Annotated in this window: 52 protein-coding genes, 3 rRNA genes and 1 other RNA gene (2 of these 56 cut by a window edge); 28 read left to right on the top strand and 28 right to left on the bottom strand. The window is 40.9% G+C overall.

Annotation, left to right across the window (positions count from 1 at the left end; genetic code table 11):
- A protein-coding gene (locus AC3KZC_RS01965) for a protein adenylyltransferase SelO (RefSeq protein WP_490579838.1) crosses the window boundary here: on the bottom strand, nt 1–95 show its 5' end (the start). 1,357 nt of this gene lie to the left of the window's left edge; the window shows 95 of its 1,452 coding nt (coding positions 1–95); the start codon lies at nt 93–95; its stop codon lies beyond the left edge, outside the window.
- A 167-nt stretch (nt 96–262) separates the two neighbouring features.
- Here AC3KZC_RS01965 and AC3KZC_RS01970 point away from each other — a divergent pair, with 167 nt between their 5' ends.
- Nucleotides 263–571: a c-type cytochrome gene (locus AC3KZC_RS01970; RefSeq protein ID WP_490579814.1), complete on the top strand. Its 309-nt coding sequence runs from the start codon at nt 263–265 to the stop codon at nt 569–571.
- Between the two features lie 52 nt (nt 572–623).
- On the opposite strand, the gene recQ is transcribed toward AC3KZC_RS01970, so the two are convergent.
- Nucleotides 624–2,444: a DNA helicase RecQ gene (recQ, locus tag AC3KZC_RS01975; RefSeq protein ID WP_490579813.1), complete on the bottom strand. Its 1,821-nt coding sequence runs from the start codon at nt 2,442–2,444 to the stop codon at nt 624–626.
- Between the two features lie 119 nt (nt 2,445–2,563).
- Here recQ and AC3KZC_RS01980 point away from each other — a divergent pair, with 119 nt between their 5' ends.
- Nucleotides 2,564–3,016 (top strand): thioesterase family protein, encoded by a 453-nt coding sequence (locus AC3KZC_RS01980; protein ID WP_490579812.1) that lies wholly within the window; start codon nt 2,564–2,566, stop codon nt 3,014–3,016.
- Between the two features lie 108 nt (nt 3,017–3,124).
- Nucleotides 3,125–4,039: an EamA family transporter RarD gene (gene rarD, locus AC3KZC_RS01985; protein ID WP_490579811.1), complete on the top strand. Its 915-nt coding sequence runs from the start codon at nt 3,125–3,127 to the stop codon at nt 4,037–4,039.
- Nucleotides 4,040–4,118: 79 nt separating this feature from the next.
- Here the strand turns inward: rarD and AC3KZC_RS01990 are convergent, their stop codons facing one another.
- Both AC3KZC_RS01990 and AC3KZC_RS01995 read right to left on the bottom strand, forming a co-directional pair.
- On the bottom strand, nt 4,119–5,357 hold the full coding sequence (locus tag AC3KZC_RS01990) for a diguanylate cyclase (protein ID WP_490579810.1): 1,239 nt from the start codon (nt 5,355–5,357) through the stop codon (nt 4,119–4,121).
- 446 nt (nt 5,358–5,803) lie between these two features.
- Nucleotides 5,804–6,172 (bottom strand): MaoP family protein, encoded by a 369-nt coding sequence (locus AC3KZC_RS01995; RefSeq protein WP_490579809.1) that lies wholly within the window; start codon nt 6,170–6,172, stop codon nt 5,804–5,806.
- Between the two features lie 92 nt (nt 6,173–6,264).
- Between AC3KZC_RS01995 and AC3KZC_RS02000 the strand changes: the two genes are divergently transcribed.
- Nucleotides 6,265–7,134 carry a LysR family transcriptional regulator gene (locus tag AC3KZC_RS02000; RefSeq protein WP_490579808.1) on the top strand — a complete coding sequence of 290 codons (870 nt, stop codon included), beginning with the start codon at nt 6,265–6,267 and terminating at the stop codon, nt 7,132–7,134.
- 43 nt (nt 7,135–7,177) lie between these two features.
- Here AC3KZC_RS02000 and AC3KZC_RS02005 read toward each other — a convergent pair whose 3' ends face one another.
- From AC3KZC_RS02005 to asnC, 4 genes are all read right to left on the bottom strand, one after another.
- Nucleotides 7,178–8,323 carry an OprO/OprP family phosphate-selective porin gene (locus tag AC3KZC_RS02005; protein WP_490579807.1) on the bottom strand — a complete coding sequence of 382 codons (1,146 nt, stop codon included), beginning with the start codon at nt 8,321–8,323 and terminating at the stop codon, nt 7,178–7,180.
- Nucleotides 8,324–8,583: 260 nt separating this feature from the next.
- Nucleotides 8,584–10,665, bottom strand: coding sequence for an ATP-dependent DNA helicase RecG (recG, locus tag AC3KZC_RS02010; protein ID WP_490579837.1), 2,082 nt, complete (start codon nt 10,663–10,665; stop codon nt 8,584–8,586).
- A gap of 65 nt (nt 10,666–10,730) precedes the next feature.
- On the bottom strand, nt 10,731–11,420 hold the full coding sequence (gene trmH / locus AC3KZC_RS02015) for a tRNA (guanosine(18)-2'-O)-methyltransferase TrmH (RefSeq protein ID WP_490579806.1): 690 nt from the start codon (nt 11,418–11,420) through the stop codon (nt 10,731–10,733).
- Between the two features lie 69 nt (nt 11,421–11,489).
- Entirely contained in the window at nt 11,490–11,948 is a 459-nt protein-coding gene (gene asnC / locus AC3KZC_RS02020) for a transcriptional regulator AsnC (RefSeq protein ID WP_490579805.1), read from the bottom strand.
- A 193-nt stretch (nt 11,949–12,141) separates the two neighbouring features.
- Between asnC and asnA the strand changes: the two genes are divergently transcribed.
- Nucleotides 12,142–13,137: an aspartate--ammonia ligase gene (asnA, locus tag AC3KZC_RS02025; protein ID WP_490579804.1), complete on the top strand. Its 996-nt coding sequence runs from the start codon at nt 12,142–12,144 to the stop codon at nt 13,135–13,137.
- 16 nt (nt 13,138–13,153) lie between these two features.
- On the opposite strand, the gene AC3KZC_RS02030 is transcribed toward asnA, so the two are convergent.
- From AC3KZC_RS02030 to AC3KZC_RS02065, 8 genes are all read right to left on the bottom strand, one after another.
- The gene (locus AC3KZC_RS02030) at nt 13,154–14,782 is read right to left on the bottom strand and encodes a flagellar assembly protein A (protein WP_490579803.1); all 1,629 of its coding nucleotides are present in this window, start codon (nt 14,780–14,782) and stop codon (nt 13,154–13,156) included.
- Nucleotides 14,783–14,892: 110 nt separating this feature from the next.
- Complete coding sequence (gene ridA, locus AC3KZC_RS02035) at nt 14,893–15,285, bottom strand: deaminase RidA (protein WP_490579802.1); 393 nt, start codon at nt 15,283–15,285, stop codon at nt 14,893–14,895.
- A 26-nt stretch (nt 15,286–15,311) separates the two neighbouring features.
- On the bottom strand, nt 15,312–17,417 hold the full coding sequence (spoT, locus tag AC3KZC_RS02040) for a bifunctional GTP diphosphokinase/guanosine-3',5'-bis pyrophosphate 3'-pyrophosphohydrolase (protein ID WP_490579801.1): 2,106 nt from the start codon (nt 17,415–17,417) through the stop codon (nt 15,312–15,314).
- A gap of 129 nt (nt 17,418–17,546) precedes the next feature.
- Nucleotides 17,547–17,822: a DNA-directed RNA polymerase subunit omega gene (gene rpoZ, locus AC3KZC_RS02045; RefSeq protein ID WP_490579800.1), complete on the bottom strand. Its 276-nt coding sequence runs from the start codon at nt 17,820–17,822 to the stop codon at nt 17,547–17,549.
- 119 nt (nt 17,823–17,941) lie between these two features.
- Nucleotides 17,942–18,565 carry a guanylate kinase gene (gene gmk, locus AC3KZC_RS02050; protein WP_490579799.1) on the bottom strand — a complete coding sequence of 208 codons (624 nt, stop codon included), beginning with the start codon at nt 18,563–18,565 and terminating at the stop codon, nt 17,942–17,944.
- 199 nt (nt 18,566–18,764) lie between these two features.
- Nucleotides 18,765–19,853, bottom strand: a complete 1,089-nt coding sequence (locus tag AC3KZC_RS02055; RefSeq protein WP_490579798.1) for a trypsin-like peptidase domain-containing protein — start codon at nt 19,851–19,853, stop codon at nt 18,765–18,767.
- 103 nt (nt 19,854–19,956) lie between these two features.
- A complete protein-coding gene (locus tag AC3KZC_RS02060; protein ID WP_490579797.1) occupies nt 19,957–21,312 on the bottom strand; it encodes a Do family serine endopeptidase in 1,356 nt (451 codons plus the stop codon).
- A gap of 63 nt (nt 21,313–21,375) precedes the next feature.
- Nucleotides 21,376–21,825 carry a Z-ring associated ZapG family protein gene (locus AC3KZC_RS02065; protein ID WP_490579796.1) on the bottom strand — a complete coding sequence of 150 codons (450 nt, stop codon included), beginning with the start codon at nt 21,823–21,825 and terminating at the stop codon, nt 21,376–21,378.
- A 119-nt stretch (nt 21,826–21,944) separates the two neighbouring features.
- Here AC3KZC_RS02065 and zapE point away from each other — a divergent pair, with 119 nt between their 5' ends.
- The 8 genes from zapE to AC3KZC_RS02105 all read left to right on the top strand — a co-directional run bounded on the left by zapE (nt 21,945) and on the right by AC3KZC_RS02105 (nt 28,577).
- Nucleotides 21,945–23,033 carry a cell division protein ZapE gene (gene zapE, locus AC3KZC_RS02070; RefSeq protein ID WP_490579795.1) on the top strand — a complete coding sequence of 363 codons (1,089 nt, stop codon included), beginning with the start codon at nt 21,945–21,947 and terminating at the stop codon, nt 23,031–23,033.
- 223 nt (nt 23,034–23,256) lie between these two features.
- A complete protein-coding gene (gene rplM / locus AC3KZC_RS02075; protein WP_490579794.1) occupies nt 23,257–23,685 on the top strand; it encodes a 50S ribosomal protein L13 in 429 nt (142 codons plus the stop codon).
- Between the two features lie 11 nt (nt 23,686–23,696).
- Complete coding sequence (rpsI, locus tag AC3KZC_RS02080; protein ID WP_490579793.1) at nt 23,697–24,086, top strand: 30S ribosomal protein S9; 390 nt, start codon at nt 23,697–23,699, stop codon at nt 24,084–24,086.
- A 537-nt stretch (nt 24,087–24,623) separates the two neighbouring features.
- On the top strand, nt 24,624–25,214 hold the full coding sequence (gene petA / locus AC3KZC_RS02085) for a ubiquinol-cytochrome c reductase iron-sulfur subunit (RefSeq protein ID WP_490579792.1): 591 nt from the start codon (nt 24,624–24,626) through the stop codon (nt 25,212–25,214).
- Nucleotides 25,214–26,479 (top strand): cytochrome b, encoded by a 1,266-nt coding sequence (locus AC3KZC_RS02090; protein WP_490579791.1) that lies wholly within the window; start codon nt 25,214–25,216, stop codon nt 26,477–26,479. Before petA ends, AC3KZC_RS02090 begins: the two co-directional genes overlap by 1 nt.
- Nucleotides 26,476–27,225, top strand: a complete 750-nt coding sequence (locus AC3KZC_RS02095) for a cytochrome c1 (RefSeq protein WP_490579790.1) — start codon at nt 26,476–26,478, stop codon at nt 27,223–27,225. Before AC3KZC_RS02090 ends, AC3KZC_RS02095 begins: the two co-directional genes overlap by 4 nt.
- Before the next feature lie 81 nt (nt 27,226–27,306).
- A complete protein-coding gene (gene sspA, locus AC3KZC_RS02100; RefSeq protein ID WP_490579789.1) occupies nt 27,307–27,933 on the top strand; it encodes a stringent starvation protein SspA in 627 nt (208 codons plus the stop codon).
- A gap of 209 nt (nt 27,934–28,142) precedes the next feature.
- Nucleotides 28,143–28,577, top strand: coding sequence for a ClpXP protease specificity-enhancing factor (locus AC3KZC_RS02105; RefSeq protein WP_490579788.1), 435 nt, complete (start codon nt 28,143–28,145; stop codon nt 28,575–28,577).
- Nucleotides 28,578–28,606: 29 nt separating this feature from the next.
- On the opposite strand, the gene AC3KZC_RS02110 is transcribed toward AC3KZC_RS02105, so the two are convergent.
- The 7 genes from AC3KZC_RS02110 to AC3KZC_RS02140 form a co-directional block, all read right to left on the bottom strand.
- Entirely contained in the window at nt 28,607–29,890 is a 1,284-nt protein-coding gene (locus AC3KZC_RS02110; protein ID WP_490579787.1) for a TRAP transporter large permease, read from the bottom strand.
- A complete protein-coding gene (locus AC3KZC_RS02115; RefSeq protein ID WP_490579786.1) occupies nt 29,883–30,344 on the bottom strand; it encodes a TRAP transporter small permease in 462 nt (153 codons plus the stop codon). The genes AC3KZC_RS02110 and AC3KZC_RS02115 overlap by 8 nt, the downstream gene beginning before the upstream one ends.
- Nucleotides 30,337–31,302 carry a TRAP transporter substrate-binding protein gene (locus tag AC3KZC_RS02120; RefSeq protein ID WP_490579785.1) on the bottom strand — a complete coding sequence of 322 codons (966 nt, stop codon included), beginning with the start codon at nt 31,300–31,302 and terminating at the stop codon, nt 30,337–30,339. The genes AC3KZC_RS02115 and AC3KZC_RS02120 overlap by 8 nt, the downstream gene beginning before the upstream one ends.
- Before the next feature lie 143 nt (nt 31,303–31,445).
- On the bottom strand, nt 31,446–32,009 hold the full coding sequence (dolP, locus tag AC3KZC_RS02125) for a division/outer membrane stress-associated lipid-binding lipoprotein (RefSeq protein ID WP_490579784.1): 564 nt from the start codon (nt 32,007–32,009) through the stop codon (nt 31,446–31,448).
- Nucleotides 32,009–32,596, bottom strand: coding sequence for an SIS domain-containing protein (locus AC3KZC_RS02130; RefSeq protein ID WP_490579783.1), 588 nt, complete (start codon nt 32,594–32,596; stop codon nt 32,009–32,011). The genes dolP and AC3KZC_RS02130 overlap by 1 nt, the downstream gene beginning before the upstream one ends.
- 9 nt (nt 32,597–32,605) lie before the next feature.
- The gene (locus AC3KZC_RS02135) at nt 32,606–32,977 is read right to left on the bottom strand and encodes a YraN family protein (protein ID WP_490579782.1); all 372 of its coding nucleotides are present in this window, start codon (nt 32,975–32,977) and stop codon (nt 32,606–32,608) included.
- A gap of 71 nt (nt 32,978–33,048) precedes the next feature.
- Entirely contained in the window at nt 33,049–34,944 is a 1,896-nt protein-coding gene (locus tag AC3KZC_RS02140; RefSeq protein WP_490579781.1) for a penicillin-binding protein activator, read from the bottom strand.
- A 60-nt stretch (nt 34,945–35,004) separates the two neighbouring features.
- Between AC3KZC_RS02140 and rsmI the strand changes: the two genes are divergently transcribed.
- Both rsmI and rnpB read left to right on the top strand, forming a co-directional pair.
- Nucleotides 35,005–35,868 carry a 16S rRNA (cytidine(1402)-2'-O)-methyltransferase gene (gene rsmI / locus AC3KZC_RS02145; protein ID WP_490579780.1) on the top strand — a complete coding sequence of 288 codons (864 nt, stop codon included), beginning with the start codon at nt 35,005–35,007 and terminating at the stop codon, nt 35,866–35,868.
- Between the two features lie 59 nt (nt 35,869–35,927).
- Nucleotides 35,928–36,317: RNase P RNA component class A (gene rnpB / locus AC3KZC_RS02150), an RNA gene on the top strand.
- A 182-nt stretch (nt 36,318–36,499) separates the two neighbouring features.
- Here the strand turns inward: rnpB and AC3KZC_RS02155 are convergent.
- Nucleotides 36,500–37,912 carry an alanine/glycine:cation symporter family protein gene (locus AC3KZC_RS02155; RefSeq protein ID WP_490579779.1) on the bottom strand — a complete coding sequence of 471 codons (1,413 nt, stop codon included), beginning with the start codon at nt 37,910–37,912 and terminating at the stop codon, nt 36,500–36,502.
- A gap of 647 nt (nt 37,913–38,559) precedes the next feature.
- Between AC3KZC_RS02155 and AC3KZC_RS02160 the strand changes: the two genes are divergently transcribed.
- From AC3KZC_RS02160 to rrf, 3 genes are all read left to right on the top strand, one after another.
- Nucleotides 38,560–40,101, top strand: a 16S ribosomal RNA gene (locus AC3KZC_RS02160).
- 271 nt (nt 40,102–40,372) lie between these two features.
- Nucleotides 40,373–43,259: ribosomal RNA gene (locus AC3KZC_RS02165) — 23S ribosomal RNA — on the top strand.
- Between the two features lie 130 nt (nt 43,260–43,389).
- Nucleotides 43,390–43,504 (top strand): 5S ribosomal RNA (gene rrf, locus AC3KZC_RS02170).
- Together the 16S, 23S and 5S rRNA genes form the textbook arrangement of a ribosomal RNA operon.
- A gap of 380 nt (nt 43,505–43,884) precedes the next feature.
- Here the strand turns inward: rrf and AC3KZC_RS02175 are convergent.
- Both AC3KZC_RS02175 and AC3KZC_RS02180 read right to left on the bottom strand, forming a co-directional pair.
- The gene (locus AC3KZC_RS02175) at nt 43,885–44,067 is read right to left on the bottom strand and encodes a DUF2970 domain-containing protein (protein WP_490579987.1); all 183 of its coding nucleotides are present in this window, start codon (nt 44,065–44,067) and stop codon (nt 43,885–43,887) included.
- Nucleotide 44,068: 1 nt separating this feature from the next.
- Nucleotides 44,069–44,380 carry a hypothetical protein gene (locus AC3KZC_RS02180; protein ID WP_490579988.1) on the bottom strand — a complete coding sequence of 104 codons (312 nt, stop codon included), beginning with the start codon at nt 44,378–44,380 and terminating at the stop codon, nt 44,069–44,071.
- Nucleotides 44,381–44,558: 178 nt separating this feature from the next.
- On the opposite strand from AC3KZC_RS02180, the gene rpe reads away from it, so the two are divergent.
- The 9 genes from rpe (at nt 44,559) to speD (ending at nt 53,229) form a co-directional block, all read left to right on the top strand.
- Nucleotides 44,559–45,230 (top strand): ribulose-phosphate 3-epimerase, encoded by a 672-nt coding sequence (gene rpe / locus AC3KZC_RS02185; RefSeq protein ID WP_490579989.1) that lies wholly within the window; start codon nt 44,559–44,561, stop codon nt 45,228–45,230.
- A 114-nt stretch (nt 45,231–45,344) separates the two neighbouring features.
- Nucleotides 45,345–46,349: a tryptophan--tRNA ligase gene (trpS, locus tag AC3KZC_RS02190; RefSeq protein WP_490579990.1), complete on the top strand. Its 1,005-nt coding sequence runs from the start codon at nt 45,345–45,347 to the stop codon at nt 46,347–46,349.
- 65 nt (nt 46,350–46,414) lie between these two features.
- On the top strand, nt 46,415–46,996 hold the full coding sequence (locus tag AC3KZC_RS02195) for an anthranilate synthase component II (protein WP_490579991.1): 582 nt from the start codon (nt 46,415–46,417) through the stop codon (nt 46,994–46,996).
- Nucleotides 46,997–47,540: 544 nt separating this feature from the next.
- Nucleotides 47,541–48,749 carry an aspartate aminotransferase family protein gene (locus AC3KZC_RS02200; protein WP_490579992.1) on the top strand — a complete coding sequence of 403 codons (1,209 nt, stop codon included), beginning with the start codon at nt 47,541–47,543 and terminating at the stop codon, nt 48,747–48,749.
- A gap of 75 nt (nt 48,750–48,824) precedes the next feature.
- Nucleotides 48,825–49,841, top strand: a complete 1,017-nt coding sequence (gene astA / locus AC3KZC_RS02205) for an arginine N-succinyltransferase (RefSeq protein WP_490579993.1) — start codon at nt 48,825–48,827, stop codon at nt 49,839–49,841.
- 17 nt (nt 49,842–49,858) lie between these two features.
- A complete protein-coding gene (gene astD, locus AC3KZC_RS02210) occupies nt 49,859–51,325 on the top strand; it encodes a succinylglutamate-semialdehyde dehydrogenase (RefSeq protein WP_490579994.1) in 1,467 nt (488 codons plus the stop codon).
- A 124-nt stretch (nt 51,326–51,449) separates the two neighbouring features.
- Nucleotides 51,450–51,800, top strand: a complete 351-nt coding sequence (locus AC3KZC_RS02215; RefSeq protein WP_490579995.1) for a DUF3802 family protein — start codon at nt 51,450–51,452, stop codon at nt 51,798–51,800.
- A 106-nt stretch (nt 51,801–51,906) separates the two neighbouring features.
- A complete protein-coding gene (locus tag AC3KZC_RS02220) occupies nt 51,907–52,311 on the top strand; it encodes an OsmC family protein (protein WP_490579996.1) in 405 nt (134 codons plus the stop codon).
- A gap of 105 nt (nt 52,312–52,416) precedes the next feature.
- Nucleotides 52,417–53,229: an adenosylmethionine decarboxylase gene (gene speD, locus AC3KZC_RS02225; RefSeq protein ID WP_490579997.1), complete on the top strand. Its 813-nt coding sequence runs from the start codon at nt 52,417–52,419 to the stop codon at nt 53,227–53,229.
- 113 nt (nt 53,230–53,342) lie between these two features.
- Here the strand turns inward: speD and AC3KZC_RS02230 are convergent, their stop codons facing one another.
- Entirely contained in the window at nt 53,343–54,242 is a 900-nt protein-coding gene (locus AC3KZC_RS02230; protein ID WP_490579998.1) for a phosphoribulokinase, read from the bottom strand.
- 118 nt (nt 54,243–54,360) lie between these two features.
- Here AC3KZC_RS02230 and AC3KZC_RS02235 point away from each other — a divergent pair, with 118 nt between their 5' ends.
- Nucleotides 54,361–55,227 (top strand): TolB-like translocation protein, encoded by an 867-nt coding sequence (locus AC3KZC_RS02235; RefSeq protein ID WP_490579999.1) that lies wholly within the window; start codon nt 54,361–54,363, stop codon nt 55,225–55,227.
- A 78-nt stretch (nt 55,228–55,305) separates the two neighbouring features.
- Here AC3KZC_RS02235 and AC3KZC_RS02240 read toward each other — a convergent pair whose 3' ends face one another.
- Nucleotides 55,306–57,671, bottom strand: the 3' portion of a protein-coding gene (locus tag AC3KZC_RS02240; protein WP_490580000.1) for a M1 family metallopeptidase. 214 nt of this gene lie beyond the right edge of the window; 2,366 of the gene's 2,580 nt are visible here — the last part of the coding sequence; the start codon falls outside the window, past its right edge — the gene reads right to left on this strand; the stop codon is at nt 55,306–55,308.

Consider the following 57,671-nt stretch of genomic DNA (forward strand, 5'->3'; position numbering starts at 1 on the left):
TTCCACAGCAGTAAGCTTGGTTTGCTGACAGGGGTGGGAGCAACAGGTTGAAAAAAAACGGCATCGAGTTGGTTATAGGTATTAGAAAAGTTCATTTTGAGTGGCTTCAATCGATCCATAGGATGTTCATTTTAACTGAACTACTGAAGAAAAACTTTATTAAATCAATATCTGTTAACACACCGTTTGTTGCGCAAGCGCAAAGTTTTTCGGTTTAAAGCTTTTTATACTGCAGCCTGATCATTTAAAACGAGTTAGAGCTATGAAAATAAAGCTATTAATAGGTATTGGTGCGGTTATTTCGTCGTTTGCACTGCAAGCGGCAGACATTGAGCAAGGCAAAAATAAAGCGATGATGTGCGCGGCATGTCATGGGGTTAACGGGGTGAGTCTTGTGCCCATGTATCCAAATTTAGCAGGGCAAAAAAGTGCGTATTTGGTGAAACAAATGAAAGACTTTAGAGCCGGCACACGTAACGACCCGATGATGGCTCCGATGGCCAAAGCCTTAACTGATGCGGATATCGAGAATATTGCCGCGTATTTTGAGTCGTTACCTGCGGCGAAATAAGTGTTGAACAGCGCTACGTACTATCCTTGCTTAAAAAATAATAAGGTAGCGCTTAATTTTGAGCTAAATAATGGCGGATCAAATTCATAAATGCGCCGCCATATTTGGTTAATTTGGTAAACCCAACCCCAGAGACTTGTAAAAACTCTCGGTCACTGGTCGGTGTGAGCTGCGCCATTTCGGCCAAGGTTTTATCGTTAAATACCACATAAGGTGGCACATCATCGGCATCAGCCAATTCTTTACGTAAGGCACGTAGTTTGGCAAATAGCTTCTTATCGTAATTAAACTGCGCCAATTTATCTTGATATACATGCTGTGCTTGAAGCCGTGGTTCGGCTAGTTGTAGTTGGTATTCACCGCGCAGCACAGGGCGAGCGGCTTCAGTTAACCGTAATATTGAGCCAAGCGTAATGTCTTGTTGCAATAAACCTTGATGAACCAATTGGCGTAAAATGCTGAGCCAAAATTCGACACTGTGCTCTTTACCAATGGCAAAGGTGCTAAGTTGATGGTGATTATTATCACGAATACGAGCAGTATTAGCGCCGCGTAATAATTCAACAATGTAGCCCATGCCAAACTTTTGCTCTGCACGATACACACACGACAGCGCTTGTTGCGCCACAATCGTACCATCAAACTGTTTTGGTGGGTTCAGGCAAATATCGCAGTTACCGCAGGCTTCGCGTTGATATTCAGAAAAATAATTCAGTAGAATTTTTCGGCGGCAGGTTTGCGCTTCGGCAAAACTCGCCATGGCATTAAAGCGCTGTTGCTCTACTTTTTTACGCTGCTCGTCTTCAATGTCTTCAAAAAAGCGTTTTACACGAGGAATATCGGCGGGGTCAAAATACAAAATCGCTTCAGCAGCTAAGCCATCACGCCCAGCACGACCTGTTTCTTGGTAATACGATTCGATATTTTTTGGAATATCGTAATGGATCACAAAGCGCACATTGGGTTTGTTGATCCCCATACCAAAGGCAACGGTTGCGACCACAATATGAATGTCGTCTTTGGCAAAGGCGGTTTGTACAAAACTGCGCTGTTGGTTTTCAAGCCCCGCATGGTATGCGGCGGCATTAAACCCCGCTTCAACTAGCTTGGCACTGATTTCGTCTACCCGTTTGCGGCTGGTACAGTAAATAATACCACTTTGGCCAGGCTGAGCTTTGAGATAGCGAATCAGCTGAGACAGCGGTTTAAATTTTTCTTCCAAAGTGTAACGAATATTGGGGCGATCAAAACTACCGGTATAAATGTAAGGCGTATTAAGGCGCAGCTGTTGCACGATATCGTGACGGGTGGCTGTATCAGCTGTGGCGGTGAGCGCCATAATTGGAATGGCAGGAAAATACTCTTTTAAGCGACTGAGCTGAAAATAGTGCGGGCGAAAGTCATGGCCCCAATGAGATACGCAGTGCGCTTCATCAATCGCAAATAAGCAAATAGGTAAGTGATACAGGCGTTCAATAAAATCGGGTAAGAGTAAACGCTCAGGCGCGACATAGAGCAGTTTAATTTTACCAGCATGTAAGTCTTGGTAAATTGCCATGGTTTGCTCGCGCGACAAACTTTGATTTAAACATTCAGCAGCCACACCTAAGGCTTTTAATTGAGCTACTTGGTCTTGCATTAACGAAATAAGGGGTGATACCACTATGGTGATGCCCGCTAAGGCTAACGCTGGGATTTGATAACACAACGATTTACCGCCACCGGTTGGCATTAAAACCAAAGTGTCTTGCCCTTGAGTGGCTGCGCGGATCACTAAGTCTTGGCCAGTGCGAAACTGATCATAGCCAAATACTTCTTTTAGTACTTGGTGAATATCGCCGCAGACTTGTGGGGTAACTGGTGCTGTAATCATCGCGGCATTTTAGAGCTTTTTTAGCGGCTTGTCTGTAGTCATCTGGCTAAAGCTTTATTTTGCTTTTGTGGCCTGATTCACTTATCTTATTTGAGGTCATACCAGTTTGGGGTTCGTCAATGAAACAGCACGCAATTGCAAAAATGGGGCAGCTTTTTGTTAAACAGATGCCATTTAATGTTTTTTTAAAACTGGAAGTTGAGCATCTAGATGCTGAGCGGGCGGTGATTCGTTTTCCTTTTCAAGAGGTATTGATTGGTAATCCGATGCAGAAAATTTTACATGGCGGCGTGATTTCAGCGGTATTAGATAATGTAGGTGGTATGCTTGCAGCCGCCTCGATTATTGATAAAACACCAGATGAGCAGTTATTGGGTTTAAATGAACGCTTAGCGAAATTAGGCACCATTGATTTACGCACTGATTTTTTACGCCCAGGGTGGGGAGAGCAATTTACAGCCAGTGCGACGCTGATTCGCTCCGGCAATAAAGTCTGTGTTTGCCGCATGGAAATGCACAACGAGCAAGGAGTGCAAATTGCGTTTGGTACCGCAACGTATTTAGTGAGTTAAGTTATACAACCTTCAAAATTTAAGTTAAATTTAATTTTTATCTCATATCGCAGTAAATTCACCTTAACTGAGCTAAGATACCGCACCTTTTTATTGTTGTGATTTAACATGCCTGTTCAAACCGAGCAAAAGCAGGGGATGCTTTTTGCGCTTGCTGCATTTTTGATGTGGGGCCTTGCGCCCATTTATTTTAAGTCTCTAGATACAGTTGCTGCGATGGAAATTCTTGTTCACCGTGTCGTTTGGTCTTTTTTATTTTTAGTGTTGATTGTGGTTGCCATTAAGCAATGGCATAAAGTCAAACACGTTTTAAAACAGCCCAAGTTATTGTTAATGCTGGTGGTCAGTGCCAGTTTACTCGGATTTAACTGGGGGCTTTTTATTTGGGCGGTGAATAATAACCACATGCTTGATGCCAGTTTGGGCTATTACATTAATCCGCTACTTAATGTTTTATTGGGCTTTTTATTTTTAGGAGAGCGCTTGCGTCGCTGGCAAGGTGTGGCTGTTGCCCTTGCAATGACCGGTGTAATTATTCAAATGATTAGTTTTGGTTCGTTTCCGGTGATTGCCTTTGCGTTGGCCAGCACCTTTGCTGTGTATGGCTTAATTCGTAAAAAACTAGCGGTTGACTCGTTACCAGGCTTGTTACTTGAGTCACTGATTTTATTACCGGCAGCGCTGATTTATTGGTTTGCTTTTATGCAATCAAGCACCACGGATTTAACCCTCAATGCATGGCAGATTAATACTTTATTGATCAGCGCCGGTATCGTCACCACCTTACCATTATTATGTTTTACCGCAGCAGCGAAGCGTTTGCAGTACACCACGTTAGGCTTTTTCCAGTATTTAGGACCGAGCTTGATGTTTTTACTGGCGGTGATTTTTTACGGTGAGCAATTTGGTATGGATAGAGTGATCACCTTCGCATGTATCTGGGGGGCTTTAGCGTTGTTTAGCTGGGATTCTTATCGTTTTAGCCAAAAGGCTAAGAAACAGAAAAATATAATAGCGCAGTAAAAGCAGCTTAAAAGTGAACGCTTTAAAAAGGCATTAAAGAATTGTTGTGGATTCTTTTGTGCTTTTTTATGGGATTATTTCAAACAGTGATCACTCGATTACGACCTTCATTTTTAGCTTGATACAAGTATTGATCGGCAATTTTTAAAATGGCATCTACATCAGAGTTGGTTGAGCTGGCTAAACCTATTGATAAGGTAAATGGTATTTTCATTTTACTAAAGTTAGGGCTGTTTAATTCGACAGAGGTGCGAAAGGCTTCAAGCTGTTGTAATGCTTCAGTTGCTGTACCTTTTTTAAAATAAACGGCAAACTCTTCACCACCTAAGCGGGCGATGAGTTGTTCTGAGAAATGGATTCTAAAATGATCAGCAAGTCCTTTAAGGACTTCATCTCCAGCATCGTGACCGTAATTGTCATTAATTGCTTTAAAGTGGTCAATATCAATCATTGCTAGCAGAGCAGGCTTTTTGGCTTGAGTTTGTTTTTCAATGCCTTGCTGAGCTTGTTCAAAAAAATAACGCCTGTTTGGCAAGTTAGTTAAATAATCACTGTTTGCTTGAAGGCGAATAGTCGCAATCGCGTCAAGCATTTCAATATTTTGGCTTAACCGACAATAAAACTCCTCAGGATAAAAAGGTTTGCTCATGTAATCATTGGCGCCATTTTTTAAAAATTTTGCTGATATTTGGTTGTCTTTTGAACTAGAAATCCCTATAACTGCCAGCTCTTCGTTACTGTAGTTTTGTCTGATTTGTGCGGTTAATGTAATGCCGTCCATGTTGGGCATTTCGTTATCACTAATTACCACTTTGATATCTGTGTGCAGCTTGAGTTGATCCAGCGCTTCTAAGCCATCACAGGCTAACGCAATTTTGTATTTGTGTCGTTTTAATAGGTTGCTTAAGTGATTACGTGTAGTTGCAGAGTCATCAACAACTAAAATACGGACTTGTTGGTTTTTGGGTAAACGACGCAGCTGAATTTCTAAATATTGATAGGCTTGTCGTATCTCTTTTGTGATGTAATCAACAATAGGGTAGCGTAAAACAGTGTCTCTGGTTTGGCTATCGAGTTTGCCTGTCATAACAATGGTGGCAATTTCAGCACCAATAGTGAAGGGGATTGCTTCGCCATTATTAGCGTCGGGTAATACGTAGTCTACAACGGCGCAAAAATAGTCATTTTCTTCAATTAACGCAATTGCTTCACTGAGTGAATAAGCTAAATCAACGTCAAAACCGAGTTTTTGACCGATATGTTTTTGCACCTTCGCAATTGAATTATTATCTTCAATAATTAGCAGTTTATGTACCAAAATTGCTCCTACGTGATAAAACTACATATTGTAGTAATTTTTATCCAGATAATTAGTTGAGTTTAGCTGAGCTTTTTTAGGATGCTGAATTTTAATGGCATTTTTTGATGATGAAGATGTTGAACGTATCTTTTGGTTAAAAAATAGAGTGTTGCTAAAATTAGCTCTGGTTTTGAAAGTATCTTCAGACTTACAGGTCTGTATATTTAATATGGGCAAAGTGTGAGTGAAAAAAGACAATGTGCGTATTGGTTTTAATCTGAAGATTGTATTCGAGTGATCGTATTTTGCGCCCCAGAAACACTTATTATTAAAATAAATAAGCCTAGTGAGAAAGTTGTTTATTCATAATGACAACAATTCTCACCGTGCTGTAGCTGGGCTAATTGGGTAAATAAATCAGTGTGTAGTTACAAAGTTATCAGGCTTTATCAGTTTACTGAAGCCTAAAACTCTTCAATTTGACGGCCATAGCTTATTTCGCTACCTGTGTTCTTTGATTTACCAAAGACAGTGTGGAAACGTGCTGCGCTTGTTGTCAGTTTTAGGTATTTTAACCATGCTTTTTCAAATGAATTACTCGGCTCTTGCTCACCCTGAGATGTTTTTACAAATTGAGTTTGTAATTCATTGCTTGGTTGAGCTGTTTTTTTATGTAGAGCTTGTAAGATGTTGCCATAGTTTTCTAGGATTTCAGCTTCTAATAACGTAAAGTTACCGCTGCGGCTAAAGCCTCTTGGAAAGTTAGCGTCATCATAAAAAAGTTTATCAGATGCAAACGCGTGTTTGAGCGCTGTAATATCTTGATTAGACATACAGGTTCCTTTAGGACAAGATAATTCGCTGGGAGCTTATACTAAGAATGAAGGACTATTAAACAAAAAAACTTTATCGTGAGGATAAGTGCTTGGATATAGATTTATTAAAAACATTTGTGGAAGTTGCTAATACACGACATTTTGGTCGTGCGGCCGAAAACCTGTATTTAACACAATCTGCAGTAAGTTTCCGTATTCGTCAGTTAGAGCAAACATTAGGTGTAAATCTATTTTTAAGGCAGCGTAATAACATACAGCTCACAACAGCGGGTGATAGATTACTCCCTCACGCTAAAATGATTATTACTAGCGTTCAAAAAGCACGTTTAGAAGTAGCGATGGCTGAAGGTACTAATAAACAAATGTCACTTGCAGGTACGCCCAATATTTGGGATGCCTTTTTGCAATTTGGGATTGCTAATATTATCTCATCAATGCCCGGTGTTGCGGTGGTGGCTGAAGTTAAGGCGCAACAAGAAAGCACGCGTTTATTATTAGAGCGCACTCTGGATATGGCGGTTTTATTTGATCCACCAAAAGTTGATGAACTCAAAGTTGAGCGCATTTTTGAATTACCGATTTTACCCGTCACCAGCTTTGATGATTGCACTCAGTTAAGCTTTTTTGAAAATAAATACATTTATGTTGACTGGGGCACCTCGTTTGCTCTTTGGCATGCCGATTTAGCGGCAAGTAAAACACTCCCTTATGTGCGCACCAGTACGGGACGTATTGCACTTGATTTATTGCTGCAGTGTGGTGGAAGCGCATTTATCCCTGAAACCTTAGCCAGTAAATATTTAAGTGATGGTGTACTTAAGCATGTTGAAGAGATGCCAAAAACGTCACGAGAGGTGTTTATTGCTTATCACAAAGATAATGATCAAAAAGAGGTTATAGAAAAGGTAATTAGTATTTTGACCGACGTGAGTATGGCTCAGGATTTGGTTGAAGAATAAAAAAGCGGCAAAGCCGCTTTTTTATTTTAGATTTTTTAAGTTTTTACCATGTTACTTGTAAGCGAGCAGCGATAGAGGTTGCATCGTACTTAGCATGCTCATCACCATCACTTGATACCACGTTGAACATAGTGCGCATATTGTCATTGATGTAGTAGTTTGCACCTAGTGTGATAGCATCGACTTGGCCACCATACACACCAGCATCTTTGTCATTTAAATCAACACTTGAAAAACGGGCGGCGACTTCCCATAACCCATTTTTGCTTGGCTTGACGCGTTTGAACTTACCTTGTTTTGTATCGTATGGACGCACTGCACCATCAAATAAGTAAGAAGCTGATAAATAATAGCCATCAAAGCTGCTATCTTCCCCCGTAGTTGCATCCACATCAGCCATCATATATTCACCTAATACAGTAATTGAACCAAATTTCATCGCTGTTTCTAAGGCATACATGTTGTAGCTATCAGCGGCTCTGTTGCCTGAATCTACAATACGGGTATCAGCTTGATGTGATTCTGGGCGAGCACGAAAGCGGACTGATGAACCCTCTGATAACTGGCGAGTAGACAGTGATGCACCAAATGAAACAAGTTGGTCTTTGCTTATAACAGGAGCAAAGTTAAAGCGGCCGTTAACGCCAAGCTCTTCATCACCAGCACGATCAGCATTAATATCTTGGCCATAAACACCATAATTTGCAGACCAGTTGTCACCCCATTGTCGCGCTGCAATACCCATAGCACGATTTAAACCAAAGGCTTCTACTACGGCCGAACGTTCGATGAAAGTGACATCGTTTGAACTTGTTTGCGGCTCCATTCCAAATGCTTCAATTTGGCTACCGATTAAAACTTCAGTATTTTTAAAGCCATTATAAGTGATATAAGCATCTTTAATTGCTTCGCTTGAGATGAAGTCATATTGTAATTTGTAACCCCATTGTTCCATTTTACCGCTGGCAGTAAAACGAGCACGACGCACTTCAGTACCGTTATTTAAATCAATGTCATCACTGTTAAAGGCTGCAGCGTCTAATTGAATACGACCATTAAATTTGAAGCTATATTGACCATCATCTGACTTAACTTCAAAACCACCTTTAGTTGATACATCCGCTGCATATAAGCTTGATGTGGCTAAGATAGCAGCGGTAAGAGTAGAAAGTTTTATTAACTTATTCATTTTTCGTTCCTAACTAACAGTCGTAGAGTGTGTCACTCTTAATGGGTAGGCAGATGCCTGTATTTGATAATGAATATAGTAATGGTCAAATATTACTTAAATATTACAACCGACATTAAAAGTGAATATTAATTAAATATTTTTGTCATAAATGCACTATATTATTGATTTAATTTAGTTATATTTCTTAATGTGATTCTCTTTTTTGTCATTATTTTGTATTTTATTGTTCATATTGAATTTAAGACCATTTCGCTTTGTTATGCCTGAGCATAATGTTCCCGTTTAGCTAACCATCGTTCAATCAGTTTTTCGCTTAAATCAGGGTGGTGGTTTAATAGAAAAATAGCCATTGGTCGCACATCTCGAACCAATGCCTGATCGCGCACTAAATCGGCAATTTTAAATTCTGTTAAGCCTGTTTGTTTGCTCCCGAGCACTTCGCCCGGGCCGCGTATTTCGAGATCTTTTTGCGCAATAACAAATCCATCGTTACTTTCTCTTAGCACGGCTAAACGTTTTTTAGCTGTGTGTGATAGTGGGGCGTGATAGAGCAGCAAACAATGAGATGCAATCGCACCACGTCCCACGCGGCCGCGCAATTGATGAAGCTGTGCTAGGCCGAGTCGTTCTGGATTTTCAATAATAATTAAACTTGCATTGGGTACATCAACCCCAACCTCTATCACTGTGGTTGCAACTAGCACGTCGATTTCACCTTGTTTGAATTGCTCCATAATGGCTTGTTTTTCTGCAGGCTTCATTCGACCATGGACTAAGCCAATTTTAAGTTCGGGTAATAATACGGTTAACTCTTTTGCGTTATCTTCGGCGGCTTGGCACTGTAGCACTTCTGATTCATCAATCAGAGTGCAGACCCAATAGACTTGACGCTGCTGCTGCGTGCACGCATTACGAACTCGTTCAATAATTTCATCACGGCGCGTATCAGGTAGGGCAACTGTGGTAATAGGAGTGCGCCCTGGTGGTAGTTCATCAATAATTGAGGTTTCTAAATCGGCATAAGCGGTCATAGCTAATGTACGAGGAATGGGGGTGGCGGTCATGACTAATTGGTGCGGATAACAATCTCCAAATTTGCCTTTTTCTCGTAACTCTAAACGCTGATGAACACCAAAACGATGTTGTTCATCAATGATAATTAGCGCGAGGTTAAAAAATTGCACCTGCGTTTGAAATAACGCATGAGTGCCAATGATCATTTGTGCCTGTCCATTGGCAAGATTCGTAAGCGTTGCTTCGCGCTCTTTGCCTTTTGTTTTGCCAGCGAGCCATGCGACTTCAATGCCCAGTGAACTAAACCAGTTTTTAAAACTAAGATAATGTTGCTCGGCTAAAATTTCAGTTGGCGCCATTAAAGCCACTTGGTAACCTTGGCCAATAGCGGTTAAGGCGCTCAAGGCGGCAACTAAGGTTTTACCTGAACCAACATCTCCTTGAACAAGGCGCATCATCGGGTGGGCTAAGGTTAAATCTTGCTTTATTTCAGCCACTACACGTTGTTGGGCATTGGTTGGTTTAAAGGGGAGTTGCGCTAAAAATTGCAGCTCTAATGTTTGGTTGCTTTGCAGCTGAACAGCTAAATGAGCTTGTGCTTTTTGCCTGAGTTTTAACAAGCTGAGGTTTTGAGCGAGTAATTCTTCAAGAGCTAAGCGTTGCTGGGCTGGGTGTAAACCTAGCGCTAATTGTTCGGTGCATACATCAGGTGTAGGCTGGTGCAAAAACAGTAGGGCTTGTTTTAAACTTAACTGCGCTGGTTGCAATTGCGCAGGTAATAACTCTTCAATATCATATTTTTTTAGCAGTTCAACGGCTTGGTCGCACAGATTGCGCAAAGAAAGTTGTTTTAAGCCATCAGTCGTTGGGTAAACTGGCGTGAGCGTTTCATCGGTAATAATTGTTTGATGCTGTTCGATTAACGAGTATTCTGGATGCGCCATTTCAAAGCCGACTTGGCCGCGGCGGACTTCGCCAAAACAGCGGATCACTTTTCCGGCAACTAAATTATTTTTTTGTGCAGCAGTAAAGCTAAAAAAACGTAAAGTGAGCCGAGCAGTGCCATCATTAATTTGGCAAATCATCATTTTACGTTTGCCAAAAGTCACTTGGCAGTGCTCGATTTCGCCAATTACGGTTACGTGGCTATGGGCTTGAAGTTCGCAAATAGGATAAACCCGCGTGCGGTCTTCATAACGCAGCGGTAAGTGAAAGAGTAAATCTTGCACAGTGCGAATATTCAGTTTGGCTAAACGAACCGAAAGTTTGGGACCAACACCTTTGAGTTGGTCAACACCATAGAGTGCTAAATTTGGCAGCGACACCATAGAAAGATCCCTTGTCGCGGATATTATGTTATCAATATCAGTTTGTTAGTTAAACAGCAAGTTTAGTTGCAAAAACGTAGGCTATCCCAAAATGCGTCATCAGCAATGATTTCACCTTGATCATCAAGCGGCGGATAGCTAATACCTTTAGCTTTGCATTGCTTTGCTATTTTATCGTGGCAGCCTTCAAACAATAAACGGTGCTTTATTTCATCTGCTAAGTGACCTTGCTGATAAAGCCCTGCATCTTGGCGTTGTTTTTGTGCTTCATACAAAATAATGGCAGCTGCAACAGAGACATTCAGTGATTGCACCATGCCGACCATAGGAATAATGATGTGTTGATCGGCAAGGGCTAATGCTTGTTCGGAAATACCGAATTTTTCTTGGCCTAAAATAATCGCAGTGGGACGAGTATAGTCTATAGCTCTAAAATCAATGGCTTGAGCAGAAAAATGAGTGGCTAATACCTGTACATTCGGTGTGCGACTGCGAATGCTGGTTATGGCATCTTCAACATTGTAATGGATATGATTTTCAACCCAGTTTTTGCTGCCACCAGAGGTGCTACTGGTAATGCGTTTTTCACCTTGGGGCCAAACTGAATGAATATGATGAATACCAACGGCATCGGCGCTGCGAACAATGGCGGATAAATTATGGTGCTTATGTACTTCATCTAAACAAAGAGTTAAATCAACTTGGCGCTTGTCCAATACAGCTTTAATTTTTTGGTAACGACTATTTGGCATCAGGAATATCTGTTTTTTCAACTTACCGCATTATAACGGAAAAAAAACAGATAAACCCAGCTGCAATGATTAAGGCAGTACGTCACGGCTAATGGGGTTTTGAAGCGAAATCAAGGTTTCGGTTGATTGAATGGCATCAATTGCTTGAATTTTGCTGATTAGTACTGTTTGTAAGTGATCAATTGAACGGGTCATCACTTTAATAAAAATACTGTAATTACCCGTGGTGTAATAAGCCTCAACCACTTCTTCCAGGGCATCTAATTTGGTGATGGTATCGGGATAGTCTTTGGCATTTTTTAAATTTATGCCAATAAAACAACAGACATCGTAACCTAATTTTTTAGCACTAATGGCGACTTTAGTACCTTTAATAATGCCAGCTTGTTTCATTTTCTCTACACGCACATGAATCGTCCCTGCACTAACGGCTAAATTTTTAGCCAATTCGGCATAAGGAATGCGTGCGTTGTCCATTAATGCGTGCAAGATGCTGCGATCGAGATTATCGATTTGATAATTTTGCATTGTCTAAAAAGCCTTTTTTTATAGATCTAACAATATAACCCTTACTTTATTGATGATAATAATTAAGTAAAGCTGTTTTTGTTGCTGCTTATTGAATAAAAGCGTTAATTGGTTGAGGATAAAGTCATTCAAGGGCGGTTTTACGGTTAAATCGTCAATTTATTACGCTAGATTTGGGAATGAGGATTTTCACATGGCATCACAGTATATTCAGACGCAGCAGCAGATCAGTAAAGTTAAAGCGTTATTTTCAGAGCAGTTAGAAAGCCAATTAGGACTTGTTGAAGTACAAGCTCCTTTGTTAGCGCAAGTTGGCGATGGTATTCAAGATAACTTAAGTGGCCACGAACAAGCGGTAGCAGTAACAATAAAAGCGATGCCTGATGTGCAATACGAAGTGGTGCATTCACTGGCAAAATGGAAACGTAAAACGTTAGCCGACCACGGTTTTTCTGTGGGTGAAGGGCTTTACACCAACATGAAAGCACTGCGTCCTGATGAAGATAAACTAAGTCCAATCCATTCTGTGTATGTTGATCAGTGGGATTGGGAAAAAGTAATTTGTATTGAAACTGAGCGTAGTCTGAGCTTTTTAAAAACCACAGTTGAAACGATTTATAAATCAATAAAAGCAACCGAATTGCAGTTGGCAACATTATATGGTTTAACGCCTTTTTTACCCCAGCACATTCAATTTATTCATGCAGAGCAACTGGCGCGAGATTATCCGACTCTAACGGGTAAACAAAGAGAGCAAAAAGTCGCGAAAGAATTTGGTGCGGTATTTTTAATTGGAATTGGCGGCAAACTCAGTGATGGGGCGATTCATGATGTACGTGCGCCAGATTACGATGATTGGTCAACGAGCACTTGTGAAGAATTTTCTGGTTTAAACGGTGACATCTTGGTGTGGAACCCAATTTTAAATGATGCATTTGAAATATCATCAATGGGTATTCGAGTGGATGCAAAAGCGCTGCAACATCAACTTGCAACCACAGGTGATGAAGACCGCTTAGCGTTTGCTTGGCATCAGCAATTACTTACAGGTAAATTACCGCAAACGATAGGTGGTGGCATTGGCCAATCACGATTGGTGATGTTGTTATTGCAAAAACAGCACATAGGCGAAGTGCAAGTGGGTGTATGGCCCAAAGAGGTGTTAGCACAATACGGTACAATATTGTAGCGGTTTCAAGTGGGTTTTAGCTTAGCTCACTAGAGCTGATTTCAATTTTAACACTATTATCTTTTAGGTGTACAATGCAAGCCGGATACGTTCGGCTTGTTTTTAATTTTTTAGTGAAAAGATGAAACTCGACCCCAGGGTGCAGCGTTTGGCTGATTTTTATATCAGAATGTTCGAGTAGAAAGTGCAGCGCATTATCAAATTTAGCTAGTAATGCATGTAGCTTTTCAGATTGTTCAATCCAATGGGTCGTGGCATGTGCAACTTTTGCTTTGAGCTCTTGCTTTGTTTTTGTATTTGGAAGTACGCTAATAGCGTGCTCCTTCTTTAGTAATTCAGCTAAATGTTGCTCCGCACTATGGAGTTGTTCAAGTAATAAATTATGCTTTTTAATAAGTTGATGACCAGCTTGCATGATAGATATTTCTGTTTTTGCACCTGACTGCGTCCCTATCTCAGTTGCAATAATGTGTTTTGCGTCAAGTACTTTGCCCCCAATCAATTTTCCAAGTCCTTTAGCCTTTTTTCCCTCTGCAATTCGAATGGTATTTTTAGCTAATAAATTACAATGGCTTGCTTGGCGATCGATGATAATGTTGTTGGCGCTAAGGCTGGCATATTGTGCATGGCCAATGTGTAAGTCGCCATCACAACGGACTACCGTACTGAGCTGGTGGGTATCATGATCAAGATGACCAATCACACCTTGTTTCACTGTAATATTGCCGCCGGCAATAATTTCAGCGCCATCAACAGTTCCAAGAATGTTAATGTCACCTTTGGCTTTTACTTTCATACTTGGGTCGACATTTTGGGTGATGAGTACACTACCATCAAAATCAATATGGCCGGTTCCAACGCAGACATCTTTGATGGTAAAAATATCATCAACACGAAGGCCATTTTCAATGTCGATAGGCACTCCCGCTTGGGTTGAGACTAAAATTAATGGGTTATCACTAGGAATTTGAGTGCCTTCGCCGGCAACGAGTTTTATGCCTGAACCGGGTTTGGTTGTAAGGGTTTCTCCAATGACGTTATAACCTTCTTTACCTAATGTTTCTGTTTGTACTTTAATGAGTACAGTCCCTGCTGTGACGCTAGCTAATTTCCCAAAATCGCGCAGATCCATCCGACCATCAGTTAATACTTGAGGTTGTTTTAAGCGTTCAGATAACGTTGTGACTTGTTTAATTAGTTGCGCATTAAGGCCGGGCTCTGCTGGTTTGCCTTGTGCGATCATAGCCTCAATTTTTTTACCCGGTTTTAATTCAAGCTGTTTTGCAAGTAATGCTTCAAGCCAGGCTTGTTTAAAGCCTCGCGATACGCCTGATTTTACTAAAATTGCCTTGGCGCTATCGAGAGACATTAAACGTCCGCCCTGCGGGGTTTGCAATAATGCAATAGCGCTCATTTTGTCAGCCGCGATATTGATGCTCAGTGTGGCATCTTGGCGCGATGCTACCATCAGTAAGTTTGGGCGAAGATCTTGAGTAAAAAATAATTCGATGGCAGAGTGGTTTATTTTAAATTCAGCATAAGGAGAGGCGTCGAGCGCTCGTAGTAAAAACGCAGGATCAGCTGGAATATTTGCGGGATCACTCAAGTCGAGAAAAACTTGACCTTGCTCATCAATCTTAAACATCAGTTGCTTAGTAACGTTAGATATATTTTAACTGTATGATATTTATAATTGAATGACTAGTTAGGGCGAAAAAAAAGCGCTTAAAAAGCGCTTTTATGTGGTTTTAAAAATTAATTTGTTGATGGTAATTCCATCACACCATCAATCTCAATTTGAACGGCTCGTGGTAATGCGCTCACTTGTACCGCAGCACGTGCAGGGTAAGGTGTTGTAAAATACTGACTCATTACTTCATTCACAGTGGCAAAATTTGATAAATCAGTTAAAAAGATGTTCACTTTTACCATATCTTGAATGCTTCCACCGGCAGCTTCACAAACCGCGACTAAATTTTTAAATACTTGGTGGGTTTGCTCTTTAAAATCTTCTGAAATCACCGTCATTGTTTCTGGCACTAACGGGATTTGGCCTGATAGGTAAACAGCCGTGCCGACTTTAACTGCTTGGCTGTAAGTGCCGATTGCAGCAGGTGCTTGATCGGTATTAATAATTGCTTTGGTCATTGTGTGATCCTTACTTGCTTTATTTGTTATCGTTTACGGTAGACTTTTTGCACGTCAGGCATCACACGAATCTTACGCATAATATTAGCCACGTGAACGCGATTTTTAACCGTAATTGCTAAGTTGATAATGTATAAATTACTTTCTTTTTCATCGGTAGAGATTTCAACGATATTCGCAGATGTTGTTGCAATAACATTGGTTAATCGAGCGAGTGTTCCTTGATGGTTTATGATTACGACGCGAAGTGCTGCGATGTATTCTTTTTCTGGGCCATCTTCCCAGCGTACAATAAAGAATTTAGCTTTATCATTTTCCCAACCACGAATGTTTTTACACTCATGACGATGGACTGTAAGCCCTTTACCGTTACTTACTTGTGCAACAATATCATCACCTGGAACAGGGCGACAGCATTTCGAATAACTGACGAGCATGCCTTCAGTACCGATGATTGCAGCTTTTGCTTTTTTAGAAAACTCATTTAAATCAGCACTATCAGAGTGCAATAAGCGTTTGGCAATTAGAATACTCATCAAACTGCCCGTACCAATGGCGACAAGTAGCTCCATCAATGTTTTCAGGTGGTTTTCATCAAGCACGCGCCTAATGTTTTCATCAGGTAACGTGTCTAAGCTATGCTCACCCAAAGCTGATTCAAGTAAGCGGCGTCCTAGGCTCAGCGCTTCTTCATGACGTTGCGTTTTTAAGTAGTTTCGGATGCCTAAACGGGCTTTACCTGTCACAACAAAGTTCAACCAAGTTGCATTAGGGTGCGCGCCAGGGCTGGTGATAACTTCAATTGTTTGCCCGGTATCAAGTGCGCGGCTTAGTGGGTGAGGCTTTCTATTTACGCGAACGCCGACGCAAGTATTGCCAACGTCAGTGTGTACTGCGTACGCAAAATCAACAGCGGTAGCACCCATTGGGAGCTCGATAATTCGGCCATCAGGTGTGAAAACATAAATTTCTTCAGGGAAGAGTTCAGTTTTAACGTTTTCAACAAACTCAAAAGATGAGCCTGCACTTTGTTGTAACTCAAGTAAGCTTTGCATCCATTGGCGAGCACGTTGCTGAGCTGTATTGCCTGAGCTTTCACCTGATTTTTTATACATCCAATGCGCTGCTACACCTTTATCTGCCATGTGGTCCATTTCATGGGTGCGAATTTGTATTTCAACTGGTATACCATGAGGTCCAACTAATGAAGTATGAAGTGATTGATATCCGTTAGTTTTTGGTACTGCGATGTAATCTTTAAAGCGAGTTTCAATGGGTTTGTATAGATTGTGCATAACGCCTAATGACCGATAACAAGTATCCATATTATCGACACCAATACGAAATGCGTAAATATCCATTACCTCATTGAACATTAACTCTTTATTAAGCATTTTTTTATAAATGCTATAGAGGTGTTTCTCACGGCCACTGACTTCGGCTTTGATGCCTGATTCAGCTAAACGCGCAATAATTTCGCCTCGAATATTGTGAATGATCTCTTTACGGTTGCCTCTTGCTTTTGCGACTTCATTTTTGAGGGCGCGATGTCGCATTGGGTAAAGTGCCTGAAACCCTAAATCTTCTAATTCATTTTTAATATCATGAATACCGAGTCGATTGGCGATTGGTGCAAATATTTCAAGTGTTTCACGGGCGATACGGCGGCGCTTTTCAGGGCGTAATGACCCTAAAGTGCGCATGTTATGAGTACGATCGGCGAGTTTGATTAAAATAACGCGAATATCTTGCGTCATGGCCATAATCATTTTTCGATAGTTTTCGGCTTGGAATTCTTTTTTATCTTTGAAACTTAATTTATCAAGTTTACTGACGCCTTCAACAAGTTCAGCAACCGTGACGCCAAATATTTCAGCTAAATCAGCCTCATTAAAGTCTGTATCTTCAATGACATCATGCATAAGAGCAGCCATGAGTGTTTCATGATCTAATCTCATCGTGGCAAGAATTTGGGTTACTTCAACAGGGTGAGTAATATAAGGGTCACCACTTGAGCGAGTTTGACCTTCGTGGGCTTCACGAGCAACCACATAGGCTTTTTGCACCAGCTCAACTTGTTCTGGTGATAAATATTCAGAGATTTTCTTTTTTAAACCTTCAAAAAGATACATTCACACTCCAATGCTCTAAAGAGGTGGGGAAGATACTAGTTTTAGGTAACAATATACGATGAAACAGGAGGAATGCCAACGACCTTTAACGTTTAAAGGGCGTTAGCATTTTCTATACAATAGAATGGATTAGCGGTGGCCGCCAACAATTGCAGCTACTGCCGCAAGTTCAGCAGCTTCTTGACTATGCTGCTCTTCAAGCTCAATGTGATCCATTGATTCATTATCAACATAACCCGCTTCAATTTCGCGAAGTGCGATAACTGTTGGCTTGTCTGAACCACGCTCAACCATAGGGGTTTTTCCACCAACCGCAATCTGGCGGGCACGGCGTGCCGCAACCAAGATTAAATCAAAGCGGTTGCCAATTTTTTCTACTGCATCTTCAACAGTTACGCGAGCCATTATGCACTCCCAAATTATAATTAAGCAAAAGCGTAGTTTACTTTAAGCACAACCAATAGCCAAGCGCTAATCTGATATTTACCGACAGGTAATCCAGTTAGGCGCTTTATTGGTATTGATTAATCTTGCAGTAAATTCGCGAGTAAAGTCTGATGAACCAATGTTTGATTAGTTTGTTTTAAGCGTTGGCTTAATACTATTGTTTCTAATTGAATGAGTGCTGTCTCAAAGTCATCATTAATGATCATAAAATCATATTCATTGTAATGAGACATTTCAGCTTGTGCTTTGGCCATGCGAGAAGCGATGACTTCAGCTGAATCTTGTCCTCTATTATTTAAACGACTTTCTAATTCAGATTTTGATGGTGGTAAAATAAAAATTGTTTGTACATCAGGTGCGAGTTCACGAACTTGGCGAGCACCTTGCCAATCGATATCTAAAAACACATCAATGCCTGCCGCCAATTGGAGCTCTATGGCTTGTTTTGATGTGCCGTAATAGTTTTCAAATACTTGCGCCCATTCAAAAAAGTCATTTTTATCAATTAAGCGTTTAAACTCATCTACCGCGACAAAATGATAATGCACCGCATTTTCTTCACCAGGACGAGGTTTACGAGTTGTGTGAGATACAGATACTTTCATATCAGCATGGCGCTTTAAAAGTGCGGTGATAAGACTTGATTTACCCGCACCGGAAGGAGCAGATAAGATAAATAAATTTCCGCGTTGTGATGACATAGCTTTACTCTGTTACAAAATTAGTGGCGAACTCGATTGCTCAGTATGTACTCAAGCTCGTTAATGGTCGAATATTTTAGTTATTCTTACGCTAAATGGCTATGGCAAATTGAGATACTAAAGGCGTTTTGATTTCACATTCGATGCAAAGCACGTTAATTCAAACAATCAGATGGTGTGATTTTCTATTTTTGCCTTTTTATAGTACAGGTTCAAGTTTGCCAACTTTAACTTTGATATTATGTAGTTTTCCATCGCGATAGACTTCAAACATAATAATACTCTCAGGAAGTGTATCGGCAATTTGCTCCAGCGTTAGCTGTAAATTGACTATTTTTTTACTATCAATTTTGACCACAATATCACCTTCTTTTAAACCAGCTTGCCAAGCTGGACCGAGAGGGTCAATTGAGTTGAGTTGCATGCCAAAAATTGGAGTGAGCGGATTCGAAAGTAACTTACCTGTGTTATCAACGGGGTCGGCGTTAAAGCCAAGGTATCCGCGTACCACTTGTCCGTGTTTAATGAGTTTGTTCATTACTTCTTTAGCTAAAAAATAAGGTACCGCGAAGAAAATTCCTTGGATATCAATGTTTCGCTGCGCTTTAAACTGTGCGGAGTTAATGCCAACTAAAATACCATTTGAATTAACTAATGCACCACCTGAATTACCCACATTAATAGCTGCATCCATTTGTAATAAATTACTGTGTGAACTTTTTTGCGGTAAGTTTTGTTTACCTGTCGCGCTGATAATGCCTTGCGTAATGGTTTGGCCTAAATTAAGTGGGTTGCCGATGGCAAGTACAACATCGCCAACTTGTGGCACGAAGTTATCATCGATAGGAATAACAGGAAGGTGTTGTGCTTCGATTTTTAATAACGCTAGGTCAGTCACGGTATCATACCCAATGAGTTGTACATCATTAAACTGGCGACCATCTGTTAACGTGATCATGACCTGATCGGCATTATTGATGACATGGTAATTGGTTAGAATATACCCTTTATCAGACATGATTACGCCTGACCCTAGCTCTTGAATGCTACTTTGACCGCGCATGTATCGAGGCTGGCTGGTAAAGGTTTCTGAATAAATCGTAACTACGGCTGGGGACGCTCGCTTAACCGCGTTGGCAAAGCTTAGATGGCTACTGGTTATGGCATTTGAGACAGTTGCATTTTGCCACTGAACTGGGCGCAATTTAGGCATAAATAATAAAATAATAAACGCCAATGCCAGACCAAAAAAGATGGGCACTAAAAGAAATTTTATTTTTGTTAGCACTTTAGTTGATTAATTGTAAATAGAATAGTTTGGTTATGATGGCATAGATAAAACAACAGCGGCAAGTGCCACTGTTGTTTTAAATGTATTTAATGCGGCTCGTTTATTGGATTAAGACAAATATTGAATTGTCACCGCGTTTAACACCTAACACAATATTGCCGTTTATATCATCGATAGCCCGCGCTAACTCATTGATAGTATTAACGCGCTTGCGATTGACTTGCATGATGATATCACCCTCTTCTAAGCCAACCCGCGCAGCTGGAGAGCGTTCTTGGATTTCTTTAACAGCAACGCCTTTATTATCTTTTGTGGCTTCAAGTAATGCGCCTTGTAGGCGAGGATGCATTTTATCTGCCGCTGCAGAGGCAACTGTATTACCACGAAGGGTTACTTTAACCGTTTTAATTTTGCCATCACGGTAAATACCTAGTTTGACCGTTTTACCTTCGCCAATAGTGGCTACTTTGCTGCGTAACTCAGGAAAACTATGAACGTCAGCGTTATCGATACTGACAATAACATCACCAGCTTTAATTCCAGCTTCTGCAGCAGCAGAGTCATCGACAACTTTAAATACGTAGGCACCTTGCTTTAAATCAATATCTTGCGCTTTGGCGATGCCTGCATCAAGCGTGCGGCCTTCGATGCCCAATGAGCCTCGGCGTACTTCACCGTGCTCAATAATTTGGTCAACTAAATTTTTCATCATGTTTGATGGAATTGAGAAGCCAATCCCAACATTACCGCCAGATGCTCCTAAAATAGCGGTATTAATGCCGATGAGCTCACCATTAAGATTAACTAACGCTCCACCTGAATTACCTTGGTTAATTGCAGCGTCGGTTTGAATAAAGTCTTCAAATCCTTCAATGTTTAAACCGCTACGTCCTAACGCACTGACAATACCTGATGTAACGGTGTGGCTTAGTCCAAATGGGTTACCAATTGCGACAGAAAAATCACCTACACGTAGTTTATCTGAATCAGCCAATTTTAATGCGGTAAGGTTGTCTGCTTTAATTTGCAGTAGTGCGATATCCGATTCTTGATCGGCTCCTTTAAGCTTGGCTTCATATTCTCGGCCATCTTCTAAAGTAATAATGATTTTTTCAGCGTCTTGAATAACGTGGTTATTAGTAACGACATACCCTTCATTGGCATCAATAATGACACCAGAACCTAAGCCACTAAACGGTTGTTTTTGGCTTTGCGGTTGACGCTGCTGGGGATTGCCAAAAAAGAAGTCAAAAGGATCAACACGACGACGCACTTCTTTTGCACCAGAAACTTGAATGCTCACTACACCAGGAGTGACTTTTTCGAGCATAGGTGCAAGTGTTGGAAGTTGCAGTCCATCGACAGCAACAGGTAATTTTGCATAAGAGATAGAAGGTGCAATCAACAGACTTGAAGAAAGCATAATTGCACTCAAAAGGGATAATTTTGTTTTCATAGTCAAAGGTGTACTCCAGATTATCGGTTACCTTTACAGACTATGGGGTCAAAAAAAAGTTCCTCAAGCTTTTTCTGTTTGCTTTTTATTTGAGCGATTATCAGCAAAAAGACCTGACTTACCTTCTGCGTAATCTGCAGGTTGGCTTTCAAGAGATTCTTGTTTGCTTTTTGGTTTTTCTAGTTTGTCTAAAGAAGCGTGCAATTGCTCGGTTGTTTCTTTGGAGAAAAATGGAATGGTTTCTTTATTCTGTTCTGTTAATAAAATGCGGTTTGTTTCTTGAACGTGATTTACTAATTGCTCATAGTTATCGCGCATTTTTGTCACTAATTTATTCGTATTAGATAAATGGTCGGCCACATCTTGCTTATATTGTTCAAGATTAAGTTGGGCTTTTTCGACTTCTTTTTCGAGTTCGTCGTGTTCATATTGGCGTTTTGTCAGTACAACACCAAGAAAAAAACAACTGAATGCAACGATAATTACTACTGTTAACCAAATCGCTGTTGTCATATAAATCTCCTGAAACTAGGTAAAGTTGAGCGATGTTTTAATAACTTTCAATATACGCTCAGTAAGTGCTCGTGTTAAGATGTAAAGCTAGATTAACGCTTGTTTTATTAACTATTCTTATGACTCCTTGGCAAAAATATCAGCAAGATTTAACCCGCGAAGATTTTCTATACGATGCAGCGCAAGAAAATGCGGTGCGCCATCTTCAACGACTCTATGATGATCTTACAACATCGCAGCCGAAAGAGACGGGTTTTTTTGATAAATTTTTCAAGAAAAAAACAATGCGTTCAATTAAAGGATTGTACTTTTGGGGGGGCGTAGGGCGAGGTAAAACCTACTTAGTAGACACCTTCTTTGATGCCTTGCCGGGTGAGCGTAAAATGCGAGTGCATTTTCATCGTTTTATGCATCGTGTTCATCAAGAATTGAAGCTATTGCATGATGTTAAGAACCCGCTAGAAAGCATCGCGGACAAATTTAAAAGTGAAGTAGATATAATCTGCTTTGATGAATTTTTTGTACAAGATATTACCGATGCCATGCTACTTGGTGGCTTGATGCAAGCGTTGTTTAAGCGCGATATTATTTTAGTTGCAACATCGAATATCATTCCAAGTGATCTTTACCGCAATGGCTTACAGCGTGCGCGTTTTTTACCTGCGATTGATTTGGTTTTGGCTAATACAGAAGTTGTTAATGTTGATTCGGGTATTGATTATCGACTGCGTACGTTAGAGCAAGCTGAAATTTACCATAGTCCACTTGATGAGCAGGCAGATAAAAACCTATTTGAATATTTTGCGAAATTATCACCTGAGTTAGGCACTGCTAATAAAACAGTTAAAATTGAAGGGCGTACACTCAAAACCAGAATGGAAGCTGACAGTATAGTCATGTTTGAGTTTAGTGAGTTGTGTGAAACAGCTCGAAGCCAAGTTGATTATATGGAAATTAGCCGTATTTATCACACAGTCTTACTGTCAAATGTAAAGCAAATGGGCCAGAGCAATGATGATGCAGCAAGGCGTTTTATTGCGCTCGTCGATGAGTTTTACGAGCGAAATGTCACGCTGATTATTTCCGCTGCTGCACCTATTGAGCAATTGTACAGCGATGGGTTGTTAAGTTTTGAATTTAAACGCTGTATCAGTCGCCTACAAGAAATGCAGTCACTGGAATATTTATCGCAACCGCATTTAGCTTAAATTTCTTATTTAAATTAAAGTGGCATTTGGCGTAGAAAAAACATGCATTTTAAAAAAAGCACTGTTATAATCCCGCCTCTGCCACGTTGCGTTCTATTGTCATCATTAGCTTAGCCACTAATTTTGACTCAAGTCTTTTACTCGAAGGGGTTTAAGCATCAACTTAGAGCGGCAGTTTATATACTGCCTGTGGTTTTAATTGTAAACATTGGATTTTTAATAAATGAAAACGTTTGTTGCTAAGCCAGAAACTGTAAAACGTGACTGGTACGTAGTTGACGCTGAAGGTAAAACTTTAGGTCGTATCGCTACTGAGATTGCTTCTCGCTTACGTGGTAAGCACAAAGCTGAATATACTCCGCATGTAGATACTGGTGATTACATCATCGTTATCAATGCAGAGAAAGTTACTGTAACCGGTAACAAAGCTGCGGCTAAAATGTACTATGCTCATACAGGTTTCCCTGGTGGTCTTAAATCGACAACTTTCGAAAAACTTCAAGCTCAAAAGCCTGAAATGATCATCGAAAAAGCGGTTAAAGGCATGTTACCACGTGGACCTTTAGGCCGTGCAATGTACCGTAAACTTAAAGTTTACGCTGGTACTGAGCATAACCATGCTGCACAACAGCCTCAGGTTCTAGACATTTAAGGAGCACACTCATGGCAAATCAATACTACGGTACAGGTCGTCGTAAAAGTTCAAGTGCTCGCGTATTTTTACGCCCAGGCACTGGCAACATCGTAATCAATAAACGTTCTATTGAAGAATATTTTGGTCGCGAAACTTCTCGCATGGTTGTTCGTCAGCCATTAGAGTTAGTTGATATGGTTGAAAAGTTTGACCTATACATCACTGTTGCAGGTGGTGGTAATACAGGACAAGCTGGTGCAATCCGTCACGGTATTACACGTGCACTTATGGAGTTCGACGAATCTTTACGTCCAGCACTTCGTAAAGCAGGTTTCGTTACTCGTGATGCTCGTAAAGTTGAGCGTAAGAAAGTGGGTCTACACAAAGCGCGTAAACGTCCACAATTCTCAAAACGTTAATTTTTTACGTTTCGAAAGAATACCAAAACCCGACCTTGTGTCGGGTTTTTTGTTTTAAATTTTATGTAAATAGTTGAAGTGTTTTTTTTAATTTCGTAGTAATTAATTACTGAAATCAAGACATTTTGAAATCAGTGAAACTATTTATTATTTATTTAGATAAATCAGTCAGTAAAGCAGTTTAATTTTTGCTACAATTGTACGGATCATGTTAGCCGTGATAAGAACGTTTTTTTGGATATTTTTTCTTGGTTAGAGAATGCTCAAAAGGGTAAGTGATAATTGATCTTAGTCAGTACATGTAGAGTAATTTATTGCTAGCATGAATTGATTAAGGCTGGATACGTCACCAATAATGCTCATTAGGTTTAAAAACTAATAGAAATATGGCTTTATTCGTGTGCGCGGCCTTCAATATCCTTGTTTTAATCAAGGGTTTTATTTATGATCGCTTCTATTTTGTAACTTCAAAATTTAACCTGCTGTAACTGAATTCTCGATATAGCAAGTGTTGAGAATCATAGTGGAGATGAGTGGATGAGCAATGCGCCTGTAGACAATAGCCGACGTCGCTTTTTAACCATCGCTACCTCTGTTGTAGGTGGTGTTGGTGCGGCCGGAGCTGCTGTTCCTTTTATTGCGTCATGGAATCCAAGTGAGAGAGCCAAATCTGCAGGTGCGCCTGTTGAAGTGGATATCAGTAAACTTGAGCCAGGACAATTAATTCGTGTTGAGTGGCGAGGCAAGCCTGTATGGGTTGTGTATCGTACACCAAAAATGCTTGAGCAAATGAAAGCGCATGAAGGTCAACTTCGTGATCCGCAATCAGAAGAGCCTCAACAACCTGAGTTCGCGAAAAACGGTTACCGTTCAAAGCGTGAAGAAATCTTTGTTGCTGTGGGTATTTGTACTCACCTCGGCTGTTCTCCAAGCTTCCTACAAGGTGGTTTTGGTGAAAAAGTTGAAGGCACAGATGATGGTTTCTTCTGTCCTTGTCACGGTTCAAAGTTTGATTTAGCAGGCCGTGTATTTCAAGCGGTACCCGCACCATTAAACTTAGAAATCCCGCCTTACATTTTTACTGATGAAACCACAATTATTGTGGGTGCTGAAGAAGGGGCTGCCTAATGTTTGCAAATTTGGTTGATTGGATTGATAAACGCATTCCAATGACACGTGTATGGAACATGCATATTGCACAGTATCCTGCGCCAAAAAACTTTAACTTCTGGTACTTTTTTGGTTCTTTAGCCATGTTAGTACTTGTTAATCAGATCGTAACCGGTATTTGGTTAACAATGAATTATGTGCCTTCTGCTGAAGGTGCGTTTGCATCAGTTGAATACATCATGCGTGATGTTGAATATGGCTGGTTGCTGCGTTATTTACACTCAACCGGTGCATCTGCATTCTTTGTTGTCGTGTATCTGCATATGTTCCGTGGCATGATCTATGGTTCTTATCAAAAGCCACGTGAATTACTGTGGTTATTTGGTATGTTCATCTTTTTGGCATTAATGGCTGAAGCGTTCATGGGCTACTTATTACCTTGGGGTCAGATGTCATTTTGGGGTGCGCAGGTAATTATTTCCCTTTTCGGTGCAATTCCTGTAATTGGTGATGATTTAACTCAGTGGATCCGTGGTGACTATGTAATTTCAGGTGCAACATTAAACCGCTTCTTTGCATTACATGTTATTGCCTTACCGCTTGTTATTGTAATCTTAGTCTTCTTACACATTGTAGCTTTACATGAAGTGGGCTCAAACAACCCTGATGGTGTTGAAATTAAACGTAAAAAAGGTTCAGTTGCTGAAGAAGACAAGCCTAAGTTTAAATTTCATGAATACTACACTGATAAGAAAGATATCGTAGATGCGATCCCTTTCCACCCTTATTACACAGTAAAAGATATTGTCGGTGTGGTTGGTTTCTTAATCTTGTTCTGCTGGGTTGTATTCTTTGCGCCAGCAATGGGTGGTTTCTTCTTAGAAGCGCCAAACTTTGAAGCGGCAAACCCACTGAAAACGCCTGAACATATTTTCCCTGTTTGGTATTTTACGCCATTCTATGCGATTTTACGTGCAATCCCTGATAAGTTAATCGGTGTTGCTGCGATGGGTGCTTCAATTGTTGTTCTTGCGTTATTACCTTGGATTGACCGTGGTTCGGTTCGTTCTATTCGTTACCGCTGTGCATTCCATAAATGGAACATTGCACAGTTTGTTGTGACATTTGTTATCTTAGGTTGGGTGGGTGCAACTCCTCAAACTGATTTCAAGACGATTTTATCGCAAATCACGACAGTTACTTATTTCATGTTCTTCGTTTTATTGTTTGTTTATAGTAAAAATGAAAAAACTAAGCCATTGCCTGAGAGGTTAACGAAATGATCAAGAAACTAGCTATCGGTTTGTTTGCTCTTTCTGCATCAGTAGCCTCTACATTAGCAGTAGCAGCGGGCCCTGCTGTTCCGCTAATGGAAGCTAACAATGATTTAACAGACAAAGCATCGTTACAACGTGGCGCAAAGTTGTTTATGAATTACTGTTTAGGTTGTCACCAAATGCAGTATCAACGATATGAGCGTACATTCCGTGATATCGGTATTCCAACTGAAATAGGTCAGGAACAATTAATATTCGATGGCTCAAAAGTGGGTGGTCATATATTAAATGCAATGGACCCTAAAGATGCGGCAAAATGGTTTGGTGCTACGCCACCAGACTTAACTTTAGTAGCGCGCGTTCGCGGTACTGATTGGATTTACACTTATTTGAAATCTTTTTATAAAGATGAGAGCCGTCCGTTCGGCGTTAATAACACTGTATTTCCTTTAGTTGGTATGCCACACGTTTTACAAGAGTTACAAGGATTACCGACAGCAATCACTGAAGAAGTGGAAGAGCACGGTAAAACAGTAACTAAAGTTGTAGGTACACAAACAGATGGCTCTGGTGAAATGAGCAATGATGAGTACGACCATGCAGCAAGAGATCTCACTAATTTCTTAGCTTATGTGGGCGAGCCATCGCGCTTAGAATCAGAATCTATCGGTATTAAGGTAATTGGATTTTTGTTTATCCTGTTTATCTTAGCGTTCTTACTGAAGAAAGAATACTGGAGAGATGTTCATTAATTTGAACACTTTTTAGTGAATATGAGCAATAGGGGCCTTCGCCCCTTTTGCTGTCTCTAGCAATAATAGATGGAGGAAGGCATGGCTGTTGCTGCCAATAAACGCCCTGTAATGACTCTTTTTTCTGGCGAAAACTGTATGTATAGCCACCAAGTACGTATCGTACTTGCAGAAAAAGGTGTAAGTGTAGATATTCATATGGCTGAAAAGGAAAATCTGCCAGAAGCGCTACACGAAATTAACCCTTACGGCACAGTTCCTACTTTGATTGATCGTGAGTTAGGACTTTACCAGGCAAACATCATCATGGAGTACCTTGATGAGCGTTTCCCACACCCTCCATTAATGCCAGTTTATCCAGTGATGCGCGGTCGCAGTCGTTTAATGATGCATCGTATTGACACTGATTGGTATTCATTGGCTGCGACAATTTACCAAGGTGGTGCAGATGCATCACAAGCTCGTAAAGAGTTAACTGAAGCGCTTTTAAGTGTGGCTCCTTTCTTTAAAGAAGCACCTTATTTTATGAGTGAAGAATTCAGCTTAGTAGATTGTTATTTAGCACCGCTATTATGGCGTTTGCCTGAGCTTGAAATTGAGCTTATCGGTGCTGGAAGCAAAGAACTTAAAGAATATATGATGCGTTTATTTGAACGTGAATCTTTTCAAGCTTCTTTGACTGAAGCTGAGCGTGAAATTCGTTTATAATTTAAACATGATTAAATAATGATGTTTAAATAAAATAGCACTTAGATTCTATAGAGAATTGAGTGCTATTTTTTTATGCCTAATCTTGCATCAATGCAGTGTTCACGATACCCTCAATTTTCTTAAATTCTTGCGGTTGATGTTCCGTAGCGTATTTCAATTAATCATTTATCCAAAACAACTTGGTTTTTAGTAAGGAATTCAGTTTGATGACTCCAAACCGCCCCTATTTATTACGCGCATTTTTTGATTGGATCGTAGATAACCAGTGCACTCCTCATTTAGTTGTCGATGCAACGTACCCACACACCATAATTCCAACGCAATTTGTTCAAGATGGCCAAATTGTTTTAAATATCAGCCCAAGTGCAGTTGCTCAGTTTGCGATGGATAACCAAGAAATAAGTTTCAATGCTCGTTTTGGCGGTCAACCGATGCGAGTAGTTGTCCCTGTTGGTGCTGTACTTGCTATTTATGCTCGAGAAAATGGTGAAGGGACTGTCTTTACTCAAGACTTAATTGAAGAAGATGATTACTTTGATGATGAAGACGACAGTCAGGGTCATGTAGAAGTGCAGGTTGTTGAATCAGAAGATAAACCTGCAGAGAAAAAGAAAGGCTCACATCTTCGAGTGATAAAATAATAAAAAACCTGCTGCTGCAGGTTTTTTTATTAGTGAGTTAAGCCGAGTACAAGCTGGGGGTAGTAGTAAAATAGGACTAAGCTGCCAATTAAAATTAAAAAGAACGGAAATGCGGCCTTTGCGATCACCCACAAACTTTTATCTTGTATTAATCCTTTAATAACAAATAAATTAAAGCCAACAGGTGGCGTAATCTGTGACATTTCAACCACTATTACTAAGTAAATCCCAAACCAAATAGGATCAAATCCTGCTTGTTTTATCAAGGGTAATAATATTGAGCTTGTTAAGATTACAATTGAAATGCCATCTAAAAATAAACCGAGCACGATAAAAACCAATGTGAGATAGACCAGGAGTTGCGCAGCTGATAGCTCTTGGCTTGCAACCCAATAAGCAAGGTCTGCAGGTATTTGTAGAAAACCCATTGCCATTGTTAAAAAGCTAGCGCCGAGCAAAATAAATAAAATCATGGTACTGGTTTTGACGGTCGTTACTAAACTTTGTATCACTAAATCAATGGTTAAAGCCTTTTTTCGATAGCAAATTATAAGTGCTCCTAAAACACCTAACGCAGCCGATTCACTCGGTGTTGCTATACCGCTATAAATAGAACCGATTACTAATATCATGAGCAATATTATCGGAATAAGTTTAGCTAAGGTTGCCCGTTTTTTAAGGGTAATAGTTTCTTGCACGGCAGTATTGGGATAAATCACGCAATGCACGGCAAGGTAAAGCATAAATAAGCTGATTAAAATTAAGCCAGGGATCACACCTGCTAAAAAGAGCTGAGCAATAGAAACTTCACTCGCTATACCATAAACAATTAAAATTATAGATGGCGGAATGAGTAGGCCAAGCGTTGCAGAGCCTGCCAATGAGCCAATGCTTAAATTATCGGCATAACCCCTTTGACTCAATTCTGGTAAGGTCATACGGCCTATTGTTGCAGCGGTTGCAGCCGATGAGCCAGACACAGCTGCAAAAATCCCCGATCCCAGCACATTAATATGCAGTAAACGCCCAGGTATCCGTTTCAGCCAAGGTGCTAAACCGTCAAATAAATCTTGGCCAATATTAGCTCTAAAAAGTAACTCACCCATCCAAATAAAAAGAGGTAAGGCGGTCAAAGACCAACTGGTTAAATGCCCCCAAGCTGTAGTGGCGAACACCAAATCAATTGCATAATTGCTATTAAGTAATAAAGCCAGAAGTGCAATTGCGATTAGACTAAATCCAACCCAAACGCTTAAAGCGAGTAGGCTTAATAGTGCAATAGCGAGCAACGCACCAAGCAATAAACTATCCATGTTGGCTCCATACTTTAGGTAACTGTTTAATAATTGAAATACATAGCATCGCAGAGCCAAGGAACATGGGAAGCTGCAAAGGCCATTGATAAAGAGCGATTTGGCCCGTTGTCAGTTCATGGTGCATATAAGAATCAAGTACTAGGCGTGCCGATGCGTATGTCATAAACATGCTTAGAAGTGCAGCAAGAATGTGAGCAAAGCTATCGAGCCAAATTTTTACATTTGTATTGGGAATATTTAAAAATAAGCTAACTCTAATATGTCCTTGTTGTTCAAAGGTGTACGCCAACCCTAAAAAGCAACTAGTGATCAATAAGTAACCACTAAAGTCTTCGATGGAAGGTAATTGAATATTAAATAAGCGCAATGTAACTTGCAGTAGCACTAAAATAAAAATCAGTGCGATACAGGCTGAAGCTGAAAAAATAAATAATCGCGCAAGTTTAGTCATGTGATTGCATCGCTGTTTTTTGATGGATAAATTGGTTGATCATGTCATGACTGCTTTTGGGGCTACTCTCAAGCCAACGAGCTAGCATTTTATGACCAATATCATTTAATTGTGTTTTTAGTTGTTCACTTGGTTGGCTGACAATCATGCCGTTTTTTGCGAGCATTGCTGTTTTACTGCCGGTCTCTTCTTTAGCTAATAACCACGCTTTTTGTTCAAACTCTTTTGCTCGCAATAACATAGTCTGTTGTGCTTTGGGGCTTAGATCGTTAAAGATCGTTTGATTGATCACCAACATATTTTTAGGGATCCAAGCTTGCAGGTCGGTATAGTAATAAACAAAATCCCACGCTCGGCTGCTAACACCTGTCGAAGGAGATGTGAACATGGTATCAATCATAGCGGTACTAAAAGCTTGTGCAATTTCAGCCGCTTGAATTGAAACAGGATTCGCTGATAATAGACTGGCTAAATCGGCAGTGATCGCACTATAAGCCCTCATTTTACTGTTGTTTAAATCATCTATTGAATTAATTACTTTTTGACTAAACAGCCCTTGGGGTGGCCAGGGCGCAGCAAAAAGTAGGATCAAATTATCTTCAATTAGCTTTTGCGCTAACAAGGGGCGTGATAGCTGCCAAAGATGCTCAGCTTGTTCAAAATTCTCAACTAAAAAGGGTAAGTTATCGAGCTGATAAAGCGGATCTTGATTGCCAAGTAAGCCAATAAAAATTTCACCCATTGCAACTTGTCCGGTTCTGACTGCTCGATAAATTTCATTTGCTTTATAGAGGCTAGCGCCAGGATGAAGAGTGATGTCAATATCATCAGCCTTTAAGGCTTGAGCCATTTGCTGAAGATTTTGAGTGTGGTAAATGTTGCCACTATAAGCCGTGATTAAATCTAAAGCGCTGCATTGAAAGCTTATAAGGAAATAAATAAGTAAAAAGGGTTTCATGGGTTAGCTAAGGCAATAACAATTAACGAATAGTTAACAGTAACACAGCTAAGTAAAACAAAGAAAACCAAAAAAGAACACAGTAATGATTTAGAGAGGATAATAAGTAGCGCTAAATAATTATTTAGCGCTACTAGTGAGCATTATAAATACTCGAACACTTTAATTACTTTGACAACACCAGACACGTTGCGAGCGAGGTCAACGGCAATATTTGCTTCATGTCGTGATACTAAGCCCATTAAGAAGACTTCACCATTTTCGGTGACAACCTTAATATCGTTAGCGCTAATTGTTTCTTCAGTTAAAAGCTGAGTTTTAACTTTAGACGTTAACCACGAATCATGCGTACGCGTGGTAATGCCAGTATTGTTACCAATCCTAATTTGGTTATGAATTTTTGTAATACCAATAACGTTTTTGAGTGCTCGTTCTGCAGAAACGCGCATTTCTTCAGTGGGAGTTTGGCCTAACAGTAATACAACCCCATTTAAACTGACGACGCTGATGTTGGCATGTTTAGCTAAATCATCTTGTGCTTTTATTTCTAGCATCGATTTTATTTCGATGTTGTTATCATCAATTTGACTACCAATGGTGCGGCGATCGGTTGCAGCTGAAACCGCGCCAGCGGTGCCTGCTACAATCGCTGCAGCGCAGCCTTGTAATGCTAAAATACTAACAAGTAGAGCAACTTTTTTAATCATTAATGTTCATCCTGTGGAAATAGTGTCATATCAATTAATTCACTCAGGCAGTGAATATTAAATAAATGTGATTCTACAATGCGGCTTGGGCGTTTAGAAGGCACTCGAATTTCAACATCATTAGGGCCTAATAATCCTGAAAGCTCACCACCATCGTCACCAACCAAAGCTATGACTCTCATATCTTTAGTTAGTGCTGCTTCGATTGCAGAAATAACTGATTTTTCGTTGCCATTAATCGAGAAAACCATGAGTAAATCACCTTGTTGTGCGAACGCTCGCACTTGACGAGCAAACGCATCGCTATCGTTTTGCTCCGCATAACTACTCAAATGTGTTAACACGGGATTAAGAGCAATTGCGGGTAAGCATGGTCGCTCTGTTTCATAAAAATTAACTAATAGGTTTGCCATGTGATCGGCAAGCATTTGACTGCTTGATGCACCACAGCATAATAATTTATTGCCATTAATTAGGCTTTGCGCCACAGTAAATGCCGCAGTTTCCAATGCGCCCGGTAGTACTTCACCAGCAGCTATTTGTGCTTGAATACTTTCGGTATAAATTTCTTTGACTATTTCTTGCATCTTGGTAACTCACAGGACATTTTTGAACCAATTAAATTGGTAGGGATTTTGCCCATTTATTGCCATAAAGTCGACTCTTAACGGTGAATTCTGCAATTGATTTAATTGGATGTAATGTTCAATCGCTCGTTGTAGCCTTTGTTTTTTCTGGTACGTAAACGCAACATTCGCCCCACCATAGCGTTGACTTTTACGATATTTAACTTCAATAAACACCCATGTCTCACGCTCTTGCATAATTAAATCAATTTCACCTAATTTACACCAGAAATTTCGGCTTATTGGGGTTAGCCCTTGTGAAATTAGGTATTTTTCTGCCTGAAGTTCGTAATACTGCCCTTTTTCTCGAGTATTAATAAATACATGACTAAACCAGTTCATCCTTACGACCTGCTTACTGTTTTATTCAAGCATAGTCGCAAAAATGAGGTGTTATCGAGATCTCATGCTTTTTACTGCGCCCCAGATGAAAACTGAGCAGGATCTGGCAGTTGGTCGAGCATAAAGAGCGGTGTCGGTTTTTGTTGTGCTCGCTCAACACTAATGATTGCCTCTTTTTGGTATTGTGCCCACTGCAATTGTCGTTCAATTACACCAGTATCAGCTACCGTCAGTCGTCCAGTTAATCCTTGAATGCCTTTGCCTGATAATGCATTCAGTTGACGAAGTTCTGGAATCAGTTTCACAGCATCGTAGCCCATCGCAAAGAGTTGTTGCTGCAAGTCGTTGTGATCTTCCCACAATAAGTCAAATTGTGTTCGCAGTTCAGCCGCAGTGCGGGTGTTTGGAAGCATCCAAGGCATATCAGTAAAATAAAGCCCTTGCAGATCACGTTTATCGGACTTATCGACTTGCGGGCTATGGCTGCGCGACATCGCATAGATAGGCACTTGATCGGCAAAGGTACTGATGCTGACATCAAAATAGGGTTTGAGTAAACGGGTTTTTACTGCATCAGCAATGATATAAATCACATCAAAGTCACGGCGAGAACGTGGCTCGCTGTGTAATTTATCCTTAAACATTAAGTTTATTGCGCTGATCCGTTGTTGGCTTTTATCGACTTCAAGTAATTGGCGCACTTGCTGTTGTAAGTCTTGTGTACTGCTGTATAAGGCAACCTCCGGTTTTATACTTGAATATTGCTGCCATTGAGCTTGAAAATATTCAATTAGCCGAGTTCCTGAGCGATTTTGCGGTGCTAATATTAACGGTTTCTTATAAGGTTCAGTTAAAAAATGTTCAATCGCTTGATTAATTTCATGCTCAGGAGAGAGCGCAAAATAGAAGTGCTCAAATGCCGCTTGTGGTTGTTCCGAGCTATTTAGAAAAATAACTGGATAGTCAGTTAAAACCCCATCCTTTTCAAGACGAGTAATATTTTCGCGTAATAATGGTCCAACAATGAAATCAGGCTGTAATTGAGCGAGTTGCAGTTTTAACTCCTCACTGGTTTGTTCAGAATCAATAAAGTGAACTTCGTTACTTTGGTTAAATTTGGTTGCAGCTAAAATGCCGTTACTGATTGCTTCTGTATTACGTCGGTTTTTTTCATCTTTTAAAGGTAGCAATACAGCTAACTTTTTCGCTGAAAAGGGTTCTATCTCTAGTAAGTTTTGCATTTTTTCTGGCAGTGCAAAACTAGCAGGATGATGGGGATAGCGTCGTTGCCAATTATTCATTGCACTATGAAGCGCGATCGGATTCCCAACATACAATTGACTATATGAAGCTAAGTTTACCCAACCCTGCTGAATATTTGAGCCTTCTTGTAGGGACTGTAAGGTAAAAGCCGGCAGCTGTGTTATTTGTTGCCAAATAAAATTGTTGAGAGGTTGAGCTGGGATTTGATGTTTTTCAGCGGCTTCAGATGCGCGAAATAAAAATGGCAGTGCTTTTAATGTCAATGATTGAGCAGCATAAATTTGCCCTGAAATATATTGATGCCAATAAAAATGAATTGGGCTTGTCATTTTATCTTTTTGCTCATCTAACAAACTTAATGCAGAGGCATAATGGCGCTGCTTAAATTGTGCTAATGCTAAATATAAAGTATTTTGAGTACGATCTGCACTTTGATTTTGGATTAGATCATTACTAATACTTTCAAGTAATGCCCACTCTTGCTCATCAATCGCTTTATCTCTTGCAGCATATAAAAGTTGGATTTTATCAACACCACGCTTTAATTGTGTGTTTTCATAGAGAGCTTGCGCATCATATTGTTTTTTTACGACGTTATTTGTTGGTTTTTCTACCATTTGTGGAGCAATTGCTGTTTTGTCGGTTGTACTACATGCCGATAACAAGGAAAATAACAAAATGAAGCTAGAATGTTTAAGTTGCACAGAGTTTTCTCAACTAGTAACGCGATGTGTGTATATTACTGACTGATGTAGGAGACCTCAATGTTAAATGGGGATAAATCGAACAAAATTGGTACCTTGTATGTGGTAGCAACCCCGATAGGTAATTTAGATGATATTAGTCAGCGCGCAATAGCAACGCTTTCAAGTGTTGATTTGATTGCTGCCGAAGATACTCGCCATACCGGAAAACTGCTGAGTCATTTATCAATCAAGGCTAAAACGTTTGCTTTGCACGACCATAATGAAAAGCAAAAGGCACAACAGATTGTTGATTGGCTAAACGAAGGTTTAAATGTAGCTTTGGTTTCAGACGCGGGTACGCCATTAATTAGTGACCCGGGCTATTCAGTCGTGAGCTTGTGCCGTGAGCAAGGTGCTAAAGTAACTCCGGTACCAGGTGCATGCGCTGCGATAGCTGCGGTGAGCTGTTCTGGATTGCCAACGGATCGTTTTCAGTTTTTGGGTTTTAGCCCAGCTAAAAGCAAAGCTAGACAAGACTTTTTCTTATCTGCTTATGAAAGCGGCATGACCAGCATTATTTATGAAAGTACTCATCGAATCATGGCAAGCCTAGATGATATTGAAGCTGTCTTAGGGTCTGAGCAACACGTAGTACTTGCAAAAGAACTCACTAAGACCTTTGAAACATTTTTTAGCGGTACTGTTGTGGCACTTAGAGAATTTTTAACAGACGATCCTACCCGCCAGCGCGGTGAAATTGTGCTGATGCTGCCAGGTAAAGAAAAACAACCGGAAGAAATTCCTGCGGATGCACGGCGCATGTTAAGCCTGCTTGAAGCCGAAATGCCGATGAAAAAAGCATGTGGGATCGTAGCTGACTATTTTGGTATTAAAAAGAATGCACTCTATAAAGCAGTGCTTGCCGATAAAGACGAAGAGTAAAAGCTCTCGGTGCGAGAAATAAAGCTGTAAGTTAGTGCTGATTTGCGTATAATGCCGCCCGAGTTGGCTGAGATAATCGCTGCCTGTGACGAAAATGATCAGGGGGAGGAAAGTCCGGGCTCCACAGGGCAGAGTGCCAGTTAACGACTGGGGGGCGCGAGCCTACGACTAGTGCAACAGAGAGCAAACCGCCGATGGCCTTCTTGTAAGGATCAGGTAAGGGTGAAAGGGTGCGGTAAGAGCGCACCGCGCGGCTGGTAACAGTTCGTGGCACGGTAAACTCCACTCGGAGCAAGACCAAATAGGGTTCTATCATTTTAAATAATGAACGCGTGGCCCACGTGAGAACCGGGTAGGTTGCTTGAGCCTAAGAGCGATTTTAGGCCTAGACGAATGATTATCACTTTCTTCGGAAAGCACAGAACCCGGCTTATTGGCTGACTCACACCATTAAAAAAGCCGCTTGTTTAATTTTAAACAAGCGGCTTTTTACATTTTAGAATTCTAAAAATCATTATTATCATAATGCTTAATTGAAGCGTGATGTATGGGTCATCACATAGGCAAAATAAAAAGCCATGTGAATTGCCTCAACATGGCTTTTTATTATTCAGATAAACTCAATAATGAATTACCAAATGTCTTTTGGAATTTCGCTATCTAATTTAGGATGCGCTTTGCGATCAAACGTTGGTATTTTGCCTGCTTTTAATTGATTTTGATAATCTTTACTAAGCCATATCACTACGCCTGATAACATAAAGAGTGCGATGATATTTACAATCGCCATTAGGCCCATTGAAATATCTGCCAGTGTCCAAATTAACCCTAGCTCACTCACAGCTCCAAACATCACCATACCTAACACCAAAATTCGAAAGACAAACATGCCTTTTGCGTGGTTATGTTCTAAAAACATTAAATTGGTTTCTGCGTAAGAGTAATTAGCAACAATAGATGTAAAAGCAAAGAATAAAATAGCGATTGCAATAAAGTACGCCCCCCACGGGCCAACTTGAGAGACAAGTGCGGCTTGAGTGAGAGCAATTCCGGTTAAGCCTGAATTTGGCTCTAACTGACCTGATAATAAAATAATTGCCGCAGTTGCAGTACAAATGACGATTGTATCGACAAAGACGCCCAACATTTGTACATAACCTTGAGATGCTGGGTGCGGAGGATTTGGTGTTGCCGTAGCTGCGGCATTGGCTGCGCTACCCATACCAGCCTCGTTTGAAAATAGACCGCGTTTAATTCCTTGGATCATCGCTTGCATAATACCGTAGCCAATAGCGCCAGCGCCTGCTTGTTCAAGTCCAAATGCCGATTTAAAAATAAGCACTGCAATATCGGGTAAAGCGGTAATATTAATAGCAACGACATAAAGTGCCACCAAAAGATAAACACCAGCCATGGCAGGAACCACAGCTTCAGCAAAACGCGAGATAGTCTTAATACCGCCAAAGATAATAAAAGCAGAGCCAATAACTAAAGCAACACCAACGTAGTGTTTAGGTAAATCAAAGGCTACTTCAAATGCTGCAGCAATTGAATTTGATTGCACAGCATTGAATACGAGCCCAAATGCTAAAATTAGACAGAGTGAGAAGATCACGCCCATCCAGCGTTTGCCAAGACCTATTTCCATATAATAAGCAGGGCCGCCACGAAAATTACCTTCGTCGTCACGTGTTTTATAAGCTTGGGCTAGGGTACTTTCGGCAAAACTTGTTGCCATACCTATTAACGCAATAAGCCACATCCAAAAAATAGCGCCAGGGCCACCTAAATAAAGTGCCACAGCAACACCAGCCATATTACCAGTACCTACTCGTGCTGCTAGTGAGGTACAAAATGCTTGGAATGATGAAATACCATCTTTCGAATTCTGCCTGCTATTGAACATCACTTTAATCATGTGTGGGAATTGTGTGAATTGAATAAATCCCAAGCGGATCGTAAAGTACAAACCTGCAGACACCAAAAGATAAACTAAGATTTGGCCCCACAGTAAATCACTAAAGCTATTTATGAATTCAATCATAAAGAAGATACCTTATATAAAGAGTAAGTAGCGCTTAAAAACGGTGCGCTAATCTATCATAATAAAGACATCAGTGCGAAAAGCTAACGGTCTGACCATTTCAAATGGGCTATCTCATTTACTTATCCACAGCTTTTTGTGAGTAAGTTGAGGGTAAGGTGGTGTTAAGTCTGTATGACTAACTAAGTGAAATAAATCGTAAATTTATGCAAAAAAACGCTTGCCAAAAAAGTTCGCCGCCCTATAATGCGACCCCACTGAGACGGCAGACAGCAACGCTTAGCGAGGCAAGAGTCGACTCACAGAGTTAAATAAAACTTAGTTTGGTTTTGAAAGAAATTTAAAATTAAGTGTTGACTTGGAAAGTGAAACGTTTATTATGGCGCTCCACTTCGCAGCAAGCTCCTAGAGTTAGCGCTGCAACGTTCTTTAACAATTTAAGCAATCATCTGTGTGGGCACTCGTACAGGTTGAGTTCTAACAGCTTAGTTCGAAACTTAGGTTTTGAATAAAGCAAAAAATTTAGAGTCTCAAATGTAACTGAGTGACTATACAGTCAATTTGATTTCACTTTCTCTTTTTATTAAGAATTGTGGAAACAAAAATCAGAATTCATTGAGCTGAACCGCAAGGTTCAAAAAAACTTTTAATTGAAGAGTTTGATCATGGCTCAGATTGAACGCTGGCGGCAGGCCTAACACATGCAAGTCGAGCGGCAGCACAAGGGAGTTTACTCCTGAGGTGGCGAGCGGCGGACGGGTGAGTAATGCTTGGGAACATGCCTTTAGGTGGGGGACAACAGTTGGAAACGACTGCTAATACCGCATGATGTCTACGGACCAAAGTGGGGGACCTTCGGGCCTCACGCCTAAAGATTGGCCCAAGTGGGATTAGCTAGTTGGTGAGGTAATGGCTCACCAAGGCGACGATCCCTAGCTGGTTTGAGAGGATGATCAGCCACACTGGAACTGAGACACGGTCCAGACTCCTACGGGAGGCAGCAGTGGGGAATATTGCACAATGGGCGAAAGCCTGATGCAGCCATGCCGCGTGTGTGAAGAAGGCCTTCGGGTTGTAAAGCACTTTCAGTCAGGAGGAAAGGGTGTGTTTTAATAGAGCATATCTGTGACGTTACTGACAGAAGAAGCACCGGCTAACTCCGTGCCAGCAGCCGCGGTAATACGGAGGGTGCGAGCGTTAATCGGAATTACTGGGCGTAAAGCGTACGCAGGCGGTTGATTAAGCGAGATGTGAAAGCCCCGGGCTCAACCTGGGAACTGCATTTCGAACTGGTCAACTAGAGTGTGATAGAGGGTGGTAGAATTTCAGGTGTAGCGGTGAAATGCGTAGAGATCTGAAGGAATACCGATGGCGAAGGCAGCCACCTGGGTCAACACTGACGCTCATGTACGAAAGCGTGGGGAGCAAACAGGATTAGATACCCTGGTAGTCCACGCCGTAAACGATGTCTACTAGAAGCTGGGGTCCTCGGACAACTTTTTCAAAGCTAACGCATTAAGTAGACCGCCTGGGGAGTACGGCCGCAAGGTTAAAACTCAAATGAATTGACGGGGGCCCGCACAAGCGGTGGAGCATGTGGTTTAATTCGATGCAACGCGAAGAACCTTACCTACACTTGACATCCAGAGAAATCGCTAGAGATAGCTTTGTGCCTTCGGGAACTCTGAGACAGGTGCTGCATGGCTGTCGTCAGCTCGTGTTGTGAGATGTTGGGTTAAGTCCCGCAACGAGCGCAACCCCTATCCTTAGTTGCCAGCGAGTAATGTCGGGAACTCTAAGGAGACTGCCGGTGATAAACCGGAGGAAGGTGGGGACGACGTCAAGTCATCATGGCCCTTACGTGTAGGGCTACACACGTGCTACAATGGCGAGTACAGAGGGCAGCAAGCTGGCGACAGTGAGCGAATCCCTTAAAGCTCGTCGTAGTCCGGATTGGAGTCTGCAACTCGACTCCATGAAGTCGGAATCGCTAGTAATCGCAAATCAGAATGTTGCGGTGAATACGTTCCCGGGCCTTGTACACACCGCCCGTCACACCATGGGAGTGGGTTGCACCAGAAGTAGCTAGCTTAACCTTCGGGAGGGCGGTTACCACGGTGTGATTCATGACTGGGGTGAAGTCGTAACAAGGTAGCCCTAGGGGAACCTGGGGCTGGATCACCTCCTTATCACGATTTAGAACTGATTTGTTCGTAGTGTCCACACAGATGATTGTTAGTTAAATGGCTTAGGCTGTTTAATTAATATTGCTCTTTAAAAATTTGGAAAGCTGATAGAAAAAATTCTTTGAATCGAAAGATTTGAAAGAGTTTTCAAAAGTAAAATTATGCCATTTGCATCGAAAGATGTGATTGGTGTCTACTTTAGTATTCAATATTTAACTTCTGGCGAAGTTTAAATCAGTCCTTTATGTATAACTCAAACTATTTTGGGTTGTATGGTTAAGTGACTAAGCGTACACGGTGGATGCCTTGGCAGTTGGAGGCGATGAAGGACGTATTAACTTGCGATAAGCCTAGTCAAGCTAGTAAAAAGCGCTTGAGACTAGGATTTCCGAATGGGGAAACCCACCTATTTATAGGTATCATATGGTGAATACATAGCCATATGAGGCGAACGCGGAGAACTGAAACATCTAAGTACCCGTAGGAAAAGAAATCAACCGAGATTCCGGAAGTAGCGGCGAGCGAAACCGGAGCAGCCCTTAAGTTTATTTGTGATTAGTGGAATGTTCTGGAAAGGACAGCGGCACAGGGTGATAGCCCCGTACATGAAAATCTATAGTAAATGAAATCGAGTAGGTCGGGACACGTGTTATCTTGACTGAATATGGGGGGACCATCCTCCAAGGCTAAATACTCCCAACTGACCGATAGTGAACCAGTACCGTGAGGGAAAGGCGAAAAGAACCCCTGTGAGGGGAGTGAAATAGAACCTGAAACCGTGTACGTACAAGCAGTAGGAGCACCTTCGTGGTGTGACTGCGTACCTTTTGTATAATGGGTCAGCGACTTATATTTTGTAGCGAGGTTAACCAATTAGGGGAGCCGTAGGGAAACCGAGTCTTAACTGGGCGTATAGTTGCAAGGTATAGACCCGAAACCCGGTGATCTAGCCATGGGCAGGTTGAAGGTTGAGTAACATCAACTGGAGGACCGAACCCACTAACGTTGAAAAGTTAGGGGATGACTTGTGGCTAGGAGTGAAAGGCTAATCAAACCGGGAGATAGCTGGTTCTCCCCGAAATCTATTTAGGTAGAGCCTCGGACGAATACTTACGGGGGTAGAGCACTGTTAAGGCTAGGGGGTCATCCCGACTTACCAACCCTTTGCAAACTCCGAATACCGTAAAGTACTATCCGGGAGACACACGGCGGGTGCTAACGTCCGTCGTGAAGAGGGAAACAACCCAGAGCGCCATCTAAGGTCCCAAAGTGTATGTTAAGTGGGAAACGATGTGGAAAGGCCCAGACAGCCAGGAGGTTGGCTTAGAAGCAGCCATCCTTTAAAGAAAGCGTAATAGCTCACTGGTCGAGTCGGTCTGCGCGGAAGATGTAACGGGGCTAAACATACCACCGAAGATGCGCCTGCGTACTTTGTATGCGGGGTAGGGGAGCGTTCTGTAAGCCGTTGAAGGTGATTCGAGAGGGTTGCTGGAGGTATCAGAAGTGCGAATGCTGACATAAGTAACGATAATGGGAGTGAAAAACTCCCACGCCGGAAGACCAAGGGTTCCTATCCCATGTTAATCAGGGTAGGGTGAGTCGACCCCTAAGGCGAGGCGGAAACGCGTAGTCGATGGGAAACGGGTTAATATTCCCGTACTCGACATGAATGCGATGGGGAGACGGAGCAGGCTAGGCAGGCATGGCGTTGGTTGTCCATGTGAAAGTAAGTAGGTTGGAGACTTAGGTAAATCCGGGTTTCCTTAAGACTGAGATACGAGACGAGCTACTACGGTAGTGAAGTTGTTGATGCCATACTTCCAGGAAAATCCTCTAAGCTTCAGTTCATGTGGAATCGTACCCCAAACCGACACAGGTGGTCAGGTAGAGAATACTAAGGCGCTTGAGAGAACTCGGGTGAAGGAACTAGGCAAAATAGTACCGTAACTTCGGGAGAAGGTACGCTGCTGACGGTGAAGGGACTTGCTCCCGGAGCTGTTGGCAGTCACAGTAACCAGGTGGCTGGAACTGTTTATTAAAAACACAGCACTGTGCAAAATCGCAAGATGACGTATACGGTGTGACGCCTGCCCGGTGCCGGAAGGTTAATTGATGGGGTTAGCGGCAACGCGAAGCTCTTGATCGAAGCCCCGGTAAACGGCGGCCGTAACTATAACGGTCCTAAGGTAGCGAAATTCCTTGTCGGGTAAGTTCCGACCTGCACGAATGGCGTAATCATGGCCACGCTGTCTCCACCCGAGACTCAGTGAAATTGAATTTGCGGTGAAGATGCCGTATACCCGCGGCTAGACGGAAAGACCCCGTGAACCTTTACTATAGCTTGGCACTGAACATTGAACCTACATGTGTAGGATAGGTGGGAGACTTAGAAGCAGGAACGCTAGTTCTTGTGGAGTCGTCCTTGAAATACCACCCTTGTAGTTTTGATGTTCTAACGTAGGTCCCTAATCGGGATTGCGGACAGTGCCTGGTGGGTAGTTTGACTGGGGCGGTCTCCTCCTAAAGAGTAACGGAGGAGCACGAAGGTTTGCTAAGTACGGTCGGACATCGTACGGTTAGTGTAATGGTAGAAGCAAGCTTAACTGCGAGACGGACAAGTCGAGCAGGTACGAAAGTAGGTCATAGTGATCCGGTGGTTCTGAATGGAAGGGCCATCGCTCAACGGATAAAAGGTACTCCGGGGATAACAGGCTGATACCGCCCAAGAGTTCATATCGACGGCGGTGTTTGGCACCTCGATGTCGGCTCATCACATCCTGGGGCTGAAGTCGGTCCCAAGGGTATGGCTGTTCGCCATTTAAAGTGGTACGCGAGCTGGGTTTAGAACGTCGTGAGACAGTTCGGTCCCTATCTGCCGTGGGCGTTTGAGAATTGAGAGGGGTTGCTCCTAGTACGAGAGGACCGGAGTGAACGAACCGCTGGTGTTCGGGTTGTCATGCCAATGGCACTGCCCGGTAGCTACGTTCGGAATCGATAAGCGCTGAAAGCATCTAAGCGCGAAGCGAGCCTCGAGATGAGTTCTCACTAGAGCTATAAGCTCTCTGAAGGGCCGTTGGAGACTACAACGTTGATAGGTTGGGTGTGGAAGCGCTGTGAGGCGTTAAGCTAACCAATACTAATTACCCGTGAGGCTTAACCATACAACGCCAAAGTGGTTTGTATGAAGCACTGATGAATAGCAAGAAGTTAGATAGCACTGAAGTAGACGAATTGAATATCAGCCTTCCGAATTTTAGTTAATTGCGAGCGTGATTAACGAACCAAATTTTGCTTGGTGACAATAGCGTTTTGGACCCACCTGATCCCATTCCGAACTCAGTAGTGAAACGAAACAGCGCCGATGGTAGTGTGGGGTTACCCATGTGAGAGTAGGACATCGCCAGGCTCCTAATAAGAGAAACCCGTTGCAGCAATGCAGCGGGTTTTTTGCTATGTGCGTTTTAAATTATCAGAGTTAAGTTACATTTTTAAATTACATTGTATGTTTTTATTTAAAAAAGCAGATGAAACATTGTTATTAACCTGAACTCTGGTTAATAAATCTATTTCCAATAGCTATTTTCAACCATAACTACGTTGAGTTTACTTGCAATAGGCCCGCTATTGACGTGTAAACTAGCCTTGTTATCTCTGTAAATCTCCAACAGGAGAATTGCTGGATTTTTATATAGATTAAATCAATACATTACTAAATCTCTTAACTAGGTGGGCGATAAACACATAAAAGAATGAAATGGTTACAAATTTTTCAGAGGTATTATTAGATTAAGCAATGACGAGTTGTACAAGAAAATAAATACAGCTAACAAATAATATGAGTGCTAAAACAGCTGCAATAATTATTGAAAGTGGTGAGGTATTTTGAAAGTCATGCTTTCTTTTTGTTTCTGATTGGATGCCGAATAAACCAGCAAAAATACTTTGTAAGATAGAAGTTAATTGCTTCAAGTTACTTTACAGGTACGTATTGTGTTGTTGAGTGTTCTTGATCTGAATCACTTAGTAGCTCTAATAAATCCAAATAATGAAATTGTGCACTTCGGCTATCACCTTTTAGCCAGGCAAACCAACTTTTATTCGAATCAGTATTTAAACGACATTGTGCAATAGCGCGGTTGTATGTGTAAGCATTTTCGTAGTTACTTGGACAAGCACAACTAACATCTTGAGTTGATGAAGATGTAAGGAATGAAAAAGTTGAAGCAGAAAATAAAACAACAGAAGAGGCGAAAGCTGCTCGTTTAATTCCTTTTATTGTCATAGCTAAAACCTTTTAAGCATAAATTTGCCTAAAGCTTAATCAAAGATGCCTAAAAAGACAAGGATATAGTAAACAATATTAGTAGGTTAAATTAGATTAATTGATTGTTAACTATTTGTAAAGGTGAAAGTTTTAAATAAATAGGTTACATTAGTAACCCGTTCGAAGAGAGGTGACTATGTCAAAATTTTTAATTGCGCCATCTATTTTATCTGCAGATTTTGCAAGGCTCGGTCAAGACGTTGAGGCTGTGTTAGCTGCTGGTGCTGATGTTGTGCATTTCGATGTAATGGACAACCATTATGTGCCAAACCTAACTATCGGCCCTATGGTATGCCAAGCGCTTCGTAAATACGGTATTACAGCTCCTATTGATGTTCATTTAATGGTTAAGCCTGTAGATGCCATTGTGCCTATGTTCGCAAAAGCGGGCGCGAGCATTATAACTTTTCATCCTGAGGCCAGTGAGCATGTTGACCGTACTTTACAGCTCATTAAAGATCACGGCTGCCAAGCTGGTTTAGTGCTAAATCCTGCAACGTCTTTATCTCATTTAGAGCATGTTATGGATAGGTTAGATGTTATTTTACTTATGTCTGTGAACCCTGGATTTGGTGGGCAAAGTTTTATCCCTCATACTTTAGAAAAATTACGTCAAGTAAAGGCATTAATTAAGACGTCAGGTCGAGACATTCGATTAGAAGTCGATGGCGGTGTGAATGTTGATAATATTAAAGAGATTGCCGAAGCTGGTGCTGATATGTTTGTGGCTGGTTCAGCCATTTTTAATCAACCTGATTACAAAGAAGTGATAGACAAAATGCGGGCACAGCTCGCTTTGGTGAAATAAATAAGAGTTTCACTTTTCTCTGTGCTTTTAAGCGATTAAAATTGCGTAGCTGAAAATTATATTGTTGACCTCCTAAGTCTAGTGAGGTGCTATTTTTAATAAAGAAGGAATAACATGACTAAACCTGTTGTATTAAGTGGTATTCAACCAACTGGTGGAATGACGATTGGTAATTATATTGGTGCAATCAACCAGTGGCTTACGTTGCAACAAGATCATGATTGTTTCTTCATGTTAGTTGATTTACATGCGATTACGGTTCGCCAAGAACCTGAGATGCTAAGGCAACGTGTACTTGATGGTATTGCACTTTATGCTGCTTGTGGTATCGATCCTGACAAATCAGCTTTATTTGTTCAATCTCAAGTACCAGAACATGCCCAGCTAAGCTGGGTTTTAAACTGTTATGCGCAAATGGGCGAATTAAACCGCATGACGCAGTTTAAAGATAAATCTGCTAAAAATGTCAATAACATCAATGTTGGTTTGTATAGCTATCCGGTATTACAAGCGGCTGATATTTTACTTTATCAGGCTGATCAAGTCCCTGTGGGTGAAGATCAAAAGCAGCATTTGGAATTAACACGTGACATAGCAAATCGCTTTAATAATTTATATGGTGATGTGTTTAAAATTCCAGAACCTTATATTCCTCAACTTGGTGCTCGCGTTATGAGCTTGCAAGATCCAAGTAAAAAAATGTCTAAATCAGATGAAAACCCAAATGGTTACATTATGTTATTAGACGAGCCAAAACAGATTGAAAAGAAATTAAAAAAAGCAGTGACTGATTCAGACGAGCAAGTTCGTATTTATTTTGATCCACAAGAAAAAGCGGGTGTATCAAACTTATTGACTTTACTTTCTGTGGCAACAAAACGTTCAATTGCAGACTTGGTGTCTGATTATGAAGGTAAAATGTATGGTCACTTGAAAAAAGATACAGCTGATGCTGTGGTATCTATGATTGAGCCAATTCAGGCGCGTTTTAAAGAAATTCGTAACGATCAAGCTTTATTAAATCAAATCATGCGCAGTGGTGCTGATAAGGCTGGTGAGCGTGCTGAAAGGACGCTTAAAGCTGTCTATGATGCTGTAGGATTTATTCCTCGCCAGTAAGTGAGTTTAGTAAAGATAAAACCAGGCTGAGTGTGCCTGGTTTTTTATTTTTTGGAGCAAACTTTATGTTGTTAATGATCGATAACTACGATTCATTTACTTATAACCTAGTGCAATATTTTCAACGTCTTGATCAAGAAGTGGTGGTCAGGCGTAACGATGAAATTGATTTGGCTACAATTACTCAATTAAAGCCTGATCATATTGTAATTTCTCCAGGTCCAAAGTCTCCGACTCAAGCCGGAATTTCGTTAGATGTGGTGACTCATTTAAAAGAAACCTTTCCTATTTTAGGCATTTGTTTGGGCCATCAAACCATAGCGCAAGCCCTTGGTGGGGATGTTATCCGTGCTAAAGAGGTGATGCATGGTAAAACGTCAGTGATTGAGCATAACAATCAAGGTGTTTTTAAAGGGCTCGCGAATGATTTGACTGTTTGTCGGTATCACTCTTTAGTTGTCGCACAGGCATCGTTACCTAAAGAATTAGAAATCACAGCATGGACGCATGATTCCCAAGGTCAGCTTGATGCCATTATGGGATTGAAGCATCGTTTTTTACCACTTGAAGGGGTTCAATTTCACCCAGAGGCAATTTTGACGCAGTCAGGCCTAGAATTGCTTGCCAATTTTATTCGCGCTTATTAGATAAAAGACTCAGTTATCTTCTTCAGGTTCTGACATTGCAAACGTGATTTATTCGATTAAGCTTGACCTCTTTAGCTTAGGCTTACGTTGCATGAAAAACAGAAGAGGATTTTAGCTTTCTTTCTAATGCTACTTTGTGGATTCTAGCGCTTTTATTCTTCTGTATTCGTTATTATATGGGCCTAAAGTGGTCATTAAAGATAGAATTTGCTGCAATATCACGAATATTTACTTTGTTAACAAAATTAATATAAAAAATTATTGGTATATTAATGCATTCTTGAATGATGATGCTAAATCAAGCGGTAATGTGCTGTGTTAGGGCTTACCCTGATCTAGGGATAAATACTTATTCATATTCATTGAAATATTATCTTATCCTTTGTATATAAAGACTTATAGCGCTGTTTGTCGCAAGACTTTCAGCAAAAATTTTGAAATAATGACACTCAAATTAGTAATCGTTTTAGTGCTAAAACTGTACAACAGATAGTTAACTGTTTCGTTATCTGTCTTGTTTGTACTCATAAATAAAGGAAAAACAATGACAGTAAATCGTGAATTATTCGACGAAGTAATGGTACCTAACTATGCACCATCTGCAGTGATCCCTGTCCGTGGACAAGGCTCGCATGTTTGGGATCAAGCTGATAATGAATATATAGATTTTGCAGGTGGTATTGCTGTTAACTGCTTGGGTCATTGTCATCCTGCCTTAGTCAATGCACTAAAAATTCAAAGTGAAAAGTTATGGCATGTTGCCAATGTTATGGCTAATGAGCCAGCTATCCGTTTAGCTAAAAAGTTAGTGGATGCAACTTTTGCTGACAAAGTGTACTTTGCCAACTCTGGCGCTGAAGCAAATGAAGCTGCGCTAAAGCTTGCGCGTCGTTTTGCTCTTGATAATTATGGCGAACAAAAATCTCAAATTATTGCATTTAATCAAGGCTTCCATGGTCGAACTTTCTTTACTGTTACGGTTGGTGGTCAAGCAGCTTATTCAGATGGCTTTGGGCCAAAACCTGGCAATATCGATCACTGTAACTACAATGATTTAGCGGCATTTGAAGCGTTAATCTCAGACAACACCTGCGCGGTTATGCTTGAGCCGTTACAAGGCGAGGGCGGCATAATTAGCCCTACGGCAGAGTTTATTCAAGGCGTGCGCGCATTATGTGATAAACACAATGCATTACTTATTTTTGATGAAGTGCAAACCGGCGTAGGCCGCACAGGTCATTTATATGCATACCAAGGTTTAGGTGTGACTCCTGATATTCTAACCACAGCAAAAGCATTAGGTGGTGGTTTTCCAATTGGCGCAATGTTAACAACAACAGCGATTGCTAAGCATTTAAAAGTTGGCACTCATGGTTCAACCTATGGTGGAAATCCATTGGCGTGTGCTGTTGCTGAAGCTGCTTTTGATACTGTGAATACTCCTGAAGTATTAAATGGTGTAAAAGAAAAAGAAGCGTTATTTCGCCACTTATTTAGCCAAATTAATGATAAGTACCAAGTGTTTAAAGAAATGCGTGGCGAAGGGTTATTGCTAGGTGCGGTTGTATCTGAGCAATATCAAGGTAAGGCGCGCGACTTTATGTTGGCAAGTATTGAGCAAGGTTTAATGGCGCTGGTTGCTGGAGCAAATGTGGTGCGTTTTGCGCCATCGTTAGTGATCCCTGAAGCAGATATCCGTGAAGGTATGGCGCGTTTTGAAAAAGCCGTAGCTCAAGTTGTTAACGCACAATAATTATTTTTTGATGAGCAAGCATGTACTGCTTGCTCATTTTATACCGTCACTGAATTTAAAAGAGTAAGCGCGTTTATGATGATCATTCGCCCAATCCGAAAAGATGATTTTCCCGCTCTGCTAGAAATAGCCGATGAGTCGGGTCATGGTTTTACCTCTTTACCGATAAATGAAGAATTATTAACAAAAAAAATAGCTCGTTCAGAAGCCTCATTTGCAAAAAATGTATCGCAACCTGAAGATGAGGGTTATTTGTTTGTTATTGAGGATTCGATAACCAAGGAAGTGGCTGGCACTGCAGCCATTGAGGCTGCCGTCGGATTAGATGATGCATTTTACCATTACCATTTAAGTAAAGTGATCCACTCATCACGTACGTTACATGTATATAAAGCAGTTGAAATTTTAACTTTGTGTAATGATTACACGGGGGCCACTGAGCTGTGTACTTTGTTTTTACGTGATAAATACCGTAAAGATGGTAACGGAAAATTATTATCGAAGATGCGTTTTATGTTTATTAAAGCACATCAACAGCGCTTTGCAGATACAGTGCTTGCTGAAATGCGAGGCATTTCTGATGACAGTGGTCGTAGTCCTTTTTGGCAATGGCTCGAAGAGCATTTCTTTTGTATGGATTTTCCAACGGCTGATTATTTAACCGGGATAGGCCAGAAAATATTTATTGCTGAATTGATGCCAAAATACCCGATTTATGTCAATTTATTAAGTAAAGAAGCTCAGGCTGTTATCGGCCAAGTGCATGATAAAACTCGCCCTGCAATCGAACTATTAAAAAGTGAAGGCTTTACGTTTAATGGTTATGTCGACATTTTTGATGCAGGTCCTACCGTTGAAGCTAAAGTGAATAATATCCGCACAGTTCGTATCACGGAAAAGCGAAAAGTGGTTATCGGCAAAAACCCAGGTGGCCGCCAAATGATGCTATCGAATGATGGCTTGGTTGACTTTAGGGCAACCTTAGCGGATTTACAGGTCGCACTTGATTCAAACGAAATCGTTATCTCACAAGAGATAGCCGATGCTTTATTACTTGTTGCAGGCGATACGCTCAGTGTCGCTGCACTTTAAGTTATAGGAGAGTCTAAATGTCTCATGCAGCTCAATTTATTAATGGCCAATGGCTAGAAGGTCAGGGGGCACTTTTTAGCTCTTTAGATCCGGCAAAAAATGCAGTTATTTGGCAAGCCAATGCTGCCGATGCAGCGCAAGTAGATATTGCAATTCATGCTGCTCGAGAAGCATATTATGTTTGGTCTGATTTAACCTTCGTAGAGCGTTTAGCCATTGTTAAGCAGTTCGCAAAGCAGTTAGAAGCAAATAAAGAGCAGTTAGCGCAAACAATCGGTCTAGAAACGGGTAAGCCATTATGGGAAACACGTACTGAAGTTGCAGCCATGATAGGCAAAGTGGCTATTTCTGAAAAAGCGTATTTAGAGCGAACTGGTACAGTTGAAAACCCAATGCCACAAGGAAAGGCATTTATTCGTCATAAAGCACATGGTGTTGTTGCTATTTTTGGACCTTATAATTTTCCTGGTCACTTGCCTAATGGCCACATTATTCCTGCATTATTAGCAGGAAATACCGTGGTATTTAAACCTTCAGAGTTAACCCCTTTAGTTGCTGAATTAACGCTTAAGCTTTGGCAACAGGCGGGTTTACCTGCTGGCGTTATCAATTTGGTACAAGGCGAGGTTGAAACTGGTAAAGCACTTGCGTCACATCGAGGGATCGATGGCTTATTTTTTACTGGTTCATCTCGTACAGGTCATTTTATCCATCAACAATTTGCCGGTCAGCCGGGTAAAATTTTAGCACTTGAAATGGGTGGAAATAACCCTTTGATAGTTAAAGATGTGGCTGATACCAAGGCGGCTGTTCACGATATTATTCAATCGGCATTTATTTCAAGTGGCCAACGCTGTACGTGTGCCCGAAAGTTATTTTTAAGTGCCGATCAGCAAGGTGATGCAATATTAGCATTACTTTTAGAGGCAACTGAGGCTATCAAGGTTGGTCATTTTGATGATGAAGATCAGCCTTTTATGGGATCAATGATTTCTGAGGCAGCGGCATTATCAATGGTTGCTGCGCAGCAGCAGCTAGTATCGCTAGGTGGTAAAATCTTAGTTGAGCTTAAGCACACAGCAGGTACAGGTTTTGTGACACCAGGGATTATTGATTGCACTGATGTGGCTGACTTTCCAGATGATGAGCATTTTGGCCCATTATTAAAAGTTTTCCGCTTTACTGATTTTGATGCTGCGATTGCAAAAAGCAATGATACCAGTTTTGGTTTATCGGCTGGTTTATTAAGTGATAATCAAGCTGATTATGAACACTTTTTGCGCCGTATTCGTGCCGGTATTGTCAATTGGAACCGCCCGATTACGGGAGCGTCAAGTGCAGCACCATTTGGTGGTATTGGTGCATCAGGTAATCACAGAGCAAGTGCATTCTATGCTGCAGATTATTGTTCATATCCTGTTGCTTCTGTTGAACTTGAGCAAGTGAGCTTGCCACTTAATCTAAGTCCAGGCCTCAGTTTATAGATTTAAACTATTCATAAAAAAGCAGCTTAGGCTGCTTTTTTGTTTTATATTGATTGCTAGTAATTACAGGGTCTTTCTGCTTAAATAACTAGCAAAGCTCCCACAAATTGAGATAGGAATATTTATGGTCACAAATACGCAGGGTTATGATGACCTCATCATGTACTTAACTCAGCACTTATCTTTATTTGAAAAGCCAGGACAAGTTGCGCCAGGTGCACCTACGGTCATTTCATTTATAGAAGATGATATTGCTGAGCAAATCATGATTTTTTGTCAGCAGCATAAAGGTTTGGACACAGAGCAACGTAGCATTATTGTTCGTGAAATAGATGGTATTGTTTACGATTTACAAGAAGTGCTCTCTGGCGTGATTAATCAACCTATTACTATTGAACAAAAAGAATTTATTGATGAGTTTGCATGTTTGGTGAAAAACTTATTTGATTCGGCGGTTGCTGATTTGAATGTTTAAAAAATAGCAACAGCCAGATATATATCGCTTTTTAGTTGCACTCTAAAGTCAAATCCATACACTCTGCTGTTAGCCGTAATGGCTTTGTAATTATAAGGAGAGTGCTATGCAAGCAAATGTAAAATGGGTTGACGGTGATACGTTTATTGGTCGTTCTGCTTCAGGGCACAACGTAGTCTTTGATGCAGGCCATGACAGTGCCGCACCAAGCCCAATGGAAATGGTGTTAATGTCTGCGGGATGTTGCTCTTCAGTTGATGTGGTCAGTATCTTACAAAAATCAAAACAAAAATTTACCAACGTCGAAGTGCAACTCACAAGCGAAAGAGCTGAGTCAGCCCCTCGTGTATTTACAAAAATAAACTTACATTTTGTCGTGACAGGTTATAGCGTATCTGAGACGCATGTTGCACGTGCAGTTGAACTATCAGCCGAAAAATATTGCTCTGTGGCACTGATGTTAGATAAGACGGTTGATGTCACCCACAGTTTTGAAGTGGTTGAAGCATAATAGCCGAAAAAAAACTTTTTACTGGTCGTGTATTCGTATAAAATCCCCAGTCTTTTTAATGCTGCTTCGTGCAGATTACTCAGCCAGAAGTGAGGGTGGTTTATCGTGAACGAACCATTTACCAAACTTAAGCTCCATGGTTTTAATAATTTAACTAAGAGCTTAAGCTTCAGTATTTACGACATTTGTTATGCAAAAACTGAGCAACAACGTAAAGAGTATATTGAGTATATTGACGAACAATATAACGCTGATCGCTTAACTGATATTTTAGGTGAAGTGGTTGATATTATTGGTGCAAATATCTTAAATGTTGCACGCCAAGATTATGATCCTCAAGGTGCTAGCGTCACAATTTTAGTTTCTGAAGAGCCTATTATTAACGATGTTGATCAAGACGAAAAACCTGGTCCTTTACCTGACTCAGTGGTTGCGCATTTAGATAAAAGCCATATTTGTGTGCATACTTATCCTGAATCACATCCACATGATGGGATCTGTACGTTTCGCGCTGACATTGAAGTGTCGACGTGTGGCGTTATTTCACCACTTAAAGCGTTAAACTTCTTAATTCATTCTTTAGAATCGGATATTGTGACTATCGATTATCGTGTGCGTGGATTTACTCGTGATGTCAATGGAAAAAAGCATTACATTGACCATGCTATTAATTCGATTCAAAATTTCATGACAGCAGATACGCGTGATGCCTACCAAATGGTTGATGTGAATGTGTACCAAGAAAACTTGTTTCACACTAAAATGATGTTAAAAGAAACGGATTTAAATACCTATTTGTTTGGTATGACAACCGATGATTTAACTCAAACTGAAGAAGATGAAATTCGCGCAAAATTAACGCGCGAAATGCAAGAAATCTTTTATGGTCGTAATTTACCCGACCCAGTTAAAGTTTAAAGAAAAGCTGCTTTTGCAGCTTTTTTGTTGCTCAGTCAGGTTTACAGTTTGTCTAAAGTAGCCAGCTTTGCTGGTTATTGTTGTATTATTTAATTGCTCAGGCACGGTAAGAGTTAAATAGGCAAGCCGCTTGGGGCTAAACTGGCTAATCCCCGCTTTTTATTGATGATATCTTCAATCAAAGGGCGTAATAATAATTCCATTGCTAAACCCATTTTTCCGCCCGGCACTACCATCGTATTACGACGAGACATAAAGCTGCCATCAATCATTTGCAGGTAATAGGGGAAATCAACATCTTCAATACCGCGAAAACGAATCACAACAAAGCTTTCATCTAATGATGGAATATCTTTAGCGCTAAACGGGTTAGACGTATCAACCGTTGGCACCCGCTGAAAATTAATATGGGTTCGTGAAAATTGTGGTGTGATATGGTTAATGTAATCATCCATACTGCGAACGATAGAGCCCATTACAGCTTCTCGGGAATGCCCGCGCTCAGTGGTATCGCGGATCATCTTTTGGATCCACTCTAAATTGATAATTGGCACCATGCCAATGAGTAAATCAACATGCTTAGCAACATCGTGATTTTCATCCACTGCACCACCATGTAGACCCTCATAAAAGAGAATGTCGGTATGTTCTTCTAGTGGTCGCCACGGTGTAAATGTGCCGGGAAGTTGATTGTAAGGCACGGCCTCATCAAAAGTGTGAAGGTAGCGGCGTGTTTTACCTGTACCGGTAGCACCATAACTGATGAAAAGTTCTTCTAATGCACCAAAGTCATTCGCTTCAGAACCAAAATAGCTAATGTGACGGCTTTCTTGCTGCGCTTCACGAATTTTCTTATCCATTTCGGGCCGAGTATAACGATGGAAGCTATCACCTTCTACAAAAGCGGCTTCAATATTTAAGCTACGAAAAATATGCTTTATTGCATTTGTTGTAGTGGTCGTGCCAGCACCAGAAGAACCTGTAATTGCAATAATGGGATGTTTAGCGGACATAAGGTTACCAATAAAGTGAGTCAGACTTTTATAAAGCTATGTTGTCAGAAGGTCAAGCTTGTTAAGAATATAATGGCTGTGATACAACAAGTAATGGGATAGTTAATCTGATGAAATCATGAAAAAAATAATAATATGCAGCGCTCTTATTAGTATGTCAGCTTGGGCGGCAGGCCCGATGGGGAGTGATATTTTTCTTGTCGACTTAAAACAAAATAAAGTAAAAAGCGTCGAAAATATCACGAAGCGATTAGGTTATGATAATCAGCCTTTACTGACTACTGAGGGCGTTTATTACACTGCGAGGTTTGAGCAAAATCAACGTTGGCAAACTGACATTATGTTTTATGACTTTTTGACCAATCACACTAAAAACGTCACCCAAAGTGATGTCAGTGAATATTCACCGACACTGATGCCTTCTTCATCTACACTGTCAATGATTGTTGTAGAGGCTGATGGGGCGCAAAAATTGTGGTCTTATTCATTAACCGATGCGAGTGAGCGTCAGCGCCTTTTCGAAACAATCGCACCAGTGGGTTATCACGCTTGGGGTAAAGATAAAGAGCTCGTGATGTTTGTTTTAGGTGAGCCGCATACTTTACAGTTTGGGCAACTAGGTAAAGAAACCACAAAAGTGATTGCCCACGATATTGGACGAACCTTAACTTTTAGTGATAGCACTGAACGCTATACTTTTAGCCTGTACGAGAATGGTGCGCATTGGGTCACACAATTTAATGCATTAAATGGGCAAGTTGATAAATTATTGCAGTTACCACTTGATGTTGATTATTTTGCGTGGCGAGAGCAGCAATTAGTATTTGCAAAGCAATCAAAGCTTTATACTTGGTCAGCGCCTCAAACCACTCCGAAGCTATGGCTTGATTTATCGGCTTATTGCCAAACCAACATCACACGGCTTAACTTTTCAGTGGATGGTAATCAATTTGCTTTTGTGTGTGATGAGTTAGCGGTGGAATAACCGTAGGGCAAGCGATGTATTTAATGAAGGAAAGAGGCCAATCATTTGGCCTCTTTAGTAAGTAACCTCAGTTCTAGATTACAGCGTTTTTAAGTAGCTATTTACAGAGGCTACTTCTCTAATGCGAAGGTTTATACAGTCAGTGACGCTTTCGTTTAGTTTGCTTAATGAGCGAGCAAAACCGGCAACCTCTTCTACTTTTGGTGTAAAAAATACCGTTGTTTTGTCTAAATCAGCTTGGCTACAACCACCGCCTAAATAGTTTGGCAAGCTTGGCAGAACAAATGGCGGCAGCTTTTTACTCACTTGCGCGTAATTATCCATAACCCATTGCTGAAATAATGCTTTGCGTTCTTTTTTGTATAAGTTGCCACCCATCACATAACGCATATCCGAAGCGGTTACTTTATCACCCAAGGTGTAATTAAGCGCCTCAGTTTGAAGTGCAGGTGATTTGAAATAACTTAAGTTAACCAATAAATTAGTTCTTTTTTCAGGATCTTGGGTTGTTTCAAAAGCAGTTTGATATGCTTTTAATAACGCAGCATCACCATTAAAAGCGGCAATTTTTAAATATGTGCCAGCTAAATATGGGTCGACTTGTGTACTGTCGGCAAGGTAGCGTTGTGCTTGTTGTTTTGCTGTTGCGATAATAGCGGGATCTTGAGCTTCAAATGCCAACAAACTCACTAGCTGTGGGCGTAATTTGCTGATAGAAGGATCTTCATTTTTTGCAGCGACTAAACCGTATTTGGTAATGGCATTTTGTGCTTTAGCGCTAATATATTTTTGCCATAACGCTTCATTACTTTCATCGATAAAGACGCCTTTTTGTGACGCAATATAACCAAGTGCCATACCAACTACGCGAGGATGAGCATCATCAATAAATTGACCTAATGTTTTTAATAAGTCGCCACCTGAAAGTAAACCTGCACTTAATAGGGCGTCTGAACTTGAAATAAAGGCGCGTTTTTCACGTGGCGTTAGCACTTTTTCTGCATTAGCTAGTAGCGCATTTAATTGTGGTGTTGGTAATACCCAGCGATAGTAACCCATGGCGTTTTCATCTGGATAAATCCATTCTGGTTCAAAGTCTAATTGCACGGTTTGGCTTGGCTTATTAAGTAAAATTTTAGCTGTTTTTACTTCATCACCACGACCATATTTTATTGCAACTGGTACTGTCCATAACTGTGCGGGAGCATCAACCCCCGCATTGACAAAACGAGTTTGTTTGATGGTGAGCTTGGTTTTGTCTTGCGTGATATTGAGTAATGGGAAAGACGATTGCTCAATAAAAGATTTTAATACGCTGGCCACATCTTGTTTTGAGCTTTTTGCCAATGCAGTCCAAAGATCCGAGGCTTCGGCGTTCTTAAATGCAAATTGTTGCATGTAAGCTTGTATACCTTGCTTGAAGGCCTCTTCACCAATCCAATTTTCCACCATGGATAACACGGCGCTGCCTTTTGAATAAGCAAGCCCAAGGCCATCCATAATATCGGCTTCGGTTTTAATTGGCTTGCGGATGGGTTTGGTTGATAAACGCGCATCAGTATCCATCACATAATTTTGCGGCAGGCTTAAATTAGATTCAAATTCAGGAAAGAGTTGGTGCGTTACTTTTGCCGCCATCCAACTGGCGAATGCTTCATTTAGCCATAAGTCATTCCACCATTTCATCGTTACTAAATTGCCATACCACTGGTGAGCTAATTCGTGGGCAATCACAGAAGCAGAGCTTTGTTTGGCATTTTGATTCGCATGGGCTTCATCAATAAGCAAAATATCTTCGCGGTAAGTAACTAACCCTGCATTTTCCATGGCACCAAATGGAAACTCAGGTACGGCCACCGAATCGAGCTTTGAGTAAACATAAGGAATCCCAAAATATTGCTCTAAGGCATTTAAAATCGCAGGCATGTGCTTGGCTGCATAGTCGGCCAGCGCAATTTTACCTTTTGTCGTAATTATATTGCCTTCAATTGGCATTCCTTTGACGGCGATTTGTTCAAATTCACCGACCGCAAAGGCAACTAAGTATGAAGGTAGCGGTTTAGTGGTTGCAAAGTGATGCGTTGTTTGGCCGTTGTTACTTTCTTGTTTAATAGCTTCGGTATTCGCAAATACCTTAAGATTGCTTGGCGAGGTAATCGTTAATTGAAAAGGAATTTTATATTCAGGTTCATCAAAAACGGGAAAAGCGCGGCGCGCGTCGCTCATTTCAAATTGAGTGAATAAATACGGGGTGCCGTGATCAATGGTTTTATATAACCCAACTGATTGCTTGTTAAATGGCGCATCAAAATCAATCGTTAAAGTATAATTACCCGGTTTAATCTCATGAGCACAAATAAGTTGTACTTTTCCGGTCTTGAGCGCATTGGCGGTCATTGTACATTGGCCATCACCATTGAGTTTGATTAACTTTGCATTGTAGT

Source organism: Pseudoalteromonas sp. J2K-J031 (assembly GCF_058197095.2).

What these genes read in the sequence shown, in the direction of transcription:
- AC3KZC_RS01970 (WP_490579814.1), top strand. Translation starts at nt 263, where the DNA reads ATGAAAATAAAGCTATTAATAGGTATTGGTGCGGTTATTTCGTCGTTT.
- recQ (WP_490579813.1), bottom strand. Translation starts at nt 2,444, where the DNA reads ATGATTACAGCACCAGTTACCCCACAAGTCTGCGGCGATATTCACCAA.
- AC3KZC_RS01980 (WP_490579812.1), top strand. Translation starts at nt 2,564, where the DNA reads ATGAAACAGCACGCAATTGCAAAAATGGGGCAGCTTTTTGTTAAACAG.
- rarD (WP_490579811.1), top strand. Translation starts at nt 3,125, where the DNA reads ATGCCTGTTCAAACCGAGCAAAAGCAGGGGATGCTTTTTGCGCTTGCT.
- AC3KZC_RS01995 (WP_490579809.1), bottom strand. Translation starts at nt 6,172, where the DNA reads ATGTCTAATCAAGATATTACAGCGCTCAAACACGCGTTTGCATCTGAT.
- AC3KZC_RS02005 (WP_490579807.1), bottom strand. Translation starts at nt 8,323, where the DNA reads ATGAATAAGTTAATAAAACTTTCTACTCTTACCGCTGCTATCTTAGCC.
- trmH (WP_490579806.1), bottom strand. Translation starts at nt 11,420, where the DNA reads ATGCCAAATAGTCGTTACCAAAAAATTAAAGCTGTATTGGACAAGCGC.
- asnC (WP_490579805.1), bottom strand. Translation starts at nt 11,948, where the DNA reads ATGCAAAATTATCAAATCGATAATCTCGATCGCAGCATCTTGCACGCA.
- asnA (WP_490579804.1), top strand. Translation starts at nt 12,142, where the DNA reads ATGGCATCACAGTATATTCAGACGCAGCAGCAGATCAGTAAAGTTAAA.
- AC3KZC_RS02030 (WP_490579803.1), bottom strand. Translation starts at nt 14,782, where the DNA reads ATGTTTAAGATTGATGAGCAAGGTCAAGTTTTTCTCGACTTGAGTGAT.
- ridA (WP_490579802.1), bottom strand. Translation starts at nt 15,285, where the DNA reads ATGACCAAAGCAATTATTAATACCGATCAAGCACCTGCTGCAATCGGC.
- spoT (WP_490579801.1), bottom strand. Translation starts at nt 17,417, where the DNA reads ATGTATCTTTTTGAAGGTTTAAAAAAGAAAATCTCTGAATATTTATCA.
- rpoZ (WP_490579800.1), bottom strand. Translation starts at nt 17,822, where the DNA reads ATGGCTCGCGTAACTGTTGAAGATGCAGTAGAAAAAATTGGCAACCGC.
- gmk (WP_490579799.1), bottom strand. Translation starts at nt 18,565, where the DNA reads ATGTCATCACAACGCGGAAATTTATTTATCTTATCTGCTCCTTCCGGT.
- AC3KZC_RS02060 (WP_490579797.1), bottom strand. Translation starts at nt 21,312, where the DNA reads ATGAAAACAAAATTATCCCTTTTGAGTGCAATTATGCTTTCTTCAAGT.
- AC3KZC_RS02065 (WP_490579796.1), bottom strand. Translation starts at nt 21,825, where the DNA reads ATGACAACAGCGATTTGGTTAACAGTAGTAATTATCGTTGCATTCAGT.
- zapE (WP_490579795.1), top strand. Translation starts at nt 21,945, where the DNA reads ATGACTCCTTGGCAAAAATATCAGCAAGATTTAACCCGCGAAGATTTT.
- rplM (WP_490579794.1), top strand. Translation starts at nt 23,257, where the DNA reads ATGAAAACGTTTGTTGCTAAGCCAGAAACTGTAAAACGTGACTGGTAC.
- rpsI (WP_490579793.1), top strand. Translation starts at nt 23,697, where the DNA reads ATGGCAAATCAATACTACGGTACAGGTCGTCGTAAAAGTTCAAGTGCT.
- petA (WP_490579792.1), top strand. Translation starts at nt 24,624, where the DNA reads ATGAGCAATGCGCCTGTAGACAATAGCCGACGTCGCTTTTTAACCATC.
- AC3KZC_RS02090 (WP_490579791.1), top strand. Translation starts at nt 25,214, where the DNA reads ATGTTTGCAAATTTGGTTGATTGGATTGATAAACGCATTCCAATGACA.
- AC3KZC_RS02095 (WP_490579790.1), top strand. Translation starts at nt 26,476, where the DNA reads ATGATCAAGAAACTAGCTATCGGTTTGTTTGCTCTTTCTGCATCAGTA.
- sspA (WP_490579789.1), top strand. Translation starts at nt 27,307, where the DNA reads ATGGCTGTTGCTGCCAATAAACGCCCTGTAATGACTCTTTTTTCTGGC.
- AC3KZC_RS02105 (WP_490579788.1), top strand. Translation starts at nt 28,143, where the DNA reads ATGACTCCAAACCGCCCCTATTTATTACGCGCATTTTTTGATTGGATC.
- AC3KZC_RS02110 (WP_490579787.1), bottom strand. Translation starts at nt 29,890, where the DNA reads ATGGATAGTTTATTGCTTGGTGCGTTGCTCGCTATTGCACTATTAAGC.
- AC3KZC_RS02115 (WP_490579786.1), bottom strand. Translation starts at nt 30,344, where the DNA reads ATGACTAAACTTGCGCGATTATTTATTTTTTCAGCTTCAGCCTGTATC.
- AC3KZC_RS02120 (WP_490579785.1), bottom strand. Translation starts at nt 31,302, where the DNA reads ATGAAACCCTTTTTACTTATTTATTTCCTTATAAGCTTTCAATGCAGC.
- dolP (WP_490579784.1), bottom strand. Translation starts at nt 32,009, where the DNA reads ATGATTAAAAAAGTTGCTCTACTTGTTAGTATTTTAGCATTACAAGGC.
- AC3KZC_RS02130 (WP_490579783.1), bottom strand. Translation starts at nt 32,596, where the DNA reads ATGCAAGAAATAGTCAAAGAAATTTATACCGAAAGTATTCAAGCACAA.
- AC3KZC_RS02135 (WP_490579782.1), bottom strand. Translation starts at nt 32,977, where the DNA reads ATGAACTGGTTTAGTCATGTATTTATTAATACTCGAGAAAAAGGGCAG.
- rsmI (WP_490579780.1), top strand. Translation starts at nt 35,005, where the DNA reads ATGTTAAATGGGGATAAATCGAACAAAATTGGTACCTTGTATGTGGTA.
- AC3KZC_RS02155 (WP_490579779.1), bottom strand. Translation starts at nt 37,912, where the DNA reads ATGATTGAATTCATAAATAGCTTTAGTGATTTACTGTGGGGCCAAATC.
- AC3KZC_RS02180 (WP_490579988.1), bottom strand. Translation starts at nt 44,380, where the DNA reads ATGACAATAAAAGGAATTAAACGAGCAGCTTTCGCCTCTTCTGTTGTT.
- rpe (WP_490579989.1), top strand. Translation starts at nt 44,559, where the DNA reads ATGTCAAAATTTTTAATTGCGCCATCTATTTTATCTGCAGATTTTGCA.
- trpS (WP_490579990.1), top strand. Translation starts at nt 45,345, where the DNA reads ATGACTAAACCTGTTGTATTAAGTGGTATTCAACCAACTGGTGGAATG.
- AC3KZC_RS02195 (WP_490579991.1), top strand. Translation starts at nt 46,415, where the DNA reads ATGTTGTTAATGATCGATAACTACGATTCATTTACTTATAACCTAGTG.
- AC3KZC_RS02200 (WP_490579992.1), top strand. Translation starts at nt 47,541, where the DNA reads ATGACAGTAAATCGTGAATTATTCGACGAAGTAATGGTACCTAACTAT.
- astA (WP_490579993.1), top strand. Translation starts at nt 48,825, where the DNA reads ATGATGATCATTCGCCCAATCCGAAAAGATGATTTTCCCGCTCTGCTA.
- astD (WP_490579994.1), top strand. Translation starts at nt 49,859, where the DNA reads ATGTCTCATGCAGCTCAATTTATTAATGGCCAATGGCTAGAAGGTCAG.
- AC3KZC_RS02215 (WP_490579995.1), top strand. Translation starts at nt 51,450, where the DNA reads ATGGTCACAAATACGCAGGGTTATGATGACCTCATCATGTACTTAACT.
- AC3KZC_RS02220 (WP_490579996.1), top strand. Translation starts at nt 51,907, where the DNA reads ATGCAAGCAAATGTAAAATGGGTTGACGGTGATACGTTTATTGGTCGT.
- AC3KZC_RS02230 (WP_490579998.1), bottom strand. Translation starts at nt 54,242, where the DNA reads ATGTCCGCTAAACATCCCATTATTGCAATTACAGGTTCTTCTGGTGCT.
- AC3KZC_RS02235 (WP_490579999.1), top strand. Translation starts at nt 54,361, where the DNA reads ATGAAAAAAATAATAATATGCAGCGCTCTTATTAGTATGTCAGCTTGG.